General features: G+C 43.5%; 54 protein-coding genes and 1 tRNA gene (1 of these 55 running past the window's edge). 28 read left to right on the top strand and 27 right to left on the bottom strand.

Annotation, left to right across the window (positions count from 1 at the left end; translation table 11 throughout):
* A protein-coding gene (gene clpA, locus C7H79_RS07420; protein WP_106706657.1) for an ATP-dependent Clp protease ATP-binding subunit ClpA crosses the window boundary here: on the bottom strand, positions 1–870 show its 5' portion. 1,386 nt of this gene lie to the left of the window's left edge; the window shows 870 of its 2,256 coding nt (coding positions 1–870); the start codon lies at positions 868–870; its stop codon lies off the left edge, out of view.
* Position 871: 1 nt separating this feature from the next.
* On the bottom strand, positions 872–1,180 hold the full coding sequence (clpS, locus tag C7H79_RS07415; protein WP_106706656.1) for an ATP-dependent Clp protease adapter ClpS: 309 nt from the start codon (positions 1,178–1,180) through the stop codon (positions 872–874).
* A 288-nt stretch (positions 1,181–1,468) separates the two neighbouring features.
* On the opposite strand from clpS, the gene C7H79_RS07410 reads away from it, so the two are divergent.
* The gene (locus tag C7H79_RS07410; protein ID WP_013646657.1) at positions 1,469–1,672 is read left to right on the top strand and encodes a cold-shock protein; all 204 of its coding nucleotides are present in this window, start codon (positions 1,469–1,471) and stop codon (positions 1,670–1,672) included.
* Positions 1,673–1,874: 202 nt separating this feature from the next.
* Here the strand turns inward: C7H79_RS07410 and icd are convergent, their stop codons facing one another.
* Entirely contained in the window at positions 1,875–3,125 is a 1,251-nt protein-coding gene (icd, locus tag C7H79_RS07405) for an NADP-dependent isocitrate dehydrogenase (RefSeq protein ID WP_106706655.1), read from the bottom strand.
* A gap of 220 nt (positions 3,126–3,345) precedes the next feature.
* On the opposite strand from icd, the gene C7H79_RS07400 reads away from it, so the two are divergent.
* On the top strand, positions 3,346–4,392 hold the full coding sequence (locus C7H79_RS07400) for a phosphoglycerate mutase (RefSeq protein WP_106706654.1): 1,047 nt from the start codon (positions 3,346–3,348) through the stop codon (positions 4,390–4,392).
* Positions 4,393–4,782: 390 nt separating this feature from the next.
* The gene (locus C7H79_RS07395) at positions 4,783–5,970 is read left to right on the top strand and encodes a sensor domain-containing phosphodiesterase (RefSeq protein ID WP_242447188.1); all 1,188 of its coding nucleotides are present in this window, start codon (positions 4,783–4,785) and stop codon (positions 5,968–5,970) included.
* A 105-nt stretch (positions 5,971–6,075) separates the two neighbouring features.
* On the opposite strand, the gene C7H79_RS07390 is transcribed toward C7H79_RS07395, so the two are convergent.
* From C7H79_RS07390 to C7H79_RS07330, 13 genes are all read right to left on the bottom strand, one after another.
* Positions 6,076–7,455, bottom strand: coding sequence for an NAD(P)(+) transhydrogenase (Re/Si-specific) subunit beta (locus C7H79_RS07390; protein WP_106706652.1), 1,380 nt, complete (start codon positions 7,453–7,455; stop codon positions 6,076–6,078).
* Positions 7,456–7,764 (bottom strand): NAD(P) transhydrogenase subunit alpha part 2, encoded by a 309-nt coding sequence (locus C7H79_RS07385; protein WP_106706651.1) that lies wholly within the window; start codon positions 7,762–7,764, stop codon positions 7,456–7,458.
* Between the two features lie 82 nt (positions 7,765–7,846).
* The gene (locus tag C7H79_RS07380; protein WP_106706650.1) at positions 7,847–8,974 is read right to left on the bottom strand and encodes a Re/Si-specific NAD(P)(+) transhydrogenase subunit alpha; all 1,128 of its coding nucleotides are present in this window, start codon (positions 8,972–8,974) and stop codon (positions 7,847–7,849) included.
* 307 nt (positions 8,975–9,281) lie between these two features.
* Positions 9,282–9,668, bottom strand: a complete 387-nt coding sequence (locus tag C7H79_RS07375) for an Hpt domain-containing protein (RefSeq protein ID WP_106706649.1) — start codon at positions 9,666–9,668, stop codon at positions 9,282–9,284.
* 6 nt (positions 9,669–9,674) lie between these two features.
* Positions 9,675–13,223, bottom strand: a complete 3,549-nt coding sequence (locus C7H79_RS07370; RefSeq protein WP_197714607.1) for an FAD-dependent oxidoreductase — start codon at positions 13,221–13,223, stop codon at positions 9,675–9,677.
* 96 nt (positions 13,224–13,319) lie between these two features.
* On the bottom strand, positions 13,320–14,534 hold the full coding sequence (locus C7H79_RS07365) for an EAL domain-containing response regulator (RefSeq protein ID WP_106706647.1): 1,215 nt from the start codon (positions 14,532–14,534) through the stop codon (positions 13,320–13,322).
* A gap of 80 nt (positions 14,535–14,614) precedes the next feature.
* The gene (locus tag C7H79_RS07360) at positions 14,615–15,022 is read right to left on the bottom strand and encodes a response regulator (RefSeq protein WP_106706646.1); all 408 of its coding nucleotides are present in this window, start codon (positions 15,020–15,022) and stop codon (positions 14,615–14,617) included.
* A gap of 159 nt (positions 15,023–15,181) precedes the next feature.
* Positions 15,182–16,477 carry a sulfate adenylyltransferase subunit CysN gene (cysN, locus tag C7H79_RS07355; RefSeq protein WP_106706645.1) on the bottom strand — a complete coding sequence of 432 codons (1,296 nt, stop codon included), beginning with the start codon at positions 16,475–16,477 and terminating at the stop codon, positions 15,182–15,184.
* A 130-nt stretch (positions 16,478–16,607) separates the two neighbouring features.
* The gene (gene cysD, locus C7H79_RS07350) at positions 16,608–17,513 is read right to left on the bottom strand and encodes a sulfate adenylyltransferase subunit CysD (protein ID WP_106706644.1); all 906 of its coding nucleotides are present in this window, start codon (positions 17,511–17,513) and stop codon (positions 16,608–16,610) included.
* Positions 17,514–17,597: 84 nt separating this feature from the next.
* Positions 17,598–18,296: a phosphoadenylyl-sulfate reductase gene (locus C7H79_RS07345; protein WP_106706643.1), complete on the bottom strand. Its 699-nt coding sequence runs from the start codon at positions 18,294–18,296 to the stop codon at positions 17,598–17,600.
* A complete protein-coding gene (locus tag C7H79_RS07340) occupies positions 18,289–18,822 on the bottom strand; it encodes a DUF934 domain-containing protein (protein WP_197714606.1) in 534 nt (177 codons plus the stop codon). The genes C7H79_RS07345 and C7H79_RS07340 overlap by 8 nt, the downstream gene beginning before the upstream one ends.
* 5 nt (positions 18,823–18,827) lie before the next feature.
* Positions 18,828–20,570, bottom strand: coding sequence for a nitrite/sulfite reductase (locus C7H79_RS07335; RefSeq protein ID WP_106706641.1), 1,743 nt, complete (start codon positions 20,568–20,570; stop codon positions 18,828–18,830).
* A 46-nt stretch (positions 20,571–20,616) separates the two neighbouring features.
* Positions 20,617–20,844: a hypothetical protein gene (locus C7H79_RS07330; RefSeq protein WP_106706640.1), complete on the bottom strand. Its 228-nt coding sequence runs from the start codon at positions 20,842–20,844 to the stop codon at positions 20,617–20,619.
* 434 nt (positions 20,845–21,278) lie between these two features.
* On the opposite strand from C7H79_RS07330, the gene cysB reads away from it, so the two are divergent.
* The 5 genes from cysB (at position 21,279) to C7H79_RS07305 (ending at position 25,014) form a co-directional block, all read left to right on the top strand.
* Entirely contained in the window at positions 21,279–22,262 is a 984-nt protein-coding gene (gene cysB / locus C7H79_RS07325) for an HTH-type transcriptional regulator CysB (protein WP_106706639.1), read from the top strand.
* Between the two features lie 84 nt (positions 22,263–22,346).
* A complete protein-coding gene (locus C7H79_RS07320; RefSeq protein ID WP_106706638.1) occupies positions 22,347–22,928 on the top strand; it encodes a c-type cytochrome in 582 nt (193 codons plus the stop codon).
* A gap of 47 nt (positions 22,929–22,975) precedes the next feature.
* Positions 22,976–23,410, top strand: a complete 435-nt coding sequence (locus C7H79_RS07315) for a DUF3293 domain-containing protein (protein ID WP_242447187.1) — start codon at positions 22,976–22,978, stop codon at positions 23,408–23,410.
* Between the two features lie 132 nt (positions 23,411–23,542).
* A complete protein-coding gene (locus tag C7H79_RS07310; protein ID WP_106706637.1) occupies positions 23,543–24,400 on the top strand; it encodes a Tim44 domain-containing protein in 858 nt (285 codons plus the stop codon).
* Positions 24,401–24,519: 119 nt separating this feature from the next.
* Positions 24,520–25,014 (top strand): DUF2165 family protein, encoded by a 495-nt coding sequence (locus tag C7H79_RS07305; protein ID WP_106706636.1) that lies wholly within the window; start codon positions 24,520–24,522, stop codon positions 25,012–25,014.
* A 96-nt stretch (positions 25,015–25,110) separates the two neighbouring features.
* Here the strand turns inward: C7H79_RS07305 and C7H79_RS07300 are convergent, their stop codons facing one another.
* The 4 genes from C7H79_RS07300 to C7H79_RS07285 all read right to left on the bottom strand — a co-directional run bounded on the left by C7H79_RS07300 (position 25,111) and on the right by C7H79_RS07285 (position 27,952).
* The gene (locus C7H79_RS07300) at positions 25,111–25,518 is read right to left on the bottom strand and encodes a GlcG/HbpS family heme-binding protein (RefSeq protein ID WP_106706635.1); all 408 of its coding nucleotides are present in this window, start codon (positions 25,516–25,518) and stop codon (positions 25,111–25,113) included.
* Between the two features lie 34 nt (positions 25,519–25,552).
* Complete coding sequence (epsC, locus tag C7H79_RS07295; protein ID WP_106706634.1) at positions 25,553–26,503, bottom strand: serine O-acetyltransferase EpsC; 951 nt, start codon at positions 26,501–26,503, stop codon at positions 25,553–25,555.
* The gene (cysK, locus tag C7H79_RS07290) at positions 26,503–27,480 is read right to left on the bottom strand and encodes a cysteine synthase A (RefSeq protein WP_106706633.1); all 978 of its coding nucleotides are present in this window, start codon (positions 27,478–27,480) and stop codon (positions 26,503–26,505) included. The genes epsC and cysK overlap by 1 nt, the downstream gene beginning before the upstream one ends.
* 396 nt (positions 27,481–27,876) lie before the next feature.
* Positions 27,877–27,952: transfer RNA gene (locus tag C7H79_RS07285), tRNA-Met, on the bottom strand.
* A 263-nt stretch (positions 27,953–28,215) separates the two neighbouring features.
* On the opposite strand from C7H79_RS07285, the gene C7H79_RS07280 reads away from it, so the two are divergent.
* Positions 28,216–29,385 carry a UbiH/UbiF family hydroxylase gene (locus tag C7H79_RS07280; RefSeq protein WP_106706632.1) on the top strand — a complete coding sequence of 390 codons (1,170 nt, stop codon included), beginning with the start codon at positions 28,216–28,218 and terminating at the stop codon, positions 29,383–29,385.
* A gap of 24 nt (positions 29,386–29,409) precedes the next feature.
* Positions 29,410–30,132: a DsbC family protein gene (locus C7H79_RS07275; RefSeq protein ID WP_106706631.1), complete on the top strand. Its 723-nt coding sequence runs from the start codon at positions 29,410–29,412 to the stop codon at positions 30,130–30,132.
* A gap of 45 nt (positions 30,133–30,177) precedes the next feature.
* Here the strand turns inward: C7H79_RS07275 and mltA are convergent, their stop codons facing one another.
* Together mltA and C7H79_RS07265 are read right to left on the bottom strand one after the other, a co-directional pair.
* Positions 30,178–31,383 carry a murein transglycosylase A gene (gene mltA, locus C7H79_RS07270; protein ID WP_106706630.1) on the bottom strand — a complete coding sequence of 402 codons (1,206 nt, stop codon included), beginning with the start codon at positions 31,381–31,383 and terminating at the stop codon, positions 30,178–30,180.
* 217 nt (positions 31,384–31,600) lie between these two features.
* Positions 31,601–32,347: a Nif3-like dinuclear metal center hexameric protein gene (locus C7H79_RS07265; protein WP_106706629.1), complete on the bottom strand. Its 747-nt coding sequence runs from the start codon at positions 32,345–32,347 to the stop codon at positions 31,601–31,603.
* Between the two features lie 78 nt (positions 32,348–32,425).
* Between C7H79_RS07265 and C7H79_RS07260 the strand changes: the two genes are divergently transcribed.
* The 13 genes from C7H79_RS07260 to queC all read left to right on the top strand — a co-directional run bounded on the left by C7H79_RS07260 (position 32,426) and on the right by queC (position 43,543).
* Entirely contained in the window at positions 32,426–33,565 is a 1,140-nt protein-coding gene (locus C7H79_RS07260; RefSeq protein ID WP_106706628.1) for a Do family serine endopeptidase, read from the top strand.
* A 32-nt stretch (positions 33,566–33,597) separates the two neighbouring features.
* Positions 33,598–35,250: an MFS transporter gene (locus C7H79_RS07255; RefSeq protein WP_106706627.1), complete on the top strand. Its 1,653-nt coding sequence runs from the start codon at positions 33,598–33,600 to the stop codon at positions 35,248–35,250.
* Between the two features lie 195 nt (positions 35,251–35,445).
* The gene (locus C7H79_RS07250; RefSeq protein ID WP_106706626.1) at positions 35,446–35,733 is read left to right on the top strand and encodes a ComEA family DNA-binding protein; all 288 of its coding nucleotides are present in this window, start codon (positions 35,446–35,448) and stop codon (positions 35,731–35,733) included.
* Positions 35,734–35,860: 127 nt separating this feature from the next.
* Positions 35,861–36,769 carry a cysteine synthase CysM gene (cysM, locus tag C7H79_RS07245; protein WP_106706625.1) on the top strand — a complete coding sequence of 303 codons (909 nt, stop codon included), beginning with the start codon at positions 35,861–35,863 and terminating at the stop codon, positions 36,767–36,769.
* A 21-nt stretch (positions 36,770–36,790) separates the two neighbouring features.
* Positions 36,791–37,201, top strand: coding sequence for a tol-pal system-associated acyl-CoA thioesterase (gene ybgC, locus C7H79_RS07240; RefSeq protein ID WP_106706624.1), 411 nt, complete (start codon positions 36,791–36,793; stop codon positions 37,199–37,201).
* A complete protein-coding gene (gene tolQ, locus C7H79_RS07235) occupies positions 37,198–37,878 on the top strand; it encodes a protein TolQ (protein WP_106706623.1) in 681 nt (226 codons plus the stop codon). The genes ybgC and tolQ overlap by 4 nt, the downstream gene beginning before the upstream one ends.
* Positions 37,879–37,897: 19 nt before the next feature.
* Complete coding sequence (gene tolR, locus C7H79_RS07230) at positions 37,898–38,311, top strand: protein TolR (RefSeq protein WP_106706622.1); 414 nt, start codon at positions 37,898–37,900, stop codon at positions 38,309–38,311.
* Between the two features lie 10 nt (positions 38,312–38,321).
* Entirely contained in the window at positions 38,322–39,293 is a 972-nt protein-coding gene (gene tolA, locus C7H79_RS07225) for a cell envelope integrity protein TolA (RefSeq protein WP_106706621.1), read from the top strand.
* A 48-nt stretch (positions 39,294–39,341) separates the two neighbouring features.
* Complete coding sequence (gene tolB, locus C7H79_RS07220) at positions 39,342–40,640, top strand: Tol-Pal system beta propeller repeat protein TolB (RefSeq protein WP_106706660.1); 1,299 nt, start codon at positions 39,342–39,344, stop codon at positions 40,638–40,640.
* 33 nt (positions 40,641–40,673) lie between these two features.
* On the top strand, positions 40,674–41,198 hold the full coding sequence (gene pal, locus C7H79_RS07215; protein WP_106706620.1) for a peptidoglycan-associated lipoprotein Pal: 525 nt from the start codon (positions 40,674–40,676) through the stop codon (positions 41,196–41,198).
* Between the two features lie 2 nt (positions 41,199–41,200).
* Positions 41,201–42,097, top strand: coding sequence for a tol-pal system protein YbgF (gene ybgF, locus C7H79_RS07210; protein ID WP_106706619.1), 897 nt, complete (start codon positions 41,201–41,203; stop codon positions 42,095–42,097).
* Between the two features lie 91 nt (positions 42,098–42,188).
* A complete protein-coding gene (queE, locus tag C7H79_RS07205; RefSeq protein WP_106706618.1) occupies positions 42,189–42,848 on the top strand; it encodes a 7-carboxy-7-deazaguanine synthase QueE in 660 nt (219 codons plus the stop codon).
* Positions 42,845–43,543 carry a 7-cyano-7-deazaguanine synthase QueC gene (queC, locus tag C7H79_RS07200; RefSeq protein ID WP_106706617.1) on the top strand — a complete coding sequence of 233 codons (699 nt, stop codon included), beginning with the start codon at positions 42,845–42,847 and terminating at the stop codon, positions 43,541–43,543. The genes queE and queC overlap by 4 nt, the downstream gene beginning before the upstream one ends.
* Before the next feature lie 3 nt (positions 43,544–43,546).
* Here queC and C7H79_RS07195 read toward each other — a convergent pair whose 3' ends face one another.
* From C7H79_RS07195 to C7H79_RS07185, 3 genes are all read right to left on the bottom strand, one after another.
* Entirely contained in the window at positions 43,547–43,891 is a 345-nt protein-coding gene (locus C7H79_RS07195; protein ID WP_106706616.1) for a Spy/CpxP family protein refolding chaperone, read from the bottom strand.
* Positions 43,892–44,022: 131 nt separating this feature from the next.
* Positions 44,023–44,796: a complement resistance protein TraT gene (locus tag C7H79_RS07190; protein WP_106706615.1), complete on the bottom strand. Its 774-nt coding sequence runs from the start codon at positions 44,794–44,796 to the stop codon at positions 44,023–44,025.
* Positions 44,797–44,944: 148 nt separating this feature from the next.
* Complete coding sequence (locus C7H79_RS07185) at positions 44,945–45,313, bottom strand: hypothetical protein (protein WP_106706614.1); 369 nt, start codon at positions 45,311–45,313, stop codon at positions 44,945–44,947.
* A gap of 705 nt (positions 45,314–46,018) precedes the next feature.
* Here C7H79_RS07185 and C7H79_RS07180 point away from each other — a divergent pair.
* The 4 genes from C7H79_RS07180 to C7H79_RS07165 are packed head-to-tail and all read left to right on the top strand — an operon-like array spanning position 46,019 to position 51,931.
* Positions 46,019–47,401, top strand: coding sequence for a TackOD1 domain-containing metal-binding protein (locus tag C7H79_RS07180; RefSeq protein WP_106706613.1), 1,383 nt, complete (start codon positions 46,019–46,021; stop codon positions 47,399–47,401).
* 3 nt (positions 47,402–47,404) lie between these two features.
* Entirely contained in the window at positions 47,405–48,730 is a 1,326-nt protein-coding gene (locus C7H79_RS07175; protein WP_106706612.1) for a glycosyltransferase family 2 protein, read from the top strand.
* Positions 48,703–50,898: a TolC family protein gene (locus C7H79_RS07170; RefSeq protein WP_106706611.1), complete on the top strand. Its 2,196-nt coding sequence runs from the start codon at positions 48,703–48,705 to the stop codon at positions 50,896–50,898. The genes C7H79_RS07175 and C7H79_RS07170 overlap by 28 nt, the downstream gene beginning before the upstream one ends.
* Positions 50,882–51,931 carry an HlyD family secretion protein gene (locus C7H79_RS07165; RefSeq protein ID WP_106706610.1) on the top strand — a complete coding sequence of 350 codons (1,050 nt, stop codon included), beginning with the start codon at positions 50,882–50,884 and terminating at the stop codon, positions 51,929–51,931. The genes C7H79_RS07170 and C7H79_RS07165 overlap by 17 nt, the downstream gene beginning before the upstream one ends.
* 38 nt (positions 51,932–51,969) lie before the next feature.
* Here C7H79_RS07165 and C7H79_RS07160 read toward each other — a convergent pair whose 3' ends face one another.
* On the bottom strand, positions 51,970–52,569 hold the full coding sequence (locus tag C7H79_RS07160) for a histidine phosphatase family protein (protein ID WP_106706609.1): 600 nt from the start codon (positions 52,567–52,569) through the stop codon (positions 51,970–51,972).
* A 317-nt stretch (positions 52,570–52,886) separates the two neighbouring features.
* Positions 52,887–53,801, bottom strand: coding sequence for a TRAP transporter TatT component family protein (locus C7H79_RS07155; protein ID WP_242447186.1), 915 nt, complete (start codon positions 53,799–53,801; stop codon positions 52,887–52,889).
* A gap of 200 nt (positions 53,802–54,001) precedes the next feature.
* Here C7H79_RS07155 and mfd point away from each other — a divergent pair, with 200 nt between their 5' ends.
* Positions 54,002–57,466: a transcription-repair coupling factor gene (gene mfd, locus C7H79_RS07150; RefSeq protein WP_106706608.1), complete on the top strand. Its 3,465-nt coding sequence runs from the start codon at positions 54,002–54,004 to the stop codon at positions 57,464–57,466.
* The last annotated feature ends 205 nt before the right edge of the window (positions 57,467–57,671 follow it).

Here is a 57,671-nt window from a genome sequence, read left to right as displayed (position 1 = left end):
AATAAGCGTATGAATTTCATCAATAAATAAAATAGCCGCGGGATTATCGGTTAATTGTTTTAATAAAGTTTTTAAGCGTTGTTCAAAATCTCCCCGATATTTCGTACCAGCTAGCAAAGCCCCCAAATCGAGTGAATAAATCTGATGTTTCAAAAGTAACTCAGGGACATTTTCCTCAACAATTCGCTTTGCTAGGCCTTCTGCAATCGCAGTTTTCCCTACACCAGCCTCACCAACCAACAATGGATTATTTTTACGGCGTCTACATAGGGTTTGTATAACGCGCTCAATTTCTTTTTCACGACCCACCAAAGGATCAATTTTATTTATTAGTGCCAAGTGATTCAGATTTACCGTGTAGTTCTCCAGCAAACCAGCAGAATTTAATTCATGCTCCGTATCGTCTTCACTTCCTGTTTTAGTATCATTCTCATGCGACACTTTCCTGATGTTGTGTGAGATGTAATTAACCACATCCAAACGTGTCACCCCTCTTTGATGTAAGAAATAGACCGCATGCGAATCTTTCTCACCAAATATCGATACCAACACATTAGCACCAGTTACTTCCTTCTTCCCAGATGACTGAACATGCAATATGGCACGCTGAATAACTCGCTGGAAACCTAGTGTAGGTTGCGTATCAACCTCTTCATCACCTTTTATTACTGGAGTATGACGTGCTATATGATCTAACAATATTGCTCGCAAATCTTCTATATCTACTAAACAAGCATTTAATACTTCAGCGGCGCTTACATTATCCAGCATCGCCAGTAACAAGTGTTCTACCGTAATAAATTCATAACGCTTTTGTCTTGACTCTACAAATGCCATATGCAAACTAACTTCCAAATCTGGTGCGATCATTTCAGTTCTCCTCCATTACACACCTAAGGGGGTGCTGATTCTTTCTACTAAATTCTACTACTTGCTTAACCTTAGTACTTGCAATATCACCAGGATAGATACCACACACGCCTACTCCCTCTGTATGCACTTTTAACATTATTTGTGTCGCTTGCTCTTGATTCATGGAGAAAAACAACTTTAGTACCTCAATCACAAACTCCATCGGAGTAAAGTCATCATTTAATAATAAAACTTTGTAAAGTGGAGGTGGCTCGTGCTGAACCTTCTCTTGCGAAAGCTTAACGGCTTCGGACTTACTCTCCGTCATGAATGATTCCTATTCAATCTAAACTTCTAATCATAAATATAATACATAAGACTCTTCTACACTATAGACATAGTTAACGATTACGACAAAATTTTCAAGTATCTTGAGACAATTACTTTTTTCTTAGTCACAAAAGTGGCGTAACCGCTTGACTTTAACCTAGGATTTGCGTAAAACAGCAATTGGCGTTTGACTTTAAGTTCTTTACGGATCAATTTTATCCATCAATGTTCTTGAATTTCAAATAGTATTAGGGTTTCCGGCCCAGTTTTTATATAGGAAGTAGAAATGGCAACAGGCACAGTAAAATGGTTCAATGATTCTAAAGGTTTTGGTTTTATTACTCCTGATGACGGTAGCGAGGATTTGTTTGCGCACTTCTCTGCAATCAATATGTCTGGTTTTAAAACTTTAAAAGAAGGTCAAAAGGTGAGCTTCGATGTCACTCAAGGACCAAAAGGGAAACAAGCCTCCAATATCCAGGCCACCTAACTTTCATAACTACTGGCCTAGCAACATAGATTTCTATTAATCGGCCATAACAAAAATAATAACAAAAATTTTCTCTTATATATAATAACCCCCTTGCTATGTAGTTCTACATCTAGCAAGGGGTATTGATTTTTTATTCTAGCTTACCAAGCTACTACAGCTATTATCTTTTCACGGCTGAATGGAACCGTTTGTCCTGCATTCAGCTCAAACAATCAATCATCCCGTTTCCGAACGCTGAGCAAGAAACTTGTTTAGCATTTCTCATTTGTCTGGCAAAATCATAAGTAACAATCCCGTTTTGAATAGTCGCCTCCATTGCTTTAATAATGAGATCTGCTGCTTCAATCCAGCCAATATGTCGCAACATCATCTCTGCCGATAATATTATCGACCCAGGATTTACTTGGTCTTTGCCAGCATATTTAGGCGCCGTACCATGCGTTGCTTCGAAGACGGCCACTGAATCTCCAAGATTAGCTCCAGGCGCTATCCCAATTCCACCCACCTGCGCAGCCAAAGCATCCGATATATAATCTCCGTTCAGATTTAATGTTGCAACCACATCATACTCCTCAGGTCGAAGCAAGATTTGTTGCAGAAAAGCATCAGCAATCACATCTTTGATAATAATTCCACCCATTGCAGATGGTAATTTCATCCACGGACCACCATCCAACAATTCCGCCCCGAATTCATTGGCAGCTAAAGCATACCCCCACTGCTTAAATGCACCTTCGGTAAACTTCATAATATTTCCTTTGTGCACTAAAGCAACCGATTCACGTTTATTGTCAATGGCATATTGGATTGCTCTCCGAACAAAACGTTCCGTTCCCTCTTTTGAAATCGGTTTAATGCCAATGCCAGAAGTTTTAGGGAAGCGTATATTGGTTACCCCCATATCTTTAATCAGAAAATTAATTACCTTAGTTACAGATGGTGATTCTGCTTCCCACTCTATACCTGCGTAGATATCCTCAGAATTTTCTCTAAAAATAATCATGTCAGTTTTTTCTGGATTCTTTAAGGGACTAGGAACACCGCAGAAATAGCGTACGGGTCTCAAGCAAATATATAAATCTAACTGTTGTCGTATAGCCACATTAATTGAACGAATTCCTCCACCTACCGGTGTCGTTAATGGGCCTTTAATTGAAACCACAAACTCTTTGGCAGCCTGCAACGTCTCTTCCGGCAACCATACATCGGGCCCATAAACTTGGGTTGATTTCTCACCCGCATAAATTTCCATCCACGCAATTTTGCGTTGCCCTCCATAAGCCTTGTCAACTGCAGAATCAACAACTCTACGCATTACTGGAGTAATATCAATACCAATCCCATCACCTTCTATAAACGGAATTATTGGATTGTCAGGTACACTTAATGAATAATCTCCATTAACCTTAATCCTTTCTCCCTTACTAGGCACCTTTATATGTTGATACATGACATCTCCAAGTTTTCAAAAACAAATGCAATTTGCAAGAAAAATTCTGCCCATCTAAAATGCCCTCACCTTGTCTGCATTATACGTGTAAACACAATAGCTTTCCATGATGAACATCGACTCCTATTCATGCAAATAAACGCAAAACAATATAATTTATGCATGAATAGAGACACTTATTTTTTTATAAAACCTTTCTGGAGTGAATCATTCCCTAACAATGAATATTAACCTTCAAATACCCAATCTATTTTGGTCTGATGCTTCACAACCCGAAATTTATGATGAATTATTAATGCGGACTTTAGAAATACTTCTATCAAAAGCTATCTCTAAAACAACCACATCCCTTGAAATGGAACCCTGGCTGTGCAAACAGTTTAATGTCACGCAACAACATGGGAACTGGCCTGTTGCACCGCTGATGCTACACATTGACGCTCCTGTTTTGGCAAAAACAAGTAAAGATTTCTGGATGCATGCCGATCCCGTACATCTCCGAATTGAACAAAATCATATCATGCTAGCAGATCGTCAAATTTTTGAAATTTCTCCAGAAGAGGCGAAGCAGTTTATACATGACTTGAATCAAAATCTAGGTAGTAATGATTTTACTTTTTCAGCACTTCATCCACATCGATGGTACATTCGAATACCTAAGGCGCCTGAAATACAAACACATACACTCAGTCAGGTCACATGCAAAAATATTAATAATTTTTTACCGACCGGTAATGACAGCATCTTCTGGCATAAAATTTTTAATGAAGTACAAATGTTGCTACACGAGCACCCAATTAATTTAGCTCGTGAATCTCGCGGCGAACTGACCATTAATAGTATTTGGCTTTGGGGAGGCGGGAACAAACCTCAAACAATACATTCCCCTTACACAAATGTATGGAGTGATAATACTTTTTCTCAGTCATTAGCACTGGCCAGTAATATAAATTATTTAGCTCTACCCACGGATGTTAACAAATGGCTCCAAACTCAAATATCAGGGAATCATCTTTTAGTATTGGACTCACTTCGCAGTCCAGCAAAATACAAGAATGCTTTTAGCTGGCGAGAAACTCTCAGAAATATGGAGCAAAACTGGTTTCTACCCCTATATACAGCACTTAGAAACGGAAAAATAAAGCAACTGACCATTTCAACCTCAAATGAAGTTGCTTCACATGATTTTGCAATAACGCGTTCTGATTTATGGAAATTCTGGCTTATCAGCAAATCGCTTTTCACTCATGGCACAAGAATCAATTAAACAATACTTTCATAAAGCAGAACCACTATCAATTAAGGCCGTCATGAATAAGGAATTGTCGTGCAAAAACCATCTTTATTAAATAGCGTCAAGCCCTATTTGATTATTTGTATTTCGCTAATCCTCTCACTTATTATCATAGCAGATACATATATTCTCAACGAACTCGCACCCCATTTGCTAACTACACTATGGTTTGCTTTAATCTTCACAATACTGATAATAATTATTCAATTAGCACACACTGAGAAAAACACCAGAAGCCTATATCATCAACTCAACGTTACTAAGGAAAGGCTCGGGAATGAGATTAAGCATCGGCTTTGGGCAGAAAAAACAGCTGCAGAAAGCAAGATCAAATCACAATTTATCGATGACAATTTTCCTGTCATGCTAGGTTATTTTAATACTGAGATCCGCTGTCGATATCATAATCGAATTTTTCGTCGATGGTTTGGATTAAAGTCTGATCAAATTGATGGTCATTTTTTGAAAGAATTCTCAAACGAAGAATTTTTTTCTGAGATTCAGAACAATATTGATGAAATACTAGCTGGAAAAACAATTCATAACGAACGAATCCTTAAATCTATGAAAGGCTTTCCTTATATTTTCACGGAGCAATATCTTCCTCATATTGACAATAAAGGAAAAACAATTGGATTCTACACACTACATACTCCGCGCGCGCAAGAGAAAAATCGCACACCATTAAAACCCAATAAAGACGAGAAAAAAATCCAACCAAAGTTAATACAAACCAATGAAATACCAACAAATAACGATATTAAGCTTCAACAAAATAGTCAACCATCCACATCTAAATCTGAGATTACTGCTGCTCGCATAGCTCAAGCAATTGATGGAGAGGAATTTAATCTTTACTGCCAAAAAATAATTCCTATTAAATCTCTTGACACATCCTCATCACATTATGAGATTCTGATTCGTATGCACGAGGAAGAAAATAACTTGATGCCACCAGGCTCATTCTTACCATTAGTCGATCAATTCAAGATGATGCCCAAATTGGATCGGTGGATCATTAATCATATCGTTCAATGGTTGTCGATTCATCCAAAAGCCAATACGGTATTTCATCTTAATTTAGCCAGAGATACTTTAAAGGACCTGACTTTTCCTAATTTCATCCATGATCAGTTGCAGAAAACGAAAGTCCCTGGCTCCAGACTTTGTTTTGAGATTGAAGTTTCCGATGCAGAAGATAATACGATTGATACATATATCTTCACACAAAAGATTCATGAGTTAGGTTGTCTGATTTCACTGTGCAGCTTTAGTGACAACCAAGAGATATTGAATCTACAAAGTAAAATGAAAGTCGATTACCTGAAGATCGATGGCAGTATTGTTTGCAATATACTGCGCGATGAAGAAGATTTAGCCAAGATAAGAACCATCCATCAACTCGCTCAAGAAATTAACGTCAAAACGATTGCCGAATTAGTAGAAACTGACGATATCATCGCAAAATTACAAGAAATTGGTGTCAATTATGCCCAAGGATTTGGTATTGCAAAACCTCATCCTTTCAATGAACTTGACACTGCAGTCTAAATCAAAAATTGCCATTCATATATTTGATATGGAAAGTAAATCAATCTTTACAGTAACCGCACTCTCAATTACGGAATATAGTACTAAATCAAGTTATTTATTACATCACAATGACTTTACCATGCTCTCAACAACTTTCTTAGCATCTCCGAATATCATCATAGTTTTATCCATATAAAACAGATCATTATCGAGACCGGCATAACCCATCGCCATACTGCGTTTTACAACCATAACTGTACGCGCCTTATGTGCATCCAAAATCGGCATACCATAGATGGGACTACCTGGAACGTTTGCTGCCGGATTCACCACATCATTTGCGCCTAGTACCAAAACAACATCCGTATTTGAAAAGTCACTATTGATTTCTTCCATTTCCAGTACTTGTTCGTAAGGGATCTCGGCTTCCGCTAGTAACACATTCATGTGCCCCGGCATACGTCCAGCGACTGGATGAATAGCAAACCGGACATTCACTCCCTTTTCATGCAACATCTCTGCCAATTCCTTGACAGCATGCTGTGCCCTTGCAACCGCCAAGCCATATCCAGGAATGATAATTACACTATCCGAATTACCCATCAAGAAGGCTGCATCTTCTGCACTCCCGCTACGATGAGTCTTCTGCGTACTGTCCGCAGCCACAGCAATTCCGCCATCACTGCCAAAACCACCTAATATGACAGATAAAAATGGTCGGTTCATGGCTTTACACATAATGTAAGAGAGAATTGCACCCGAACTACCCACCAAAGATCCTGCAATAATCAACATTGGATTACCTAACGAAAATCCGATCCCTGCTGCAGCCCATCCAGAATAAGAGTTCAGCATCGATATCACGACGGGCATATCAGCGCCACCAATAGGTACAATAATCAAGAATCCTAATACGAAAGCGATTGCAGTCATAGCAATAAATGCGGTCCAATTCGTCGTTTCACTAAAAAAGAACCACAAACCAAATCCAACCATGGCAATTGCCAGCAATAAATTAAGCATATGCTGACCGCTGAAAACAATAGGCGTACCACTCATACGGCCAGATAATTTCAGAAATGCAATAACGGAGCCCGACCAAGTCATTGCACCAATAAAGGTTCCCAAAAACAATTCCAGTTTACTGCCCGCTGGTAAAATTGCAGGCAAACCGAAAGAAACCGGATTATTGACCGCTGCAATCGCGATAAATACTGCCGCTAGACCAACCAGCGAGTGCATAAACGCAACCAATTCCGGCATTGCTGTCATCTGCACACGCTGCGCCACAATCGCACCGATAATGCCACCCACCGCAATACACCCCAGAATCAAAATCCAGTTCTGCGTAAGCGTCAAGGTTGTGGCAACTGCAATCGCCATACCTACCATGCCGAACAAATTTCCACGACGTGCAGATTCAGGCGAGCTTAGACCTTTTAGTGCAAGTATGAAAAATACTGAAGCAACTAAATATGCAAGTGCTACCATATTGGCTGACATTTACGCGTTTCCTTTTTTATCTTTTTTCTTGAACATTTCCAACATCCGTTGGCTCACCAGAAATCCACCAAAAACATTGATTGATGCTAGTGTAACTGCAGCAGCACCTAACCAAACGCCCCAGTCAGTTTCTGTTGGTCCCGCAGCTAGCATTGCACCGACAAGAATAATCCCGGAAATAGCATTAGTAACTGACATCAGAGGGGTATGCAAAGCTGGCGTAACATTCCATACGACATGATAGCCAACAAAAACTGCCAGCACAAAAACCGTTAGATTGATAATAACCGGATCAATTTCACCAATCATATTTACTCCTTTAAAATTCGTTTATTAACTGTACGTGCTCGAAGCTGCAACTGAATAAGCATTCTACTTAACTTATCACTGATTATGATTTTCCAATGACTTCTCCGCCTGTACATAGCAATGTACCCGCAATGATTTCATCTGATCGGTCTAGTTTCAATGCGTCACTTTCTTGATCAAGCATTAGGTTAAGAAAATTCATCAGATTACGTGCATATAAAGCACTAGCGTCGGCCGCCACTAAACCAGGAAGATTTGCAATTCCAATCAGGTGGACACCATGTTTAAGCACATTCTTATTTAATTCGGATAATGGGCAATTACCGCCTGCTTCAACTGCCATATCGACAATAACCGAACCTGGCTTCATCGCCTGTACGGTTTCTTCTTTGATCAAAACGGGCGCTGGACGCCCTGGAATTAATGCGGTGGTAATAATGATATCTGCTAAAATCGCGCGCTCATGGACTAACTCACCTTGTCGCCGCTTATAATCATCCGACATTTCCGTCGCATACCCGCCCGCAGTTTCAGCTTTGGCTTTTTCTTCATCACTGAGTGGCACTTCCACAAACTTGGCACCCAGACTCTCTACCTGTTCCTTAACTGCCGGCCGCACATCGAAAGCTTCAACCACTGCACCTAACCTTTTCGCGGTTGCAATAGCCTGTAACCCAGCAACACCTGCGCCCAGTATTAGAACTCGCGCTGCCTTCACAGTACCCGCTGCTGTCATCAGCATAGGGAAGAATTTTTGGTAGGCATTTGCTGCCATGATGACCGCTTTATAGCCCGCAATGTTTGCCTGTGACGACAGAACATCCATATTTTGCGCTCGAGAAATACGTGGTAACTTCTCCATCGCAAAAGCAGTCAATCCATGCTGTGCAAGTGCATCCACTCCATCTTTTTGATGCGGCGACAACAATCCCAACAACACCACATCCTTACGCATCATTGCTAACTCGCTGGATTCCGGCCCGCGTACTTTGAGAACAATTTGTGATTGCGCATACAATTCAGCCACATCGTTAACTATAGATGCACCTGCTTCCTGATAGGCTGAGTCCGGTATACTGGCACCCGCACCAGCACCTGACTGGACTAAAACCTTATGAACACCCTTGGCAGTATATTTTTTCACGGTCTCCGGTGTAGCTGCTACACGCGTTTCTTTTTCGCGAATTTCTGCTGGTATGCCGATATGCATTGATAATCTCCCTTTTCTTTCCAACCTGCTTGCAAATAAAAACTGATATTGAGTTTAATCCTTTTAATGAACTGTGAATTATAAATCAATTTACTCACAATTCAGTAAATGGATCAGGAAAAACTTGATATCGCATGATTTTCTGATTATTCACACAACCTTTCGTAGCAGTTAAGTCTGCGTAGGACTAAATAATCAAGAAAATGGATCAAAAGTTATCCAGTAATCACGCTTCTCAGTAGTTTTTTGATAAAAAATTCTTTTCGAATACTCATAAATTGTTCAATAGAGTTATCTACCAGGAGTCTTATTCACTTACTTTACTAAACTCATTTTCTAATTGTTCTGTAATCCGTTTCAATAAAGACGAAATCTTTGCCAGTATTGTTTCTACATCAAGCCAATTATTATCAGCACTCGCTTGCTCAAGTGCTTCGCATAAATCAGCGAAACTTAAGGCTCCAATTGTCCTGGCTGAAGATTTCAATTTATGGCCTAAGCGCCCTAGCGCTGATAGATCTTTTTCAGCATGAGCTACTTTCATTTCCGATAATGTGTTATTGGCAACTTCTATAAATTTAAGACAGAACTTTCGTACTAACACAGAGTTATCATGAAACATCTGACGCAATACTGTGATATTAACCGGCAATGATTCATCCGATAGTAAACCTTTTTCCACTTCTTTAATCACTATAGATCATACTCCGTTTTTTAAACAACGATCGATCCATCGGTTTGTTAGTTTTTCTTGTACAGTGTTTTGGCGCAAGCGTGTATTCAATCCAGAAAAATCCACCTGATCCAAGGGTTGATCTTGATTGAAGCAAGAAAATACATAGGTAATTTTCCCCGTTTCCGGGTCCTGATGGGGTTGCAGGCATTGCGCGCAAATTTCCTTCATCATGCACTGCATGGGCGAGTTAATCGAACCAATGGCAAAATGATCCGCTTTCAAATAAGGCTTTAATTGATTATGACGGGCTACACCGACAGCAGCCATCATACGATCTGAGCCAATTGCGATAATATGATCGCCTTCGCCCAGCGGCACTGGTTGCGCACCTAATTCACCGCTGGCATAAGCCACCATCGCCTGCACAATATTCCCTACGTAGCTTTTGTCTTGTGGGCGTGTGGCTGTAAAACCGGGAGACTCATCACAGCACCACACGACAATGTCTGCTGCGGCCTCGATTTCAGTCACTTTATAACGATCAATCAGTTTCTTATAGCCAGCAAAATATAACACTTTCGAACCGGCTGCACGTGCGGCCGTGCCAATGGAAAATAGTACCGCATTACCCAGACCACCCCCCACTAGCACCACCGTCTTATTCTCAGGAATTTCTGTTGGTGTTCCGGTAGGCCCCATCAGAACTACTGGTTCACCCGGTTTAAGCATTGCACACACATTGGAAGATCCACCCATTTCCAAAACAATGAGTGAGACCAATCCATGCTCGACATCAACCGATGCACCCGTCAACGCCAGACCTTCCATTGCCAATCTCGTATCTCCAGCAATTGTCGCCAACGTTGCATAATTCTGGAAGCGATAAAACTGACCTGGCTGAAAATGCTCTGCTGCCATCGGAGCATGTACGACAACTTCAATGATGTTAGGAGCAAGTCTTACTATTTTATATACCGTTGGACGAAGCTGATTATTCAGTCCTGCAAAAAACTGCTGAGTTGATAAGCTCAATTTTGGTTTAATACGTTCCAGCACACGGTGCACCAAAGGATACCCCTGCTTGGCACTTGACATCGCCTTCACCACATTACCGGAATAAGAAGGATGCAAATCACCAAAGAAACTGATAAAGCGACCATCCTGACTATCCCGATAGCGACTAAGCAAAACCATCGGCGTCTCGGGTTTGGGATTGGCATAGGCAGGCTGCACTGGATTCCCTTCTTCATCACAGGCAGCAAAATAGCGGCCATTGAGCTTGAATAGTTTTTCATCTTCCCGTGCCAGCACGGTATTGGGTTGAGTGCCAGCCGCAACCAGCAAGGCACGCGCCGGTAACTCTACATTACCTGTATCATGCCACTGCCCGGTTTCATCCCGCTTCTGTACTATAAACTGTACCGATTGCGTGTGTTCCCACTGATCCACATTAACACGCTTTGGGGTCATTCCCTCAGCAAACCAGATGCCTTCTTCCAGCGCTTTTTCCACTTCCTCATGATTCAACGTATAAGAAGGGCTATCTATTAAACGCTTCCTGTAAGCTATTGTCGCGCCACCCCATGCTTGTAGCAGGTTGACGATACGCGGTGCGCGCTTTTCTTTTTCTGCAGCTTGACGTTCCTCCCGAATTGCTCGCGCATGATTAAGAAATTCATCAGCAATTTCTTTTTCCTCATCATCCCAAACTTCTCGAATCGCAACTTCACCTTGTACTGCGGTCAGTATTTCATAGCGCTGCAAAAACTTCTCCACCTGAACCGGGTAATATGCCAATGCCTCAGTGGCTGTATCAATGGCTGTCAGGCCGCCACCAATCACCACCACCGGTAAACGTAATTGCATATTAGCAATCGAATCGCTCTGCGCAGCACCCGTAAGTTGCAAGGCCATCAAGAAATCCGATGCGGCACGCACCCCACGTGCTAATCCATTCGGCAAATCCAGCACAGTGGGTCGCCCAGCTCCGGCAGCCAGGGCAACATGATCAAATCCCATGGCAAATGCATCATCGGTAGTCAATGTACCACCAAAACGTACACCCCCAAACAATGCAAACTCTTCTCTTCGCTCCAGTAACAAACGAATCAACTTGAGAAAATTTTTATTCCAGCGCACGGTAATTCCGTATTCTGCCACTCCACCAAAACCTCCAGGTGTGCGTTGATCTAAATTTTCTTCTAACGTACTAGACAGTCGAATCGCCTGAAATGGCACGCGTTCTCCCTGTAGATTTACACCCGATATCTCTTCCGGCAAAAATTCGATCTTAAGCCCGTCAATTCCAACCACCGTGTGGCCTTCATTCATCAAATGATGAGCCAGCGTATATCCGGCCGGTCCCATGCCTACCACCAGCACCTTGCGTCCGGATGCCGGTTTTGGCACTGGTCGTTGCAAATTTAACGGATTCCAGCGTGTCAACAAACTATAAATTTCAAATCCCCATGGCAGTTCCAGCACATCTTTGAGCGTTCGTGTCTCAGCTTGCGGAATATCAACCGGCTCTTGCTTCTGATAAATGCAGGATTTCATACAATCATTACAAATACGATGGCCGGTTCCGGCACACATCGGATTATCCAATGTGATCATGGCCAGACTGCCCACCGCGACACCCTGTGCTTTAAGTTTATGGAATTCGGAAATACGCTCTTCCAGCGGGCAGCCTGCCAGCAGCGCGCCCAACTCACTGCGCTTGAAAGCAGATGGCTCATCCGGTGATTTCGATTTTTGTATCAAACCTTTAGAGCACGAATCCTTACCTTGATCATGACACCAGATACAGTAATTGGCTTCATCGAGCGCCCCCATCAGGTCCGTTCCGGTATCGGTCAACGCAAAGCCATTGCGTTCACGTAGATGCCCGAGCCGATGCATCGGATACCCTGCCGATTCATCCGTTTCCAATGACAATAGATGCTGAAAATCCAACTTGGCAGGCGACTTAAATAAAATTCCTTGTTGGGTATGTCGTTGCCCTTCTGGCGTTCTCAGTGCCCAGGCAGCATAGTGGAGTGCTTTTTTCAACCGGAATTCATTATCCGCTTCCGCATCCATCCACTGCATCACTTTAGTAGCAAATACCAATTCTGAAAAAGCTCCGCCAAATTCTGCCGTAAGTTCCTTTTCAAGAATCAATCCATCAATACCAGCCAACTCTTCATCATTAACTTTTCCCTTAGCTCGGCGTTGGACAAATTGTCGCTTGCAAAAATATAGCGGAGCCAATTCATGATGCTTTGCTGCCAACTGCTGCACTTCGTTCTCAATGCTAAACAACCGGGCAATAAAATCTTCCAGCCAAGGTGCAATTTCAATTAATAATGCGGATTCGTCCTTGGGTAACAAATCATTTGGATGTGCACGCGCATACTCCAGTTTTTTATATAGCGCCTCATCACCGGTGCGAAGAAAGTCCAGAAATACTTCATCCAGCCTAACCAAGCCGTCACGACGATAAAGATCAGCGATAGTAAAGCCAAAGTTAAAATTTGATGAAGTAGTTATAGTTTCCTGCCGAGTATGCAATGTAGCATCCATTTTTGTCATAATTCCAGATATTTAATAATTATTTTTTGCTAATGGGAAAATAGGCCATCATTATTTGTGGCAATATTGCCCGCTTATATTCAAAGTTTTGAGTTTCTATAAACGTTCATCATTTGTATTTTTATACTCTGATAACCATTTAATAAGTTCATCCGACGACATCGGCTTTGCAACAAAATATCCTTGCACTTCATCACAGCCAAGTTCGATCGCCAATGCATAATCAGCCTTCGTTTCAATTCCTTCTACCACTACGTTTAGGCCAAGAACTCTGCCTAATTTTATACTCGATTCAAGGATTGCACGAGTCGCCGGATCTTCAGCCGCACCATGTGCAAAAATCCGATCTACTTTAAGTTCTGTGAAGGGCAAGTGTTTGAGTGTTTCCATTGAAGAATAACCAGTACCAAAATCATCAATGGCCAATCCAAAACCTTTAAGCCTGATTCGCGTCAGAATGTCCAAGGTTTGCGCAAAATCTTTTCCCAGCTTACTTTCTGTAATTTCGAGAGTTACCCGATTAATTGGCACGTTACACTCACTCACCGCTTCTGCATAAATCTCTGGCAGATTAAACCGATCCAAATTCTTCATCGATACATTAATAGAGATATTTAAATCCAATCCTTGCTGTAGCCATACATCCAGTTGCTGAGAAGCTTTTATTAAAACATCACGAGTAAAATCGTTGATTAGGCTGCTCTGTTCGATAATCGGAATAAAGTTATCAGGTGAAACATAACCATATTCAGCATGATGCCAGCGTGCCAAACATTCCACGCTAGTTACATTGCCACTCAATACAGCAATTTTGGGTTGAAAAAACAAATCAACCCGATCATCGACCAATGCTTGCCTGACTTCTTGTTCATCAAAAATCTGCATTATCCGGGCGCGAGTAACTTCTCGTGGAACAGGTATCAATAACTGCTCTAATACTGTTGTCAAAGAATCAACTGTCACTGGTTTAGATAGTATCCCTATAACATTGAGTCCCCGGGCTATGGCTAAGCGTTCTGTTGCTTTGAGCAGATCATGACTGACCCCTGAAAACAATACAATTTTTCCCTTGTAATTTTGATCCGCTATATTACGCAAAAACTCGATTCCATCCATTTCAGGCATTTCAATATCACAAATCAGCAAATCAACGGAAGTCACCTGTGCTGACAAGACACATAGACCCGCTCTTCCATCTTCTGCAACCAATACCTCACTAACGCCAAGTTCTCTAAGTAAATGACTGACAAACTTAAGCATAAATTTGTCATCATCAAGTACCAGCACACGCATTTGCTTTTTACCATCCATACGAATTTTATACTCAAGCTTACTTCAATGCTGTTGATCCATTAAGAGAAAATTCTAATTACACTTATTATCTATCACTCCTATCTTGGTGACAGGCACTTTAATATAATCCTGACTAGCTGTTCTGGATCAATTGGCTTGACTAAAAAATCAGTCATGCCAACACTTCGACACAATTCTCTATACTGCTGATCCGCATTGGCTGTCACCGCAATAATCGGCATGTACGGCCATTGCGGATTTGCACGAATCAGTTTGGCAGCCTCTAGACCATCTACAACAGGCATTTGAATATCCATCAATATACAGTCAAAAATTTCTCCTCTACTTAACTTATCCAGTGCTTCTTGTCCATTGCTAGCAATAGCTACAACAGCGCCGTTATATTCAAGTAATCCCTGAGCTACTTGTTGATTCAGTTCATTATCCTCGACCACGAGAACAGTGCATTTGTTTAGTTTCAAATCTGGGCTTTTTATTCTATGCATTTTGTAATAACTTGATTTATTACTTCACTGACAGACACGTTGTAGCCATCTCTTTGAGGTATTGCTATTACTTCTATGCGAAGGCCAGCAGAAACAAAAGATTTATCAGTTATTTCTGCAATACAATGAATAAAAGAATGCGATCCATGTATCCATTTTCTATGCTTGTGATCGTTCTTCATTTGGCAAAATCATGCCGGCGGCTACGGTATTATTACTATTTTCATCAATGATAATAAAGCATCCTGTTGCCCGGTTACTTGCATAGTCATCACAAACAATCGGCCCTTGGACTTTGAGTCCAACATGAGCGATATCATTCATTCTAAGAGTATTTACAGTCTCATGATTCAAAGTATTAATATCAACTCGAAAATCAATTCGACTAATAATTGCTTTTACAATGCGAGTTGTTTGTTTAATCAAATACTTCCGATCCAGATCCAGCGGTTGCTCAGAAAACCAGCACAGCATGGCATTGAATGTTTTGGTGACCTGAGGTTTTTCGCCAGCTTTCACTAACATATCCCCACGCGAAATATCCACATGATCTTCAAGCGTCAAGGTAACGGATTGAGGAGCAAATGCTTCATCAACAGAGCTTTCATGCACAATAATTTCTTTAACTTGTGAGCTCAGATTTGACGGAAGCAATGTTATTTCATCGCCTATACGTATAGAACCCGATTCTATGCGCCCCATATAACCACGAAAATCATGTAACTCCCTGGATTGCGGTCGACATACCCATTGCACTGGAAAACGAAAATCTTCACGATTGATATCATCTTCGATTGATACCGTCTCAAGCAAATCCAGCAACGTGGTACCTTGATACCAACCTAGATGATCGCTCCGTTCCACTACCATATCGCCATTCAGAGCCGACATGGGAATATAGATGATATTTTCCAGATTGAGTTTTTCCGCAAAAGCATCAAATTCGTTACAAATTTTCTCAAATAGCGACTGTGAATAATCCACTAGATCCATCTTGTTAACCGCCACAACCAGATGAGGAATCCCCACTAGGCTAGCCAAGTAGGCATGACGTCGGGATTGCACAAGCACACCTTTACGCGCATCAATCAGAATAATAGCCAGATTAGCAGTTGATGCCCCGGTAACCATATTCCGCGTATATTGCTCATGGCCGGGTGTATCAGCTATGATGAATTTACGCTTGGGCGTAGCAAAATAACGATACGCAACATCAATAGTGATTCCTTGTTCCCGTTCTGCTTGCAATCCATCAGTTAGCAAGGATAAGTCTACACCCTGCAAACCTCGTTTTTGCGTCGTGTTGGCAATTGAAGTTAACTGATCTTCAAAAATAGACTTCGAATCATGCAGTAAACGTCCAATCAAAGTACTTTTGCCGTCATCTACACTACCGGCAGTAATAAAACGCAGTAATTCTGCTTGATCAAGAGATATTTTTTCAATGACCGACATTTGGAAATCCTTCGGAAAATTGTATTACTGCAAATAAAATTGTTGGAATATAGTTTGAAACAATGTCGGCGGATTTAACTAACTGATTGCGGAACTATTTCAGTCAGAATTCTCCATTTATTCATCGATTTTAGAAATACCCCTCCTTCTTACGTAATTCCATCGATGCATCCGAAGTCTGGTCATCCATACGCGTAGCACCACGCTCAGTAATACGTGTCATTGCTGTTTCAGCGATAATTTCATTGACATTTACTGCATTCGATTCAACCGGGCAGGTACAACTCATATCACCCACAGTACGAAAACGTACTGTGATATGCTCAGTTCTTTCGCCAGCCTGTGGCTGCACTAAATGAGAAACAGGCAGCAATCCTGCAGTACGTCGAATCACTTCACGGGTATGGGCAAAATAGATTCTTGGTACTTCCAACCCTTCGCGCGCTATATATTCCCAAACATCCAACTCAGTCCAATTACTGATTGGAAATACCCGAATATTTTCGCCAGGGTGCGTCCGGGTATTATAAATATCCCATAACTCGGGTCGCTGATTTTTAGGGTCCCACTGACCAAATTCGTCACGAAAAGAAAAAATTCGCTCTTTGGCGCGCGCTTTTTCCTCATCCCGCCGAGCACCACCGATACATGCATCAAATTTGAATTCCGCAATGGCATCCAGCAGTGTCACTGATTGAAATGCATTACGACTTTGCGTCTCTGAACGCAACACTACTCTGCCATTTTTAATCGAATCTTCCATACTGCGCACAATTAGCCGCTCGCCTAATTCTTTGACTCGCTGATCTCGAAATGCAATAACCTCTGGAAAATTATGTTCGGTATCAATATGCATCAATGGAAACGGAAACCGTCCGGGACGAAATGCTTTCTCAGCTAAACGTAATAAAACAATGGAATCCTTCCCGCCGGAAAATAACAACACAGGATTGACACATTCTGCCGCCACTTCACGCATTATATGTATCGCCTCACTTTCAAGCACATCAAGATGGGTAAATGCGTGATGACTCATTTTCTTTCTCTCAACAAATAAAACAATGCAAATTCTAGATGTGTTGCTGTGACAAAACAGATCTGATATTCCTAATAATCAAAATTATTTTAATCGAATTACCTTATCGGTATGTAATCCGCATTCCTTGGTTTCCGGAGTTTCCCACCACCAGCGCCCGGAACGTATGTCTTCTCCCGGTGTAACAGCTCTCGAACAGGGGGCACAGCCGATACTGGGATAAAATTTATCATGCAATTTGTTATAAGGCACATCGTAGCGTTTGAGATATTCCCAAACCTCCGTACTAGACCATTCCAACAACGGATTAATCTTTTGCATGCGATTGTCCATATCGTACGCAGATACTTCCAGATTTGCCCGAGTGGATGCCTGTTCACGCCTGATTCCGGTGGCCCATCCACGCTTACCCTGTAAAGCGCGGCGCAACGGCTCCACTTTACGGATATAGCAACAAGCTTTACGTAAATCAACGCTTTGATAAAATCCATTGACACCATGCTCCGCAACATACTCTTCAACTTGTTTTACATTGGGGAAAAAGATGCGCAACATTATTTTGTAGCGTTCTCGCACGATCTGCATCAAATCATATGTTTCTTGCGGCAAACGCCCGGTATCCAGACTAAACATTTCGATATCGATTTGATAGCGATCAATGATGTCTGTTAGCACCATATCTTCAGCACCCAGGCTATTAGCAAACGCCACCGGCGCATAATCATGCACAGCCTCAGTCAGAACGGAAACAGCCTGATCAACTCTCTGTTGCAAGTCAATCATTGAGCGTTCCTGCAGTCGAATTTCCTTTGCGCTGTGTACGCCGGAACAGTGGTAGAGTTTGATCGAATGACGACTGATAAACCTCTGAAAAATCACTGAGTCCTTTTATTGCGTCCTCAATCTTGCGATCCGGCCGCGGCGCAAAAGCATCGAAACCGACACGTTGCATGTAAAACAATTGATCGCGCAACACATCACCGATCGCCCGCAATTCTCCCTTATAGCCTAGTCGTGCGCGCAGATTATAAGCAATGGAATAACCTCTGCCATCCGAGAATTTTGGAAAATCGACTGCAATCACAGAGAATTTGTGTATATCGCCCTTCAAATCTTCCGGACGCTCATCACTAGCCAGCCAAACACCAATATCTTCGCGCCGCTGCAACGTTTCGCGTTGAGCTTGCCATACCTTTAGTGGAACAATGACTTTCCCTGAAGCAACCATAACGCTCTCTGCAGCATCTTGCTCCTGTAACCGCAAGACCACCCAATCATCCGCAACAATGGTTTTATTTTTTATGATCATATCGATTAGAACCTGGGTGAATAATAGGGAACCTCGTACTGCGCAGGCTCCACGCTATGTTTGTCAGCAACTTTTTCTTCCTGAGCCATAAAGTCGGTAGCATACACATGCTCTTTAAATGGCGCATGACCTATGCGACGTACCGTATCGATGAAGCGCTCAGTTTCTATACGCTCGCGCAGATACACATGAATCAAACGTTCGATAACCTCAGGCACTTGATTGAAGGTAAATGACGGGCCAATAATTTTACTAATCGAGCTGTCGTTACCTTCCGCGCCACCAATCGAAACTTGATACCACTCGTCGTGATCTTTCTTTTCCACACCGGTGATCCCAATATTTCCAATATGATGCTGCCCGCAAGCATTCACACAACCCGAAATATTCAATGTAATCTCGCCGATATCATGCTGATAATCCAGGTCTTCGAAGCATTCGGCAATCACCTTCGCCAGCGGTATCGAGCGAGCATTGGCAAGCGTGCAAAATTCTGCTCCAGGACAACTAATAATATCGGTCAGCATGCCAATATTGGGTGTAGTCAATTCATGCTCGGCCGCTTCTTGCCATAAGCGGATTAAATCTTTCTGCCTGACGTCCGCCAATACCAGATTCTGCTTGTGCGTGATGCGTAATTCACCAAAGCTATAGCGATCCGCTAAATTCGCAACCGCTTCCATTTGCTCAGCCGTAGCATCGCCAGGGGCCTCACCGGGTTTCTTCAACGACAAAACAACGATCGCGTAACCGGGAATACGATGAGGTTTAACATTGCGCAATAACCAGTTCGAGAATGAGCGGCTGTCCGCTTTGAATTCATTTAATTTTGAATTATGGTCGGTTAATACTTCATAAGACGGATCAATAAAGAAAGAAGCGACACGATTGACTTCCTCAATGGATAATGTTCCAGGACCATCTTTGAGATCAGCCCAATCGGCCTCCACCTGACGCTTGAATTCATCAATCCCAAGTGCTTTCACGAGTATTTTGATGCGCGCTTTAAATTTGTTATCACGGCGACCATATTGGTTATACACGCGCAAAATAGATTCGACATACGTCAAGATGTGCTGCCATGGCACAAATTCACAAATTTCATTGCCAATGATCGGTGTTCGCCCCAATCCACCACCAACCAGTACCCGGAAGCCGGTTTCTCCCTCTATATTCTTTGTTACCGCCAGCCCGATGTCATGCGCATAGATCGCGGCGCGATCTTCTTTTCCACCACTGATAGCGATCTTAAATTTTCTCGGTAAATACGCGAATTCTGGGTGGAAAGTGCTCCACTGACGCAAAATTTCCGCATACGGACGTGGATCAACAACTTCATCCTGTGCCACGCCGGCAAATTCATCCGATGTAATATTACGTACACAATTCCCAGAAGTTTGAATAGCGTGCATTTCAACTGACGCCAGATCCGCCAGAATATCCGGCGTATCTTCCAATTTAATCCAGTTAAACTGAATATTCTGACGTGTCGTGAAATGACCATAACCCTGATCGTAATTTCGTGCAATATGAGCAAACATTCGCATTTGCTTGGAAGATATCAGACCATATGGCACTGCTATACGCAGCATGTAAGCATGGATTTGCATATACAAACCATTTTGCAACCGCAAAGGCAGAAACTCCTCCTCAGTCAACTCACCTGACAGACGCCGGCGCACCTGATCACGAAACTGCTTGACGCGCTCATTCACTATTTGTTGATCATATTCATCATAGCGATACATAATTAATTTCCTCGCTTATTTGCTCAAAGATGTCCAATAAGTTCCCTTAGGATTCATGGGTATAATGCTTAGATACCGGCAGTAACAATGCCGCATCCAATGGAAATTTGGCGCCATACTTCATGATATGATCCACATCATCATCTTCGTCATGTTTTAATGCCATACCAATATAGGCATGCTCTCCATTTTCACCCACCACAATACCAATCCGCCCGCCACAACCATTAAACCAGGTCACTTGCTTGGGCTTATTCTCTACATTCGTACTCATCAATCAATCCTTGTTTCATTAATGGAAAATTGCCGGAATCTGACAAAAAAAGCAACTCACCATCTCAGATGCTTATCATCCTGCCATTATTAAGTACAACTTCACCACCATCAATTTGATTTTTCAACTCTGATCGGATAGATCAGCGATTATTCAGCATTCCATTATCCTTGACACACACTCAACCAGCGCAGACAGAAGATAGCAAATTCGCTATTCTACCAAAAAACCAACCATAATCGCCTTTCGCGTGTCGATATCAAGCAAGATATAGGAGTATGAATAAAGTTGATCAGAGAACCTGACAGAATAGAATTAGTAACTACCTACCAATTTGCTTTTTTAACTGTATATCATGATAACAATACATTTTTATAAATCAAAATAATATTATATTAGATCTATATAACCATTTATTATTACCAGGTGCATCCATGAAACTGCAACAACTTCGTTACTTGTGTGAAACCGCCCGTCAGGATATGAATTTGTCCAAAGCGGCGAAAAATTTGCATACTTCTCAACCAGCCATCAGCAAACAGATTCAGATGCTTGAAGACGAACTCGGTGTCGATATTTTTTTGCGCAATGGCAAACGCGTTGTAAAAATAACCCCCCCTGGACAATTAATTATTCAAACAGCAACTCGGATGCTACGCGATGCTGACAATCTAAAAAAAATCGCGCAGGAATTTACCAATGAAGCAGGCGGCACACTGACTATTGCAACCACTCATACTCAGGCTCGCTACGCATTGCCAGCTGTAATCAAGCGTTTCACCGCGCGATATCCCAAAGTTAAACTTATCCTGCGCCAAGGCAGCCCGATGCAGATCTCATCTTTAGTAACTTCCGGCGAAGCGGATGTCGCGATTGCTACGGAAGCCATTGAACAATTCCAGGAGCTTGTCATGTTGCCATGCTATGAATGGAATCGATGTGTCGTTGTAATGCCCAAACATCCGCTCTTGAAGGTTAAGAAACTCACATTGGAAGCGATCAATCAATATCCCATTATTACTTATGACTTCGCTTTTACTGGTCGCTCAAAAATTAATCAGGCTTTTGCAAAGCTTGGACTGGAACCTAATGTAGTATTGACAGCAATTGACTCAGACGTGATCAAAACCTACGTGGAATTGGGATTAGGCATTGGAATACTCGCTAATATGGCTTTTGAACCCAAACGTGACAGAAACCTGAGATCCATTGATGCCAGCCATCTATTTGAGCCCAGCACCACCCGTATCGGCATAAGCCGCAATAGCTATTTGCGCAGCTATATTTTCGATTTTATAGAAATGTTCGCACCTCATTTAAATTATGCAACAATTCAAGCTAAATTGGAAAACAACACAGAGGACGGTATAGAAAATTCTGTAGCAGCAATAACTGCAGGCTCAAAGAATGCAAATTGATTCCCATTAAAATTAAAAGTACCATGCGTGGAAGAACAACTCTGAATTGAAACTAAACCCCAGTTAATTTTATAAGGCAAAAAAATGAAAATAATTGTTAGTCTTATATTAGTATCACTTATGCTTGCCATTATCGCTATTGGACCAAGTGCTTACAATATCGCAGCCACAGAAAAGCACTGGGGCATCACCGAAAAAATCATAGAATGGGTGCGTGAAAGCTCCATCAAGGCACGTGCCAGGGACTTGGCAGTACCCTCACTGCAGGATGAGGAATTGCTCGCCCAGGGCGCCGAGCACTATGACGCCATGTGCTCAATTTGCCACTTGGCGCCCGGTGCAGAGCCGACAGAGCTTTCAATAGGCTTGTACCCCCAAGCGCCGATATTCCATCAACGTGAACCTATCAATGATCAAGCAAAAAAACTGGAACTCGCCAGAGCGCACTTCTGGGTAATAAAAAATGGATTGAAAATGACCGCCATGCCAGCATGGGGCCTAAGTCATGATGATCAAGCTATTTGGGGAATGGTAGCTTTTGTGCTGAAATTAAATCACATGAAACCTGAGGAATATCAGAGTCTCATCAAAGCTGCGCAAGATCATGATCACAGTCATGGTCATGGTCATGGTCATGGTCATAATCACGAGCACAGCGATGATTAGTAAATCCGCATGCCTATGCAGCGTTATATACGCTGCTATCGAAGCCAATGACTTTGACACTATCGTTGATCTCTAAAAACCTTATCGCCAGCTACCTTAGCACATATTATCAAGTTGGGATCGGTCCAGATGCAATATCCCTGCGCATCGACCAACATTCGAAACCGCTCACAAAACTTCTGGCGACACTCAGACAATCCTGCGCTGCGATAATGAGTGCTTATAATCCATGCAGCCGACTTGCAAGTAACGAGGCAAACTTAGCTGCACACGAATTACTCAGGAGTTATTTGAATCATCATTCTTACTCGACGATTGAAAGCCTGAATGTAGATCCATCTGGTAAATGGCCGCCTGAAAAAAGCTTCTTTGTTTCTGGATTGGATCTCAATACCGCCCGGTCAATCGGACAAAAATTCAATCAGAATGCAATTGTATGGATTGAGAACGAAGCAATCCCCCATTTAGTATTGTTACGCTAGGGAATGCCATCAAATGCTTTTCGCGACAGAAGGATCGTACTCAAAATTTGCATAACTGAAAATTCAATGTAGCTGGTAGCACAAACCCGATGCTATACTCGGAGCTTTTACAATACAGTTTGCGAGATCATTATGAAGAAAATACTCACCTTTCTGACTTTAGCTATCTTCAGTTTTGGCTTGCTAGCTTTTGATGCGGAAGCTAAGCGCATGGGCGGTGGCAAGAATCTTGGCACTCAACGTCAATCGGTTAATCAGCAGCAAGCTGCACCTAAGCCTCAACAAGCACCAGCAGCAGCGCCCGCAGCAGCAGGCGGCAGTAAATGGGGCGGTGCATTAGCCGGCTTGGCCGCTGGTGGTTTATTGGCTGCACTCTTTATGGGAGGCGCGTTTGAAAACATCAACATGATGGATATCGTAACCATGCTGTTACTCGTAGGCGCTGCGTTTTTCATCATCCGTATGCTGCGTAAACCCAAAGTGGAACAATCGCCCTCCATGCAATACTCGGGCATGAATACAAATACACGTGATAGCTTCAATACCCCTGCGTTCACGCCTCCTGCTGGAACCGCGGCCATGAACGATCAAACCGCTCATCGGCAACCCAATATCCCCGCAGACTTCAAAGTAGAACCTTTTTTACGCAACGCAAAAGCTTCGTTTATGCGTTTGCAGGCTGCTCACGATCATGGTGATATTAATGAAATTCGCGACTACACGACGCCCGCTATGCTGGCTGAAATTAGTACGCAAATTAATGAACGTGGTGATGCGCAACAAAAAACGGAAGTCATGTTCATTGATGCTAATTTTCTAGAAGTCGAAACAACTGATGATATGGCCATCGCAAGTGTTCGTTTCACAGGTCAGTTAAGAGATTTGCCGGATGGTGATCCAGAAGCATTTGATGAAATCTGGCATGTACAAAAAAATCTCAAGGACCCACATGCCACATGGTTGTTGGCCGGCATTCAACAAGTTTCTTAGACTGTTGTTTGTTATCACACCGCTCTTTAATCTCGGTCAGCACTACTCAAACCGAAGTAGTGCTGACCTGGGTTAACAGATAACTTCAAGTTTAAACTTGCGTACTTGCTTTAATTACCATGTATACGCGATTGTCAAAAATTGTGATGGTATTGTCTTTTGCGTTGTACGCATCGCTGGTAGTATTCAATAATCTCACCGATTACAACTCAAATTTCTTCATTACCGTACATGTTCTGTTGATGGATACGACTTTTCCTGATAACCAGGGACGCTGGCGAGCAATCGAATCCCCTTTTCTGCATCATGCAGCTTATGGACTGATCATTGTTACTGAAATACTGATCGCTGGGCTATGTTGGCTGGGTGGCTTGCGTTTGTGCCAGAACATCAGAAACCCATCATCTTTTAATCAAGCAAAAAGCATGGCGATACTCGGACTCACTCTCGGTTTCTTCCTGTGGTTTACCGGATTTATGGCAATTGGTGGAGAATGGTTTTTAATGTGGCAATCGGAAGTAGCCAATGGTCAACAAGCTGCATTTCGTTTAGTAATGATTACTGCTGCCACCCTCATTTACTTGACCCAGCCAGACGCGGACAGGCATAGTTAGAAATTTTTTCAGAACTGCTCGAATTCTGAGGAGGTCGATGAAAGTTTATGTTAGTACAAAACTCAAGAGATCCTTTGCAAGTTCTTAGAAAGAAAATTAAGATAATAATGCATCGATTCCAGCCTGAGCTATCTGGGCATCTTGGAAAGATCTTACGCCGCTGACGCCGATTGCACCGACAAATTGATTGTTAACAATAATCGGCAGTCCGCCTTCAATCGGCAAGGTGCCTGGCAAATTCAGATAGCGCAATTGCCCTTCTGCAATATTGTCTTCCCATATCTTGGTCGGGCGGCGAAAGGCAATCGCTGCACGCGCTTTTTCAATCGCCACATTGATACTGCCATATTGCGCATAGTCCAGACGTTGCAAATAAAGCAAATGACCACCATCATCGACAATTGCAATAACAACCGGCCATTCGTTCCGCATTGCTTCCGATTCCGCGCCCGCCGCCATTTTCTTGGCATCGTCCAATGTGAGAATTACTTTGTTCACAGTCATATGATCCCTAGAGGAAAAAATGAGCAACAATTAATTAAATTCCGGCACCACCCTCAAATACCTCATGACGCATCTGCGCCTGAGAAATATTACTGCCCGGTGGCACACTCCGTGTCAGCCATACATTACCGCCAATCGTCGAGCCTCGTCCTATGGTAATTCGTCCCAAAATTGTAGCACCGGCATAAATCACCACGTCATCTTCCACAATGGGGTGGCGCAAATTGCCTTTCACCAGGGTCCCATTCTCATCCACCGGAAAACGTTTCGCGCCAAGCGTAACCGCCTGATACAACCGAACATTTTTTCCAATGATCGCAGTCTCTCCAATCACCACCCCAGTTCCATGATCAATGAAGAAACTGCCACCAATCTGTGCGCCCGGATGAATTTCAATACCGGTGACCGAATGCGCAATTTCCGAAAACATTCGCGCAATCAGAGGCACCCCTAAACCATGCAAAACATGCCCCAACCGATAATGCGTAATCGCCATGATACCAGGGTAACAAACCAGTACTTCATCCACATTCCGCGCTGCCGGATCGCCTTCATACGCTGCCTTAATATCAGTTTCCAGCAAACGTCGGACCTCCGGCAAGCGTTTTGCAAACGCCTGTGTAATCGCTACCGATTGTGCACGATCCTCATCGCCAAGAACTTCCAAACCAGAGTTATAGTGCAACTCATGCTGAATCTGCACCATTAACTCGCGCAATGTCATATTCAGCGTATGTCCAACATAATGATCGATTCCCTCATCAGCCAACTCGGATGAACCCAGCCGATTCGGAAACATAGCTGCACTCAGGCCCTCTGCAACACTCGCCAGCATCCTGCGTGACGGTAGTCTGGGCGGGCGATCATGTCGGTTGCGACTTTCCAATGAGGCTATACGAATTGCTCGCAACTCAGCAACGATACTATCTACATCCAGATGCGTAGTACGCAATAAAAGATCACGTGTTCGCTTGTTAGTGTTCACTATGATGTCAAACCTTGTGCATCATACATACCTTCAAAAAGAATACTGCTCAGATAACGCTCAGCGGAATCAGGCAATATTACTACGATAGTTTTCCCCACATTCTGAGGAAGCTTAGCATGACGTACTGCAGCCGCCACGGCCGCACCGCAGGAAATACCAGCGAGAATGCCCTCCTCACTCGCTAAGCGTCGCGCATATAGTATCGCCTCTTCATTGGTAACTTGCTCGATTTCGTCCACTAGCGAAAGATCCAGATTATCGGGCACAAAACCAGCGCCAATACCCTGAATTTTATGCGGTCCAGGCTTCAATGAAACTCCAGTACGCTTTTGTGACAATACGGGGCTCGCAGTGGGCTCAACCGCCACCGAAGTAATAGCTTTACCTTTGGTGTGTTTGATATAACGAGAAACGCCGGTAATCGTACCACCTGTACCCACGCCAGCTACAAAAATATCGACAGCACCATCAGTATCACTCCATATTTCCGGTCCTGTGGTTTTTTCATGAATTTCCGGATTAGCTGGGTTCTTGAACTGATGCAGCAACACATACCGGTCCGGATCAGAGGCGACAATCTCTTCCGCCTTCGCCAAAGCGCCATTCATTCCGTGTGCACCTTCGGTTAATTCTAGCTTGGCGCCCAAAGCGATCAGTAATTTACGCCGCTCCAGACTCATCGTTTCAGGCATCGTCAAAGTCAATGGAATTCCTCGCGCGGCTGCTACAAAAGCCAGCGCGATCCCAGTATTACCGCTAGTGGGCTCAACAATTTCTTTCCCAGGTCCCAATAATCCTCTGCGCTCAGCATCGTCAATCATCGCGACACCAATGCGACACTTAACCGAATACGCCGGATTACGTCCTTCAATTTTTCCCAGCACGATTGCTGATGCATCGTCAATTACACGATTCAGTCGCACCAATGGAGTTTTTCCAATAGATAACGAATTGTCTTTAAACCAATTTACCATGATTTCCCTTTATGCGTCTGATTCGGATTTCAAGCCAAATGCACCCTATTAACTTTTTTTAAATTAATCGCCGAATCACAATCATTGATGCTCATAGCTTGATAGTTTCGGCACAAATGAATGTACTGAAATCCTGTCCATTACGATTCTATCGTAACTTCTGAGCCAAAAGTTTCACTATAGCGCATTCATTCCACTGTCGAAAGTAAATAAGCAGAAGCATGTTATTTTTAGCCATAACATTCTTACTACCTATATATGAAGGCAAGTTGTACTGAATAGGAATAAAAACAGGAGAAAAAAGAAATGGCTGTGCTGATAACCATGTAGAAAAATTACCCTTGATGGCAAGCCCTAAAAAATATTAGCCGCCAAACCAATCCTTGTCCATAAAGATGGTAGCGAATCCCAGATTCGAACTGGGGACCAACGGATTATGATTCCGCTGCTCTAACCACTGAGCTAATTCGCCACGCGCTTAAAACACAAGGGCCGCATTCTGCCCTTGAGGAGGTGGCTTGTCAAGATCAAATATGTGACATGACAAGGGTTTATGCGTATTTTCATGGAATTGGGTAATGTTTACCGATGCTTTCGGTGTCTGTTGATAACATTAATTTGATCAACTCATAACGCACGGTTGTCGAATGATTCGGTCAACCAACAATATTCACTTTCGGCGCAGATGAAGTTTGTGTTACCTGTCCTTAACAAACCAGTTGTATAATCAATTCCATGAAATTCGATATTATAGTGATTGGCGGTGGACTCGTCGGTGCAAGTTTGGTTACTGCTTTAAAGGATAGCGGCCTGAAAATAGCATTAATTGAACCACATGAATCCGTACCGGTAGCGCAAGATGAGAGCTGGGATAGCCGGGTGTATGCGATAAGCCCGGGCAGCGCCGCTTTCCTGCAACAACTGGGCGCGTGGCAGTTGATGGAAATTGACCGGGTAGCGCCAGTTTATGAGATGGCGGTATTTGGCGATGACAATACAGCACACATTAACTTCAGCGCGTATGAGATTGGTTTATCCGAATTGGCATTCATTGCTGAAAACCGCCAATTGCAATCAGCTGTTTGGCAAACGCTTAAATCTTCAAATTCAAATATTCAAATATTCTGTCCTGCAAAATGTACCGCAATCATCTGGCAAGATACGCATGTCAATGTCCATCTGGCTGACGGCAGTCAGCTTGAAACTGCATTGGTTGTGGGTGCAGATGGCGTAAATTCATGGGTACGTAAACAAGCAGAGATAGATGTGTCGCAACATGGCTACAATCAGATTGGCGTAGTAGCTAATTTCAACACGGAACTATCACACCGTCAGATTGCTCATCAATGGTTCAGACGAGATGGTGTACTGGCATTACTTCCGCTACCAGATAAACGAGTATCAATGGTTTGGTCTACCACGGAGGAGCATGCAAAGTTCTTACGTAACTTGCCTGCAAAAGAACTCTGTCAACAAGTGGAAGAAGCTTCTTCACGTGTTCTGGGTGCCTTGCAGTTGATTACACCGCCAGTAGGTTTTCCATTGAACTATGTTCATGTAAAAAAATTGGCTAAGCCTCGTCTAGTGCTAATTGGCGATGCTGCGCATGGTATCCATCCGCTGGCTGGTCAGGGTGTCAATCTTGGATTACGTGACACGCGAGAACTCGCGGCAATTCTGAATACGCAAAACAGACTGACAGATTGCGGCAGTTATATGTTGTTGCGGCGTTATGAACTGGCTCGCAAGGAAGATATTCTGGCACTGGAATTGGTAACGGATGGGTTGCAGAAATTATTCAACAATCCCAATCCGACATTAGCCCGCATACGCAATTTAGGGCTTGAAATAACCAATCATCTGCCATTGATTAAAAACCAATTGATGCGGCACGCTTTGAATTAAATTTCTTTTTAAACAGGAGTTGTCATGACTATACACTTAAAGCTTTTCATTTCGATCCTATCATTAAGTTTTTTTTCCGGAACGCTATGGGCCGATGAAGAAGCTGTTAAGAAGGCCGTTCAATCACATTTCGAAGGTCAAAAAATTGACAGTCTAAAGAAGACACCTTTTTCAGGGTTATACGAAATCGTTATAGGCGATGAACTATTCTATTCCGATGATAAAGCAAATTATTTCTTTTTTGGTCATGTCATCGATACCAAAACCCGCGCTAGCATGACCAATGAGCGTATCGAAGAAATCAAATCGGCAAGGCGAGTGCCATTCGACACACTGCCTCTGCAACATGCTATCAAAGCAGTCAAGGGTAATGGCAAGCGGAAACTGGCAGTTTATACGGACCCCAATTGCCCATACTGTAAGCAATTGGAAAAAGAATTGATCAACATCACAAATGTTACTGTTTATAACCTGCTTTATCCGGTGCTTAATGGCTCGATGGAATTATCAAAGAAAATCTGGTGCTCTGAAAATCAAATCAAGGCTTGGGAGGATTTTATGCTGAAAGGAACCACACCAGCAGATAAAGACTGCGAAACGCCTCTGGAAACACTGGTAAAATCAGGTCGTGAAAATAAAGTTTCAGGTACGCCAACCTTAATTTTTTCTGATGGCTCGATCGTCGGAGGAATGATTCCTGTCGCAGCTATTGAGGAAAAGCTGGAAAACGCAAGCAAAGAAAAATAAAATTTACATAGCTAAAAAGCTTGCTGATAAATTGCAGCAGGCTTTTTATTGCTGCGTAAGTACAACGGGTTGATATTCCTTCGGCATCAATATCCACATATTTCCCGCCTGCTTCATTTTACCTGCCTGATTCCCAGCCTCATGCCCAAAACCCCAAAAGAAATCAGCGCGCACTCCACCTTTAATCGCACCTCCGACGTCTTGTGCTATCATGAGCCGATTCAAAGGCTTATTCGTATTGGGCCAAGTAGTTGACAGAAACACCGGCACACCCTGCGGGATTGAAAGTGGATCGATGGCGATACTTCTGCCTGCAGTCAATGGAACGCCCAAAGCACCGATGGGGCCTGATAAATCGGATGGCAGTTCGCGAAAAAACACGTAACGTGCATTTTTCTGCAACAATTCCGCCAATTTACTCGGATTTTGCCGCCCCCATTGTTTGATACCTTGCATGGATGCTTGTTCTAAAGGCAGTTCACCACGTTGCACCAAAAGCTTACCAATCGAGTTATAAGGGTAGCCATTCTGATCAGCAAAGCCTATTTTCATCACCTCGCCATTGTCAAATACAATTCTCCCGGAACCCTGCACATGCAGAAAAAATAATTCAACCTCGTCTTCCACCCAAAAAAGCTCATACCCATCCAATAATTTTGGATTATTCATAATTTCCGCTCGGCTGTAGTAGGGCACCACTTTGCGGCCATTCAGACGTCCGCGCAAACGTAGATCTTTAAGCTCTGGGTAGGCTTCGCCTAATTCGATGGTCAACAACTCATCAGGAGCAGCATAAATTGGGAAACGATATTGTTTTGAGGATGTTCGGCTTCCTTTCAGCAAAGGCTCATAGTAGCCTGTAATCAAACCTTCCGCGGTATTATCGGTATTAATAATCTGATAAGGGATGAAATGAGTTTCAAAAAAATATTTTATCGTTGAATTGCTGGGATGCTGCAGTGATGCGGCAATTCTGCAATTTTCTTGCCACATGAGTTGTTTGCTTAAAACCCTACAACTTTGCATAAAAGCCTGCCATGCCGGAAGTAGATCATCACTGCTCCAACCGGTCAATGCAGACCATTGAACGCGCTTATGTATAGACTTTGCCAACGTCTTCTCAGGCAACTGAGACGGCACTACACTTTCATCAGACTGTGTCGGTGGCGGCGTCGGACTGATGCTTCCAGTGGTGCATGCAGTCAACCACAGAAAAGAAGTAATAAGGACAAAACTTAATTGGTTTTTCATCTGATTTTGGTTAAAGTGACGGTTCAATTCAATTATGGGATAGTCTTATATTATGTGGTTACTAATAGTCGAAGCAGGTGTGGCATTGAGTTTATTTCTTTTTATTATCTGGTGGACCATGTTTTCGGGTAAAAAAAAGAAAGATGATGAAAACAAAGATAAATAAAAAGCCAGCATCAGAATTAGCTCATTAGGTTTTCGAGGTCATTTTCATCCATCACACGGGATTCTCAATATCAATAAATTGATGTTGTATTCCAAATTCCTGCGCAATGTGATTACCCAATGCTTGTACACCATAGCGTTCTGTTGCATGATGCCCCGCGGCGATAAATGCAACACCCGATTCGCGTGCAGCATGAACATTCTGTTCCGAAATTTCACCTGTTAAATAAGCATCTACATTTTGCAGTATCGCCGCGTCAAAATAATTTTGTGCGGAACCGGTACACCAGGCTATACGTTGTATGGTTTTATCAGGATCACCGATTATCATCGGTCTGCGCAACAAGGTTTGCGATATTTGGTCGCCCAGTGCTGCCAAACTCATGGATACTTTCAGTTCTCCTTGCATCATGATATCCTGCCCACCAAAACGACCATTTTCAACAAACCCTAATTTTTTCCCTAATTGCGCATTATTGCCAAATTGCGAGTGCGCATCTAGCGGTAAATGATAGGCAAATAAATTGATCTGATGATTCATCAGCAAAGCGATACGGCGTTTTTTTATACCAGTGATTCGCATATCTTCACCACGCCAAAAATAACCATGATGAACCAAAACGGCATCTGCCTTGGCTTCCAGCGCCGCCTGCAAAAGATCAAGCGAAGCGGTTACACCACTGACAACGGTATGAATCTCGCAACGCCCTTCCACTTGCAGACCATTTGGGCAATAATCTTGAAAGCGGGGTATATCCAGTAATTGATTTAGATGATTTTCCAGTTCATCTCGATACATTGATTTCCTCCTTGGCTCTTATACTACATGCAACACATTCATCGCTACGACTATTTTATTGTGGAGTAACTCACTTTGATGTACAGACTTTGGTTAATTTTTGCACAAACTGCGACAGTATTGCTGGCTATTTTTTTCGTCGTATCTACATTGCGACCAGATTTACTCTCCTGGAAACCACGAGGTGAGATCGTAACCGTGAAAGAAGCCACACCTGCGGTTACGTCAGAAAGACCGGACAGCTATGCCAAAGCGGCTGAAATTGCCATGCCATCTGTGGTCAATATTTTTACCAGCAAAGAAATCAAAGAACCTGCTCATGCTTTGATGAACGATCCTATGTTTCGCAGATTTTTTGGCGACCAATTGGAATCCAGGCCACGACGTGCATCAAGTCTGGGTTCAGGAGTCATTGTCAGTCCTAATGGCTATATATTGACCAACCACCATGTCGTCGAAACCGCAGACGAAGTTGAAGTTGCCCTGGTTGATGGCAGAAAAGCCAAAGCCCGCTTAATTGGCTCGGACCCAGAAACAGATTTGGCGGTTCTGAAAATAAACTTAAAAGATTTACCTGCCATAACGTTTGGCCAGTCACAACAAGTTAAAGTGGGTGACGTCGTGCTAGCTGTCGGCAATCCCTTTGCCGTCGGTCAAAGCGTTACTATGGGAATTGTTGGCGCACTAAGCAGGAGTCGGGTAGGAATTAATACCTTTGAAGATTTCATTCAAACCGATGCAGCGATTAATCCTGGCAACTCAGGTGGAGCATTGACCGATACGGCAGGTAACCTCATAGGAATCAACACTGCGATTTATTCGCGCAGCGGCGGTTCGCTCGGCATCGGCTTTGCGATTCCGATCCATATTGCCAAGCAAATTATGGAGCAGATCATTCAATCTGGTAGCGTAATCCGTGGCTGGCTAGGCGTCAGCATGCAAGATCTGACAACGGAACTGGCAGAGTCATTTAATTTGGATAACCCATCGGGTGCTTTGATAGCCAGTATTCTCAAAGACGGTCCGGCCGACAAAGCCGGTTTAAAACCAGGCGATATATTGATTGCAATTGAGGGTACATCACTTAAGAATTCCTCGGAAATGCTCAATCGCGTAGCTTCATTGTCACCTGGCGAGACAGTAAACGTCACAGTCATTCGTAATAAGCAAGAGAAATCTTTTCCAGTACAAGTGGGCATAAGGCCAAAACAAAAGTGATCGCGATCAAGAATTAGAGCAATTTCAAATTTATGAAGAATCTTTTACTGACAAATGGCTTTTTATCCGTAATATCGCAATGGTTTAGTGCCAATATTCTTGCCTTAGGTCGTGAAATGCGGTTGTCATATTTGCCACCGCTGATGGTATATGTTGCCGCCGGTATCTCCGGTATGACAGCGATTGTTGGCACATTTTACGTCAAAGAAAAACTCGGACTTTCAGCCGAATTTCTGGCCATGCTGGGATTTTGGATGATGTTGCCGTGGGCACTAAAAATGCCAATGGGACATTTGGTTGATTTGATCTGGCGGTGGAAAGGCTTGTTGGTATATTTTGGCGCCAGTTTGATCATGCTGAGCCTGCTGATCATGATAGGGTTACTTGGGCATACTGAAGCCATGGTCGCTATGGCTTCAATTGAGACCTGGTATGTAACATCAGCTCTACTGGCTCCTATCGGTTATGTTTTACAGGATGTGGTCGCTGATGCCATGACCGTTGAAGCAGTACCTCGCGTCGATGAGAATGGCAATAAGCTGGATTTAGAAAAGCGAAAACTGATGCATGTCACGATGCAAACCCTTGGACGTGTCGCCATTATCGGTGGCGGTGTGCTGGTATCCGTTGCCAATGTTTTTTTACTCCGCGATGCTGGGTCATTGCCGGAGGCAGAAAAAGAAGCGGTGTATTTATTAGTATATGAACTAGCTTTGATTATTCCGCTTATTTCAATTTTTGGTGTTGTTTTTGCATCCTGGTTACATCGCCGCGAACGCAAGCGCTTTCTCGCACTGGGACATAGCCGTCAGGAAGTCGATTTGTTACTCAATATGCATTCTGAGCCACCAGCTATAAACTGGTGGATTCTGGGCGGTGGATTGGCCTTTACAATCATATCGCTGAGCGTTGGCCTGAGCCGCGCACCCGGTAGTGAGGAAATCATTTTTGTCATTTCCATGGTAATTGTCATATTTTTGATGTGGCGATTAACCGGTGAGCTTGAACCTGAGGCCCGCAACGTGTTAGTTGGCACCGCTGTGTTGATATTCATATTTCGCGCCATCCCTGGACCCGGTGCAGGTTCTACCTGGTGGATGATTGATGAACTGGGTTTTGACCAACAATTTCTTGCTATTTTGTCATTGGTGGGTGCCACGTTAACTCTATTTGGCATGTTCATTTTCCGCCGTTTCATGGCTGAGCGATCGATTGCCTATATCATCGGTTTTCTTACTATCGTAGGAACATTTCTCTCATTACCGATCATTGGCATGTATTTTGGCCTGCATCAATGGACAGCAGCAATGACTGGCGGAGTAGTCGATGCCCGTTTCATTGCATTGATTGATACCGCACTGGAATCGCCGTTAGGCCAGATTGCCATGATCCCAATGCTGGCCTGGATTGCCAACTCAGCACCGGAAAAACTCAAAGCTACTTTTTTTGCCGTGATGGCCTCATTCACCAACTTGGCACTTTCGGCTTCGCAACTCGGAACCAAGTATCTAAACCAGATTTACCAAGTGAAACGTGAAGTGAAAGATACTGTTTCCGGCCAAGTAACCATTCCGGCCGATTATAGCGAACTGGGTCAGTTACTGATTACTGTCACGATCATTGGATTTGTTTTACCACTGATCACAATTTTGCTTGTCAAGCACTCACGTTTCCGCAATGCTTGATTAATTATATTTCTTCTTAATGAACTAGTTAATATCATTTAGCCAATTTAAGCCTAAACTAATTTCTGCGAAATCCGATATCACTTTCACTTGTGTGCATAGCAGTTTATGCATGCAGGTATTTTTTTAATCCTCAAAAACTGAAGCACTTGTTTTATTGTATGCATCAGTATTTGTTTTGATATAGGAGATATTATGCAGAAATGGTTTCTACTGATGGCTCTGGTATTCTTGTTAACTGGCACTGCATTTGCAGCTGTCAATATCAATACAGCTTCGCAAGCTGAGCTTGAAACCCTACAAGGAATTGGCCCTGCTAAAGCTAAAGCGATCATTGAACATCGCGAGAAAAGCGGCAACTTTGCTTCCGTTGATGATTTAGCAAAGGTAAGCGGTATTGGTCAAGGGATTATCAAGCAACTTCGCGATGCAGTTACCGTAGAGGGTGAAAAAGTTACAGAAACTCCGGCCAAACAGGAGTAGTTTTTGTAGTGGATTAATTAACCCTCTCTGAAGATTATTCAGAGAGGGTTTTTATTTACGCGATTACTATGTCTCAATGCTGTTAGCTTATGCGATAATTTAAGGTATCTATGATAAAGTTTGTATCATGCACAAAACGATTGAAAATTTTGTTGGTAATACGCCCTTAGTGAGTCTCAAGCATTTACCCGGAACAACCTCCAACACTATTCTTGTCAAGCTCGAAGGCAATAATCCTGCTGGATCAGTCAAAGATCGACCCGCATTGTCGATGATCTCGCATGCGCAACAACGCGGCGAAATCAAGCCGGGTGATACACTGATTGAAGCTACCAGTGGCAATACTGGGATTGCTTTGGCGATGGCTGCCGCCGTGATGGGATATCGCATGATATTGATCATGCCGGAAAATTTGAGCATTGAACGACGACAGTCCATGAGCGCTTACGGTGCCAAAATTATTTTGACACCGAAATCCGGCGGCATGGAACAAGCTCGGGATTTGGCCGAAAAAATGCGCGACGAGAATCAAGGCATCATTCTGGATCAATTTGCAAATCCGGATAATCCACGCGCGCATTATGAAGGCACAGCACCAGAAATTTGGCGCGATACACAAGGAAAAATCACCCATTTTGTCAGTAGCATGGGAACTACAGGTACAATCATGGGCTGTTCAAAATTTTTCAAGGAACAGCAAACATCCATTAAAATAATCGGTGTACAACCTGAAGAAGGAGCGCAAATACCCGGCATTCGTAAATGGTCTCCAGCCTATTTACCTAAAATTTTCGACACGAAACGCGTCGATCAAATGATTTATGTTTCCCAGCATGAGGCCGAGGATATGACGCGGAGATTAGCACGTGAAGAGGGAATTTTTGCGGGCATTTCATCAGGCGGTGCGCTAGTGGCAGCACTTAAAGTATCCAATCAGGTTGAAAACGCAGTCATAGTTTTTATCGCTTGTGACCGAGGAGATCGTTATCTATCAACAGGAGTTTTCCCTGCCAATGATGTACGATTAGCAGAATAAGGCTTAGCGTCATCCGCGAATATGTTAACCAATTATTTTTCACTTCCGGTTCGTGTCTATTACCAGGATACAGATGCGGGTGGAGTAGTATATCATTCGACCTACCTGAACTTCATGGAGCGAGCACGCTATGAATGGCTTAGAGAACTTGGATTTAATGCCAACACTTTGGTTGCAGCGTCTAACGTCTTATTCATGATACGTTCAGTTGAGATAGAGTATTTCAAGCCAGCGGTATTGGATGATTTGCTTGCTATCACAGTAGCAGTCCAGGAAGTTGGCAGAAGTCGCATCACACTATTTCAGGAAGTTTTGTGCAGTCATATCAAATTAGTAAACGCCACAATTCATGTGGTGTGTGTCGATGCAGAAAAACTCAAACCTATGAGTATTCCTGCATCTCTTCGTGAAAAAATTGGGAAGCCCGCATGAGCACAACAGTAACGCAAGATATGTCATTTCTTCATCTGATTAGTAGCGCCAGCGTACTGGTACAACTGGTAATGTTGATTCTGGTATTGATTTCATTTTTTTCCTGGTGGTATATTTTTCGTAAATTGTTTGTTATCCGCAATGAAATAAAGAAAACAGATGACTTTGAGGATGTTTTCTGGCGTGGAGTAGATCTGCATGCGCTGCATCAAAGAATAACAAGTGCGCGTTATGATTCTGGAAGTCTGGAACGAATCTTTGCCGCTGGTTTTGGTGAGTTTAACAAGCACTCTACTGGCTCTGATCTTGATGCGATAATGGAAAGCACTCGTAGAGCCATGCGTGCCACTTATCAACGGGAAATGGATTATCTGGAGTCACACTTGTCATTTCTGGCTACCGTTGGCTCAGTCAGTCCTTACATCGGCTTGTTAGGCACTGTATGGGGCATCATGAATTCTTTTCGCAGTCTCTCCAGCGTTACCCAAGCTACCATTGCGCATGTTGCTCCAGGAATTGCAGAAGCTCTAATTGCAACAGCGATGGGATTATTTGCAGCTATTCCAGCAGTGGTTGCATATAACCGCTATGCCAGCAACACCGATCAACTGGCTACCCGGTTTGAAAGTTTCATGGAAGAACTATCCAATGTATTGCAACGGCGAGCAGCCGGATAAATTGATATAAGAGGATCTTATGGCGCGTCGTGCCAAACGTCGACTAATGAATGAAATCAATGTAGTACCCTACATTGATGTGATGCTGGTATTGCTAATCATTTTTATGATTACAGCACCCATGATCAATCATGGGCAAATAGAGTTACCGCAGATTGGCAAATCGTTGGCAGCACCGGCTATACCTCTGGAAGTAATCATTCAAGCAGATGGAAGCCTTACCTTGCGCGATCGCGCCAAATCCTCAGCAGAGCAGAAAGTTGATCAGAATCAGTTGATTGAAGCCATAAAACAGAAACAAGCACAAAATGCTGAACAACCGGTAGTGATTGCAGCTGACAAAAACGTACGATATGAAGAAGTCATCAAAGTAATGGATGTTCTGCAGCAGAATCAAGTGCAGAAAGTGGGTTTGCTGGCGCAACAGAAATGAACAATTTGTAATGAGTGTAAGCGTTTTACGCAATTCATCGTATTCCGAACCGAGAATATTATTGGCAGGTGTGCTAGCTGTGCTGGTACATCTTGTGTTTATTGCGTTATTGGTTTTTGGTTTGAATTGGAAGGATCACCCACCCGAAGGAATGGTGGTCGATATCTGGACTGAGTTGCCCAAGCCTCTTCAAGAACCAGTGAAAACTAAGCCACCGTCAAAACAAACCAAGCCCGCACAAGAGCCCGCAAAGCCAGAGATAAAAAAACCGGAGCCTGTTAAGCCTGATCCACCTAAGCCGCCACAACAGCAAGCAGCTGTGACGCCGCCTGTCAAAAAACCTGACATTGCAATGCAACAGAAACCAGAACCCGTCAAAGAGACCAAGCCGGATCTGGAACAGCAAAAGAAAAAAGAACAGGAAAGATTAAAAGAGCTCGACAAACAAAAGGAACTGGAGAAGAAAAAAGAATTAGAAAAACAACAAGAGTTGGAGAAGAAAAAAGAATCAGAGAAACAACAAGAGTTGGAAAAGCAGAAAGAATTGGCGCTACAAAAGGAATTGGAGAAACAAAAAGAGATACAAAAACAAAAAGAGCTGGACGCACAGAGACAACGTGAACAAGCAGCAAAGGCACAACGAGAAGCCGAAGCACAACGCGCTGCGCAGCAAGCAGCAGCAGCAAGGAATCAGGTAACGAATGAAATTTCGAAATATAAGGCCCTGATACTCGCCAAAATCAGAAGCAGAATCGTGATGCCACCTGATTTGCCGGGTAACCCTATCGCTGAATTCAGCGTTACATTGCTACCCGGTGGCGACATTCTCGATGTCAGATTGAGCAAGAGTAGCGGGCACGTTGCTTTCGACAATGCGGTAGAACGCGCAATCTTTTTGTCAAAACCATTGCCACTACCCCCTGATCCTGCGCTGTTTAATGAATTTCGCAGCCTGAATATTAAAGTGCATTATCGTGAATGATTGTTATAATCAGTTAAAAATTTAACGCTTACTGAAAATTAAATGCTTATGTCAATTTATTGGTTTAAATCAACTCGCGTTGTGTTGTTTTTGCTTCTATGGCTCATCAATTCCTCACTTCATGCGCAGCTGAATATCGAAATTTTTGGTGGCGGCGCATCCCGTATCCCGATTACTATCGTACCTTTTGCGGAGGAAAATAAACTTCAACAAAGTATCACACCAATTATCAGCGCTGATTTGCAACGTACTGGATTGTTCCGATTGATTGATCCCGCAGGCTCATCCCCCCATGCGCCTGTGGAAGTAGTTTACGCGGATTGGGCCAATCGTGGAGTTAATGCACTTGTTATCGGCCGCGTTGCGCATTTGTCCGGCGATCAGGTGGAAATTCAGTTTCGGGTAATGGATATTGCCAAGAAATCGCAATTAGCCGGTCTGGCCATTACCGTTCCAACCACACAATTACGGTCAGCAGCGCATCGCATTGCGGATGTTATCTATGAAGCACTGACTGGTGACGTTGGGGTATTTAGTACACGTATCGCCTATGTGTTGAAACGTGGCAATAGATACGCATTACAAGTTGCCGATGCCGATGGCCATAATGCGCAATCCATCATCGAATATACGGAACCGATTATTTCACCCGCATGGTCGCCAGATGGAAATCAATTGGCTTATGTATCTTTTGAGAACAAAAAACCGGTTGTGTACATTCAAACATTGTCAACTCGTGAACGCAGAGCAGTTGCCAGTTTTAAAGGCAGCAATAGTGCGCCGGCCTGGTCTCCGGACGGAAGAAAACTGGCAGTTGTTCTGACGGGTCAAGGTGGATCGCAAATATTTCTGATTAATACCGATGGCAGTGGCTTGCAAAGATTGAGCAGAAGTTCCGGTATTGATACAGAACCTAACTTTTCTCCGGACGGGCGGCACATTCTATTTACCTCCGATCGCGGTGGTAGTCCTCAAATTTACCGCCTGCCGGTAACCGCTGTTGAGTCTAGCAATGCCGAGCGTCTTACTTTTGAAGGTAACTACAATGTCAGTCCCGATTATAGTCAGGATGGCAAAAGCTTCACTTTTATTCATCGCAACAATAATCAGTTCAATGTAGCTGTTCAAGAAATTGGCTCACGTCAGGTGGAAATTCTAACCAGCTCAAAATTTGACGAATCACCTAGTTTCGCACCCAATGGCAAAATGATCTTGTATGCAACTGAAATAAATGGGCATGGTATATTATCCGCTGTTTCGAGAGATGGACAGACTCGGCAGCATCTTTCAGTACAAACGGGTGATATTCGGGAACCTGCCTGGGGTCCTTTGCCAAAATGGAAGTAATGTCTTAGTTTTTTAATCTTAAAGGAGTAATAAATGCGAAAGTTATTAAGCATTGCATTGATCGTTCTGTTATCCGCATGCGCCAGTCAAACAACACAACCTGAAGTTGATGATCTCACAGCAGGTGCAGGTAACGGGAATGGCCTAGGTGGCAGTGATTTGATGGGATCCGACTCAGGAAGACCCAGTTATTTCAGCCAATTAAATGATCCCAACAGCATTTTGTCACAACGAAGCGTTTTCTATGATTATGATAGTTATACAGTATCCAGTGAATATAGAGAACTAGTGCTATCGCATGCTAGATTCCTGCGTGACAATCCCGCTGCCAGCGTAATCCTGCAAGGGAATACGGATGACCGTGGCAGCCGTGAATACAATCTGGCTTTAGGTCAGCGCCGTGCCGATAGTGTTAAAAATATGATGATCTTATCAGGCGCACAAGACGTACAGATTGAGTCGGTTAGTCTGGGTGAAGAAAAGCCACGTGCACTGGGGCACGGTGAGTCGACCTGGAGTCAAAACCGCCGCACCGATATTCTATACCGAGGCGAATAACCATGCTGATACGCGCTTTCTTTCTATTGTTATTACTGAGTTGCAATGTCAGTTATGCCTCATTTTTTGGTGATAGCGAAGCTCGCGAACAAATTGACGCATTGCGCAAGCAGGTTAAGGAAATGGAAGCGCGTATTGCCAAGATGGATCAAGCGCTGAATAGCCAGGCATTACTGGAACTTTATACCCAGGTTGAAACGCTAGGGCTTGAACTGGGAAAATTAAATGGTCAAATAGAAATGCTCAGTAACGATAATGCGCTGTTACAGAAACGGCAACGGGATTTTTATATCGATCTGGATAATCGGCTTCGTCAGATCGAGCAACCCGGTCACCAGACGCCTTCCTCTCATTCTGAACCTCAGGGGTCTCCTCGTAGCATGGCAGCACCGCCATCCGAGGAACATGCATTCGCGCCACGAACTGATGAAATAACGCCGGAATCGTTATCGGCTGAAGAAGCGGTTTCACCTAGAACTTTGGATACTGGCTCCTTTGTTGCTAATGAATTGACACCGCCTGGTCCGGCAGAAAATGCTGCTTATAAGGAAGCCTATGATTCGTTTAGGAATGGTGAATATGCGAATGCTATCGCGCAATTTGAAAGCTTTATGGGAAATTACCCCCAATCCAGTTTAGCACCTGGCGCTGCATACTGGATTGGAAATGCACGCTACGCAATGCGCGATTATCAATTAGCGATCGATGCGCAAAAAAGATTGATCAGCAAATATCCTGATAGTGGTAAAGTACCGGATGCCTTGCTTAATATTGCCACCAGTCAGCTTGAAATGGGTGACCGAAATGCAAGCAGGCAAACTCTGGAGAATTTACTGACAACCTACCCGCAAAGTGAAGCTGCAATAAAAGCCAAGCAACGCCTGGCTCACATCAGGTAAGTCCAAAATTCAAGAACCTAATCATCAATTGCCGTTTGCCGCAATCGTCACAAAGTAGTAGAGTCCGTTTTTTTCCTTCAGGTAATTAGTAATGTTGCAAGCGTTAGAAACAACAACCTTGCGTGTCAGTGAAATTTTCTTTTCGTTACAAGGTGAAACAAGTCGGGTTGGATTACCGACAGTTTTCGTACGTCTGACGGGCTGTCCTTTACGTTGTGGATATTGTGATACCGCTTATGCGTTTACCGGCGGTGAAAACATTTCAATCGTAGAAATCTTGAATCGGATCGCATGCTACAAAACGAAATACGTCACAGTAACAGGTGGAGAACCACTAGCCCAAAAGTCCTGCTTGGTTCTGCTCACCGCGCTCTGCGATGCAGAGTATTCTGTGTCACTCGAAACCAGCGGTGCATTGGATTTATCGCAGGTAGATCGTGGCGTGTGTAAAGTCATGGACATCAAAACACCGGGCTCGGGTGAAGCCGCCAAGAATAACTGGGAAAATCTTATCCATCTGACACAAAAGGACGAAATCAAGTTTGTACTTTGTGATGAACCGGATTATCAATGGGCGCGAGAAATTATTCATCAGAGGCACCTATCACAAGTATGTCCGATCTTGTTCTCGCCGGTTTATGGCAGTCTGAATCCTGCGACGTTGGCATCTTGGATATTGCGCGATCAATTACCCGTCAGAATGCAGCTTCAAATGCATAAATTGCTTTGGGGGGAAGGGCCGGGACGATGAAACATGAAAATCAAACCAAAAGAAAAGCAGTTGTACTGCTTTCGGGAGGATTGGATTCTGCAACCACATTGGCAATTGCACGCGATCAGGGCTTCCAGTGTTATGCATTGAGTATCGATTATGGTCAGCGCCATTACGCAGAATTAAATGCTGCGCAAAAAGTCGCGCAATCTTTGGGTTCGCATGCGCATCAGACGATCAAAGTCGATCTGACTCTATTTGGCGGATCTGCGCTTACAGATCAATCCATTGAAGTGCCAATCTTGGAAGAGAGTCCCAATATTCCAGTTACTTACGTGCCCGCCAGAAATACCATCATGTTATCACTGGCATTGGCATGGGCAGAAACACTGGATTGCCAGGATATTTTCGTGGGTGTAAATGCAATCGACTATTCTGGTTATCCCGATTGCCGCGCGGAGTACATTCAGGCCTTCGAGAATATGGCCAATCTTGCAACTAAAGCTGGGATTGAAGGTAGGCGGCTAACCATACACGCGCCGCTTATACTTTTGTCCAAAAAAGAGATAATTCACATGGGACTTGCCTTAGGAGTTGATTATGGCCTCACCGTTTCTTGCTATCAGGCAGATAAAACGGGACGAGCCTGTGGTGGTTGTGACTCCTGTCGGATTCGCAAGAGAGGATTCAAGGCTGCGAATATAACCGATCCGACCGCATATAAAACTAATTAAGTGCTATTTTTTCTGAGGATTATTTTTACTGCTTTCCTGGCGCATTTTATTTTCAAGCTTTTCCATTTGCTCGGACGTCAAAACCGCTTTCAAGTTTGATCGAGTTTCTTCCTGAATTGACCGCAACTTCTTTCTTTCCTCATTGAAAACAGCTTCAACTTTCTTTTTTTCTGTATTAAGAATGACTTGAATCTTGCTTCGCTGAGTTTCATTAAGACCTAGCTCTTTAGTCATTTGATCGATAGCGTTCGGATTGTCTGCTGGAGAGTTACTCTTTTGAGCATGTACGACAGAAGCAGTAAACCATACAACCGTCAGCGATACTACGCATAGCATTTTTAAACTCATCACGATCCCCTTTAAATTTCTGAGATTAATGCGTTCTTGTTTTGAAAGTATTAAGAACCAACGATAGCATTATCATTCCCCCAGTGAATGAGAAACCCCAGGGGAGATTGGAACAATCTACTACTCTATATTTAGAATAATCCTGAAATGGAACGGGCTAAACCATTGGTCAATTCAACTGCAGCTTCTTCATACTGCAAATTTGCTTTGTTGGCTGTGCTGACTACGCGAGTACGATATTTATTCATTTCGCTGACTTTTGTAGAGGATTGCCTTCTTGCTCCGCCCACACCTTGCTTGGCATCCTGTTGCCTATCTTCACGAACTATAACACCTTCCTCGATTCGCTCAGCTATTTCAACGTCGGTAATAGCCATGAACGTGACATCTTTTACCGAAGCATCTGCAATCGTACTGACGATACCGAAAGCAGCCGCACCGGCTAATCCACCTATACCCGCACCACTCCAGCCATCAATTGCCGCGCCTGTAGCCGTTCCCACGGCAGCGCCCAATGCAGCACTTCCCAGGCCCCCATAACCAGCTCTCAGAGCAGCTTCAGCAGCAGTAGGGCTGGCTTTATCAACACTTAGAATATTTGCCTGCAGCCAGTAATGTGCTTCTTTGGGATTATTGGTAATTCGGTAACCTCTACCTTCCATTGCTCTGGCAACCGTAGCCGTAATATCAAAATTGGTTTTATCGGAAGTATTGCGAATATTCAGATAAACCGTTTTTTGATCCGGCTCAACAGGGTCGAGAAAAATAGAATCACTCATCTTAGTTTGAACATCCAGATCTTTCTTGGCAATGGATGTATGGACTGCTGCACACCCACTTAAAACCAAAGAAAAAATCATGATTCCTGGCAATACCCAGGTATTTTTGCTGGCGCACCCCCCCATTTCATCTCCCTTTTTTAATATTAATAATTAAATGAAAAACACCTATATATAATCAAAGCAAATTATCCATCAATTCAATTTGATTGGGTACATTGATTAATCATTATTAAATGTCTTATATCAAACTGAACACCGCTGATCCCGAAAATCACCAACCAGAATAAAAAGGCAGATAACTATTCACGCCATATAAGCCACCATAATAAGGACGAGCATAGCCGCCAAAATAACTACCGTAACCGATGTTTCCCAGACCGATCGCAGCACCTGCGTCACATCCAAGGCCAACGCAACCTGACGAAAATCTTTGTGTCCGTGTCGGCATACCCTTCTGCGTCGCTTCTTTGAGAGCAGATGTTAAAGCGGCATCGCTTGGAACACTAAAACGTTTATTGATGTTTTCTGCATTGAATTGTCTTTGAATTTCACTGAGATCCTGTCCAGCTGATACTGCACTATTCACAGATCCCACTAGCAGTGTTGCATAAAAAAACAAACTGAACTGTCTTGTACGCATTACACACCTCCTAATTCCCGATGAGTTAATGATTTTATCAAATTAAAGTTTCCACCGTAAATATTTGAGAAATTAATCAGTAGCTTTTGAGCGAATCTCTTCTCAACTCGTACGCAAAACTATACCATGCCCCGAATGACCGCCGGTATTCTTAGCGGTAGATATTCCCCGATTATATGAACCAACCCCTGGAATGTTAAGTTGTAAGAAAGTCGCACAACTTATTGATGACTTAGCCCCACACTCAATTGCTCAGTATAAATTAATTGAATAAAGGCGTTATGTAATTGATTGTGCATTACAAAGGCATAATTGCTCTTGGTGTTCATCAGGAACAGAATGGGGCTTGGTGCTGATCGCAGAGCTTAGGAAAACTCTGCATATTGCGCAGCCCATTCTCATTATCTTTCTATCGCTTCAAATGGTATTCGTGGGAGATTTCTTCCAATTCAGCAATGAGTCGTTGTTTTTATGCAAAACTTACTTGGCAAATGTAAATGAATTGGGATGGAAATTTTGATTTAAGTGAATGATAAGCTATAGTCCAATATTCCATTTATCCTATATAGTTGTAGGATAATATTAAATAGAATTGTAGGAAATAACATGCAATGACTTAATATTTATTACTTACCATGAAGTAATTTTTATTAACTATCCTAATTGATAGTAAATTCGCAGTTAAAGGATCATCGGAAGCCAGACATGCTTATTGTTTTTTCTCTAGAAGAGACTGATTTATCAACTGAATATAAGAATAATTTTAAAATTTGCCATTTTAGTGATTTTTCAGCTTGGGAGAAAGAAAGAGTTACTCCATCCGTATTTATCATCCAAGGAAAAGATAAACAGTATATTTCTTCCGTCCTTGGAAAGGTCCGCAAGGATAGTGATTTTTTTGCGTCTTTGTGTTTCATTACAGACCCAGCTTTCCCATACGATGATTTTCTGCTCGACGGACGCTTACCGCAACCTGCAAATTTGCGAGATGAAATTAATCAGTTTGATAACTTACTGGAATCCCTGAAGAATAATGAGACTTATCTCACTCATCAAGGACGGCTGATTAAATATTTCTGGTTACGTCCGAACTTTGTTCTTCAGCCATACCATGATTGGCAACACGCACGTTTCTATCGCTATCCATTACTCGAAGCGCTTAGCCTAGATAAATCGGATAGTTTCGAATGGCTGCGAAATCTTGCAAATAGCAAAATAATTGATCCCATCATGTTGATTGATCGTCAGCGTGAATGTACTTATTGTCGATCTTCTCATTTGAGTTTTATTGATGTTTGTCCAAATTGCCTTTCTATAGACATTGGAACACAAGCATCGCTACATTGCTTTACTTGCGGATGTGTTGATGTGCAGGAAAAATTTCTGCATAGCGGCACATTAATCTGCCCTAAATGCCATAGCCAGCTGCGTCATATCGGTAGCGATTATGATCGACCGATTGAAAACTATCGTTGCAATTCCTGTAGCCAGTCATTTATTGAAGGCGAGGTACAGGTTCGTTGCGCAATGTGCGAGAAGGAAATGGAATCTAGCGAGCTTATTCAAAATGAGATACATAGTAGGCGCTTAAGTGATAAAGGAAGAACGATCGCTTTTCGTGGGGAAGTTTTTGATTTGTCCTCAGGTTTTGATCAGCTCAATTTCATTTCCCGTGAGTTATTTATTCACGATCTTGATTGGATGATGGTGACATCACGGCGTTATCCAAACATTAACTTCAGTTTGTTTGGAATTTATTTTGCTAACTTGCCAGAATTGGTCGAGCTTTTTAATCATGTACGATTACTGCAAATGCTAGAGTTCTTTGCGCAGCAATTGAGAAGCTTATTACGCACCCCTGATCTTTCTACTCGAACAGCGGAAAACATGCTTTGGCTGCTTCTGCCGAATGCTGACGAACAAGGATTAATCGGCTTTCATAAACGCATAGAAAGCAGCATGAAATCATTATTGGAACAAAGCGAGCATAAATTGGATTTTCGATTTATCAGTACTTCCTCGCAGAAACTACCCAACAAGGAAAATGCTGAGCTGCTACTTGCTCGTCTTTATGGTGAATTGCTGTAATTTATGGAAAATCTGAATCAGACCTGGTATCTGTTTCAGGCTATCCTGTCACGCTATCAGGATTTTCAGTATGTATTCATGCTGATTCCATTTGTGTTGTTTCTTGAGCTTCCGCTTTATTTCATCAATTGGATGAGCGCATTTCGTTATCTAATTAAAGATGCTATAGAGGCGCCATTGACACTCCATTACTTTCCCCATGTGACCTGTGCAATCACCTGTTATGCGGAAGGAAAAGCTGTCCAGAGCACGGTCATATCGCTGTTGGAACAGATCTATCCCGGACACATAGAAATTATTGCGATGTTGGATGGAGTAAAAAAAAACCAGGCCACTTTCCATGCTCTGGTAGAACTCGCCCCATTAGTTTCTCAATACCCTAAACGATCATTGGTGATTATTCCCAAGTTTCAGCGCGGAGGCAGAGTGTCTTCGCTCAATGCAGGATTAAGCCGGGCTCGGGGAGAAATTTTTCTTGCTCTGGATGGTGACACATCATTTGATAATCAGATGATTCATTATGCCGCATCGCATTTTTGGAACCCAAATATAGTGGCTGTCACGGGTCCGATGCGAGTACGTAACGCTAGAAAAACAATCATGACAAGATTGCAGAATTTAGAGTATATGTTGACGATGCAGGTCGGAAAATTGGGTTTTGCGAAGCTGGGTGTTATCAATAATGTACCCGGAGCATTCGGTATTTTCAGAAAATCCTTTCTGCAACAAGTAGGCGGATGGAATACTGGAACTGCCGAGGATCTTGATTTGACACTACGTATCAAACAATATTACAAGCGCTATCCGCATCTGCAAATTGAATTTGAGCCAGGAGCCGTTTCTCATACTGACGTACCTGAAAGTTTCAAAGATTTTCTTAAACAACGCTTAAGATGGGATGGCGATCTTTGGTACATCTATTCGAATAAGCACAAGCATGGCATTTCAGCTTCCATGATGGGATGGAAGAATCTCATTTTCCTTCTTTGGTACGGTATCTTATTCCAGATAGTCATGCCTTTTTCTATCGTGATATACACAATTTATATCGCGGTAAAGCTTCCTCTATATGCTTTTATACTTAGCATGACATTAGTTTATGCATTCTATTTTTGTCTTATCTCTGTTCAGTATATTCTCTATCTGATTTTCATCACAGATAGAAGAAAGGAAGACTGCAATGCTATTTTTATCCTTCCAGTTTATCCAATATTTCAATTTATAACCCGTGTCTGGAGCGCGCTTGCCATCCTGAATCAGATTATCAATAAAGGCCACCTGGATTCGGCCATGGCACCGCTATGGGTACTCAAGAAAGGGAAACAGTAACAGTGCATTTCATATTGCTATTGGCCTTACTGACCCTGCTAAATTCAACTGCGCTTGCTGAAATAAGAACACTGTCTGAATTTTATTCGCATCTTGATCAAGCGGCATCGACATTGAAAGCACAAGCCGATTTAGAAGCACAACGATCTAATTTACTGGCTCAAGAAGCACTCAAGGGTCTGGAAGTGTTTGGGGGTGTATCCGGTGGTTTCCAAAAAAGTCCTTTTGCGCGCGAGCCATTTGGGCATTTTTTTGATCCGCTTGCACGCATTGGGGTGCGCTACCCTTTGCTGGGCAGTGCTGAAAGACAGCAGCGTGCTATTGAAGACGCAGCAACACAAGTGAGGATTGAAACAATTCGTTTAGATTGGAGCCGTCGGCTGGCAGCACTCTTTTTAGAAGAAAACTATGCGGCCTACTGGAGTGCACAAAAAATTCTGTCGTTGACAGATGTTTATCTGCATTTGCGTAATGATGGTGTTGAAAATTTGCTGCGCAAGCGGCAAGAAGCAGGATTGTTGTTTAAATCAGATTACTTCGAGTTTCTTTCCGCTTTTGAGCGGGCGCAACGAACACAAGTTGAATTCTACAACAACAGTAATCAGGCGTTAATGCGATTAGCGCATTTAACTAATTCAGCAGTAACGCCTTTTACACCAGTAAAACCATCTTTAGGTAAAATTGCAAATACCGTATTGAACGAAGTCGACCAGCTAGATCTTAAAATACTACAAGCGCAAATAGATAATCTGCAAAATATTCGGGATACTCAAAATTGGCAGGGAATAGAATCTGATGTTTCAGTCACTGGTTTTGGAGGACCTGCAATTCCTCATCCATCACCGCCCGAGGGTATGCAATGGGGGTATGGCGGGGCGGTTGGTTTTAATTTCAGAATGCCGCTAGAAATTGTTAGTTACCGGAAAAATGAACAGTCACGATTAAACAGTCAATTAATCAGCTTACGTGCAGATTACACACGACGTGATCAGGAGTTACAACACGATTTTCATTCACTACTGAGTAGTTTTCAGCAATTGGCTCAACAAATCAATTTTCAGCGTACACGCCTTGAGGCCGCGCAAGAATTAATGCGCGAAAGGCATCTTCGTCTGCAAGTTCTGGATGGCGATGTGATCGAGCAATACCTGCAAGCGCTGAACAACTATTATCGTATCGCGGCAGAGAACATCGAAGCAGAATCCGAGCACTGGAAACTTCATATCCGCTTGCGACAGTTTATTTTATTACCGAATATGCCAGGAGAAGATAGTTATCCGGAAACCGACCTCACTACATTGCTCGATCCGCTGCATCAAGCAAAACAATTTCTAATAAATGGCGGTAAAGAAGCGTCAGAAAAAACAATTAAACATGCAACGCCTGCGAATACAGAATTTCTTTCCGGTCAACTGGCTGTGTATGTCTGGAATTTTGATAAATTGATAACACAAACTGGATTATGGAAGAAAAAAGAAACTAATGCGATCAATCGATTCCTTGTTTCTCTTGATGCACAACAAATCTCACAAATGGCAGAAAATCCCAAGAGTCTGCAAAATTTTTTACATGATGCTCGTCATCACAAAAAAAAGATTGAATTACTTTTAGGTGATCCGGACTGGATTTTACCCGAGTATCGCAATAATTTACTGCAAATTATCCATAAACTAGCAGGAGTTGGTTTCGATGGGTTGCATCTTGATATTGAACCGGACCAACTGGAATCGGAGCTCAGTGGAAAAGCGAGACTAGAGGAGTTTGTCGAAACAGTTCGACAAGTGGCCGCGATTTCCCCATGGACTGTAGGTATCAGTATTCATCCACGCTATTTAGCGAAGGACTCGTCATTTGGTTTATGCCTTCTCTGTGAATTAAGCAGGATTGGGATCAAAGAGATTGCAGTGATGTATTACTCGATGAACATACAGAGTATTGTCACGATGCTTAAATCGGCAATGCAACAACACCCAACGCTAGTGTTTAGTCTGGCACAAAGCCTAGAGCTGGAAATAGGCCCAGAAAACAGCTATGCACATAAGTCGCGACGGAATTTTATTAATGCAATGCAGCAACTTCAGAATCAACTTCAAAGCTCAAACTTTGGAGGTCTAATTATTCAATCATGGCTAGACTGGGAAAAATACCTTCATGAAAATCCGCTTTAATCAGCCTGAAAATAAAGCTCCGGATATTGATCGAGGATTACGCATTCAATATAGTGAGGCAAAGCGGCCTGGCAGGCCTTGGCGTTGGTATCTGATTGTTGTAATTTCGAGCCTCCCGATCGTTTATTTGCTGACGGTAATTGCATGGGATGCGATCGCAATTGAAGCGAGCGGACGCATTAGAATATCAAATTTTCCTGTCCGTACCGCTGTTGATGGATATGTTCATCAGTTATTTGTCGAACCATTGCAAGCAGTTTCTGAAGGAAACCATTTGGCTGAGCTGACCAATGTACCATTACTTGATAACCATGGTCGATTAAAAATTGAAATTGATGCGCTAATAAAAGAAAAACAACAGCTGTTAGATCAAGTCCTTCAGTCGACGTCAAACTCGGCTCAACTACTGAAATACGCTCAAGAACATAAGACCTTTGCATATAAACGTCTACAGCATTATGAAACCTTATTTACACAGGGCGCAGCTACTCAAGCGGAAATTGTCTCGGCTAAAAATCAGTATCATAAAGCGCTTGAAAATATAGTGGCACTTGAGAGAACAGAACGTCAAGAACAAGATCATTCCTCTGAAATGCGTAGGATTTCAAACCAGATTAGCCAAATGCAACTTGAATATGAAAAGATTCAAGGCCAGATACAACTGCTAAATCTTGTTGCGCCTTCAGGAAATGGAATAGTTACTGAAGTATTTGTACAGCCTGGAGAATATTTGGGTCGTGGACAAGCAGTGCTTGAAATTATTTTCCCTGAGAAAGTATATGTTGATGCCTTCATACCACCCAAATATCAAGATTATGCAGTGGAGGGTCAAATTGTAGTGGTGAAATTTCCTAATGGAGAAAAAACAAAGGCGAAGATAATTTCCGTTCCCGGTGTTACGCAAAGAACGCTGACTGAAGCAGTCAATCCGCTCGAGCCGGTTCGCACTGCAATACTGGCGCATTTGGAATTTATTGAGATCCCTAACAATCGGCTAATCAATGGAATGCCGGTAACAATTTATTTCTATTAAATCAGCATGAGGAAAATATAATTCTTACTTCCTGCTGCCTAAGCAGACAATTTTCCATTCAGCAACTCCAGCACCGCACCCACTCCGGTGTGACGAATACGCGTAACCCCACCATTGCTGATTTTGATGCGATATAAACCGATCGCAGGCGCTTGGAGTGTTTTTGCAATCAATGCACGCATCACACCAGCGTGCGCAACGATCAGAATATGGTGACTGGAGTAGCGCTCTATAGCGGCTTCATAGGCTGAATAAACCCGTTGAACAAAATCGTCGAGAGGTTCGGCGCCTAACGGTCGAGCATTCACAGGATTCTGCAAAAAAGCTTGATATTCGAGCATGCGTCCAATTTTAACTTCATCATGACTCAACCCTTCCCATTCGCCAAACCCCACTTCCTTAAAGCGCGGTTCAACTGAGACGTTAATGTCATAGCGTTCCCCTAAAGCATAGGCAAATGCCTGGCAGCGTTGCAGCGGGGAAGTAATAATTTGCTGCCACTGATTGCAATCGCCAACAGCGCGCCACATTTGCGACCATCCTTTTTCGCTCAGCGGATCATCCACACCATGACCACGATAACGGCGTCCGCCGATGGGCTCGCCGTGACGAATCAAATCGATTAGAGTTTCAGTCATAAATATGTTGGCAGAAAAAACAGATGCAATAGTTTAGCTGATTTATTCCTTAGGGAAACCGGGATTAAACAATAAAAACAATAAATCCGATTGGCCGCACTCAATAGATCTAGTAAACCGATGATCGCATTGCCGATTGCTTTGAATTTAGCGCAATAATTGAAAACATTTCCAATGTCAATTGATGCCAGACAGAGTCAGGTAATAAAGCGCAGTCCTTACAGAATAAAGAGCGTCTTAGTCAATTGCTAACACTGAAAAAACAGCATAGACAGCTTCCCGTCAACCTGCCATTTGCAGCCTTTTAAAACGCGTAGCTAATAATTCCCAACCTTAATATTCGATCCACCGGTTTTTTTCAGCACAGTCAGAGCGATATCGACATATTCGGAAAATTCCAGCGTATCTTCATCAGCTATCGGTGTTGCAAGCACAAAATCGGCATGCTTGCTCGCCTCATCCTTTCTGCCTATGTCATACAATAACTCAGCATAAAAAGCGCGCGTAATAACATCCATGGGAAATAGCTCGTGCGCTCGCTTGAGATGCGCGAGCGCTTTTTGGTTGCTGCCAAAGCTGATCGGAAACCCCGGTAGTTTGTGATACATGCGACCCAGTGCCCGATGGGCTCCGGCGTTCTCGTATCTTTCGTCCAGCTCAACCACTTTCAGTAACAACTCTTCCATCGGCCGCAACATTCTAAGTGCATTCAAAATGCCGCCATCTTCAGCTATTTTACCCATCGCCACGGCTTTCCAGAACAATCCGCGTACGTCGTTGGCATTCAATGTCAATGCTTGATCAGCCGCCGCAATGCAACGCTCAAACAAATGAACACGGTAATCTTTATCGGGTTCGATCTGAGCGTGCATAAATTTTAAACGGGAAAGCTCAGCAAGAGCGACTGGCTCTCGAGAATCTCGCGCCAGATCGCTGAACCAATCAATGGTTTGTAAAAGTAGCGGTGTATCAATCGCATACTTCCACACGGCCAATTCAATTTTCTGAATATTTTCCGGTGTCATTAACGTGGGAGATGCGTCTTGCGCAAATGACGATGCTGAAAAGCAGATAACTGTAATTACTTTACAGGTATAAAGAATAATTTTCTTTTCCAATTGCCGTATGTTCGATTTCATGAAAGCACTCAAGACAAAACCATTAAATAAACTGATCTCACGATCAATCATTGAATATTCTACGCTATATGCCAATCCATTTATGGCACGCATTTAAAGAATAATCCTGTTATGTATAAATTCAAGTCATGAATAATGCAGAAATTTACGCTCTTATTGACAAATTTCAACCACTCGAAAAATCCTGAAACAAAGTAGATGAATTAGAACTGGCATATAATATGCGGATTTTTGAGTGAACATCTGCTTGTCAGCCAGTTATTTCCTGGTACTGCAAGCTAGATAAACTAACAATGCAACAAAAGCACCCTTTACCCGCACCTGGCACCGTAGCACGGTACGCTGATTTTGACGGCTCCAGCGATGCGTTGTTTCTCGCACAGTTGGCGCAGCAGGCTAAGCCTGTCACTATCATCACAGCTAATGCACTTGATGCGCAGCGTCTACTGGAAGAAATTCCCTATTTTGCATCCGAACTGAGAACCTATCTGCTCCCGGATTGGGAAACACTGCCATACGATACGTTCTCGCCGCATCATGATCTTGTCTCGGAACGTCTCGCGACACTGTATCAAGTAATGGCCGGTGCTTGCGATGTGCTGATCGCACCTCTGACCACAGCGCTTTATCGCATGCTGCCACGTGAATACCTCGCGGCGCATACCTTTTTTCTGAAACAAGGAGATACGCTGGATTTGGCCGGATTGCGCAGTCAACTGACATTAGCGGGATACACGCATGTCACGCAGGTTTTCTCACCCGGCGAATATAGCGTGCGTGGCGGCTTGATCGATTTGTTCCCGATGGGCAGTCCGTTACCATATCGTATTGATTTGCTGGATAAAGAAATCGACACGATCCGTACCTTTGATGTCGATACGCAACGCAGCATTTATCCGGTCAAGGAAATCCGTTTATTGCCTGCGCGTGAATTCCCGGTGGATGAAGCCGGGCGTACCTGTTTTCGCGGCAATTTCCGTGAGAAATTCGAGGGCGATCCGTCAAAAAAACAAATTTATAAAGATATTAGCAAAGGTCTGACGCCTGCCGGCATTGAATATTATCTGCCGCTGTTTTTTGAACAAACGGCAACTCTGTTTGATTATTTGCCTGAAAATACATTGCTCTGTTTGCATCAGGATGTACGGCCGATCATCGATGAATTCTGGCACGATACCCAGTCGCGTTATCTATTGTTACGTGGCGATCTGGATCGCCCGTTGCTGCCGCCACTGGAGTTATTTCTATCCAGCGACAGCTTCTTCGCTAAATTAAAATCGTATGCCCGCATTGAGATTCTGCCTCGTGAGCAGGATGCAAAACTTACCGGCGCTAAAACCAGTCTTCCGCTGCCATCGGTGCAAGTCAACCGGCATGCGGAAAATCCGTTGGAAAAATTAGCAGCTTTTGTCACGCAATTCTCCCAATCCGAGGGCCGGGTTTTGTTGCTGGCCGAAAGCATGGGACGGCGCGAATTAATCGCCGAGTATTTGCATCAATACGATTTGCATCCCGATATCTGCCAGGACTATGCCACCTTCTTAAGCAGTAAGCAAAAACTTATGCTTGGCTTAGCACCACTGCATTCGGGTTTCATTGACGGGCCTGAAAAACGGGCTTTCATTACCGAAAGCGAACTGTACGCGACACATGTGCATGGACGGCGCGAACGGGAATCGCGCAAAACTACCGCAACCGATAATATTCTGCGTGACCTCTCGGAAATCAAGCCCGGCGATCCGGTGGTCCATGAACAGCATGGCATTGGCCGCTATCTCGGTTTGGTCAGCATGGATGTCGGTGAAGGCGAATCCGGCGAACTGAGCGAATTTCTGGCGTTGGAGTACGAAGGTGGCGATAAGCTTTACGTGCCGGTTTCGCAACTGTATCTGATCGGGCGTTATAGCGGAGCCGCCCCGGAATCGGCGCCGCTGCACAAATTGGGCAGCGGCCAATGGGATAAAGCCAAACGCAAAGCGATGCAGCAGGTGCGCGACACCGCAGCGGAATTGTTGAATTTATACGCTCAGCGTGCTGCGCGTGAAGGTCATACTTTTACGCTCAAACAACACGACTATGACGCTTTCGCGGAAGGATTCGGTTTTGAGGAAACCGCTGATCAAGCCGCGGCAATAAAGGCGGTGATTGAGGACCTGACGTCTGGAAAACCAATGGATCGGTTGATTTGCGGTGACGTGGGTTTTGGCAAAACGGAGGTCGCGTTACGCGCGGCTTTTATCGCAGTAGCGGACGGCAAACAGGTAGCAGTTCTGGTTCCCACCACGCTGCTGGCTGAACAGCATTTCCAGAATTTCTCCGACCGCTTTGGCTTGATTGCCGATCAATGGCCAGTCAAAATCTCCGAATTGTCGCGCTTCCGTTCCGCGAAAGAACAAACTCAGGCGTTAGCCGATCTGGCAAAAGGCGCACTTGATATTATCATCGGCACACACAAACTAATTCAGAAAGACGTACATTTCAAGAATTTAGGTCTGGTGATTATCGACGAAGAGCATCGCTTTGGCGTGCGGCAAAAAGAACAATTGAAAAAATTACGCGCCGAAGTCGATGTGTTGACGCTGACCGCCACGCCAATTCCACGCACCCTGGCGATGTCCCTGGAAGGGTTGCGCGATTTTTCCATCATCGCCACTGCACCGCAGCGTCGTCTGGCAATTCGCACGTTTGTCAGCGGATTCTCGATGGGTGTTATTCGTGAAGCATGTTTGCGCGAATTGAAACGCGGCGGGCAAATTTATTTCCTGCACAACGAAGTCAGCACTATTCAGTTGATGTATGAAAAGCTTTCCGGTTTGCTACCCGAAGCGCGCATTCATATCGCTCACGGACAAATGCCGGAACGGGAATTGGAGCATGTGATGCGCAATTTCTATCAACAGCGCTTCAATATCCTGTTGTGCACCACCATTATCGAAACCGGCATCGACATTCCGAGCGCCAATACCATAGTCATCAATAATGCGCACAAATTCGGTTTGGCGCAACTGCATCAATTGCGTGGCCGTGTCGGGCGATCGCATCATCAAGCATATGCTTACTTGCTGACAGCACCGGAAAAAGCGCTTGGCGCACAAGCCAAAAAACGCCTGGAAGCAATTCAAGCGATGGAGGAACTGGGTTCCGGCTTTTATCTAGCCATGCACGATCTGGAAATCCGCGGTGCCGGTGCGGTATTGAGCGAATCACAAAGCGGTGAAATGCAGGAAATCGGTTTTAGTCTCTATAGCACCATGTTGGATACCGCGATCCAATCCTTAAAGGAGGGCAAAGAACCTGATGTGCAGCATCCGCTAGGCGTGGCAACCGAGATCACCCTGCATGTCCCCGCGCTGTTGCCGGATGATTACTGCCACGACATTCACGAACGCCTGGTGCTGTACAAACGCATGGCCAATTGCGCCGACAACGAGCAACTGGACGACATGCATCGTGAACTGATCGACCGCTTCGGCCTGTTGCCAAACCCGGCACGCGCACTGCTCGACTGTCACCGCCTGCGCATCGCCGCCAAGCCACTCGGAATCACACGCATTGATGCCAGCGCAGAAAGTATCCAAATCCAGTTTATCCCGAATCCTCCGATCAATCCCGCTGAAATCATCAAACTGATCCAAAGTGGCCGCGAATACTCACTCTCCGGGCCGGATCGTTTGAAAGTTCAGGTGCAGATTGCGGATGTTAACAAGCGCGTGATACGGATTAAGGAATTGATTCAAAAATTGAGTATTAACAACTGAAAACAATCCGCTTTAAAATGGCACGTATTGATTTGTGAATGTAACCAAGCTTATGATATTGAAAAATAAAATTGACGCAGAATTGGGGTCAGGTCTATAAGAATGCCGATTCAATCAATGAATTGCGGCTGCAAATCAATCTGGAAAGCGCCGAAGCCAAATCACATGATCTTAATTCCACTACTGTCCCGTTAACTTTCACAGC

The sequence above is a fragment of the Nitrosomonas supralitoralis genome (assembly GCF_003011925.2).
Classification (GTDB): domain Bacteria; phylum Pseudomonadota; class Gammaproteobacteria; order Burkholderiales; family Nitrosomonadaceae; genus Nitrosomonas; species Nitrosomonas supralitoralis.
This window is presented reverse-complemented; position numbering and strand designations above follow the sequence as displayed.

Bases quoted from the DNA above. Each gene is read 5' to 3' on its own strand.
- C7H79_RS07180 (WP_106706613.1), top strand. From the start codon at position 46,019: ATGCTTATTGTTTTTTCTCTAGAAGAGACTGATTTATCAACTGAATAT.
- C7H79_RS07390 (WP_106706652.1), bottom strand. From the start codon at position 7,455: ATGTCAGCCAATATGGTAGCACTTGCATATTTAGTTGCTTCAGTATTT.
- C7H79_RS07410 (WP_013646657.1), top strand. From the start codon at position 1,469: ATGGCAACAGGCACAGTAAAATGGTTCAATGATTCTAAAGGTTTTGGT.
- icd (WP_106706655.1), bottom strand. From the start codon at position 3,125: ATGTATCAACATATAAAGGTGCCTAGTAAGGGAGAAAGGATTAAGGTT.
- C7H79_RS07335 (WP_106706641.1), bottom strand. From the start codon at position 20,570: ATGTATCGCTATGATGAATATGATCAACAAATAGTGAATGAGCGCGTC.
- mfd (WP_106706608.1), top strand. From the start codon at position 54,002: ATGCAACAAAAGCACCCTTTACCCGCACCTGGCACCGTAGCACGGTAC.
- C7H79_RS07185 (WP_106706614.1), bottom strand. From the start codon at position 45,313: ATGCGTACAAGACAGTTCAGTTTGTTTTTTTATGCAACACTGCTAGTG.
- C7H79_RS07310 (WP_106706637.1), top strand. From the start codon at position 23,543: ATGAAGAAAATACTCACCTTTCTGACTTTAGCTATCTTCAGTTTTGGC.
- pal (WP_106706620.1), top strand. From the start codon at position 40,674: ATGCGAAAGTTATTAAGCATTGCATTGATCGTTCTGTTATCCGCATGC.
- tolB (WP_106706660.1), top strand. From the start codon at position 39,342: ATGTCAATTTATTGGTTTAAATCAACTCGCGTTGTGTTGTTTTTGCTT.
- queC (WP_106706617.1), top strand. From the start codon at position 42,845: ATGAAACATGAAAATCAAACCAAAAGAAAAGCAGTTGTACTGCTTTCG.
- C7H79_RS07190 (WP_106706615.1), bottom strand. From the start codon at position 44,796: ATGGGGGGGTGCGCCAGCAAAAATACCTGGGTATTGCCAGGAATCATG.
- ybgF (WP_106706619.1), top strand. From the start codon at position 41,201: ATGCTGATACGCGCTTTCTTTCTATTGTTATTACTGAGTTGCAATGTC.
- C7H79_RS07340 (WP_197714606.1), bottom strand. From the start codon at position 18,822: ATGATCATAAAAAATAAAACCATTGTTGCGGATGATTGGGTGGTCTTG.
- C7H79_RS07275 (WP_106706631.1), top strand. From the start codon at position 29,410: ATGACTATACACTTAAAGCTTTTCATTTCGATCCTATCATTAAGTTTT.
- C7H79_RS07160 (WP_106706609.1), bottom strand. From the start codon at position 52,569: ATGACTGAAACTCTAATCGATTTGATTCGTCACGGCGAGCCCATCGGC.
- tolR (WP_106706622.1), top strand. From the start codon at position 37,898: ATGGCGCGTCGTGCCAAACGTCGACTAATGAATGAAATCAATGTAGTA.
- tolA (WP_106706621.1), top strand. From the start codon at position 38,322: ATGAGTGTAAGCGTTTTACGCAATTCATCGTATTCCGAACCGAGAATA.
- C7H79_RS07315 (WP_242447187.1), top strand. From the start codon at position 22,976: ATGACTTTGACACTATCGTTGATCTCTAAAAACCTTATCGCCAGCTAC.
- C7H79_RS07395 (WP_242447188.1), top strand. From the start codon at position 4,783: ATGCTAGGTTATTTTAATACTGAGATCCGCTGTCGATATCATAATCGA.
- cysD (WP_106706644.1), bottom strand. From the start codon at position 17,513: ATGAGTCATCACGCATTTACCCATCTTGATGTGCTTGAAAGTGAGGCG.
- cysN (WP_106706645.1), bottom strand. From the start codon at position 16,477: ATGTCGGTCATTGAAAAAATATCTCTTGATCAAGCAGAATTACTGCGT.
- C7H79_RS07400 (WP_106706654.1), top strand. From the start codon at position 3,346: ATGAATATTAACCTTCAAATACCCAATCTATTTTGGTCTGATGCTTCA.
- C7H79_RS07250 (WP_106706626.1), top strand. From the start codon at position 35,446: ATGCAGAAATGGTTTCTACTGATGGCTCTGGTATTCTTGTTAACTGGC.
- C7H79_RS07265 (WP_106706629.1), bottom strand. From the start codon at position 32,347: ATGTATCGAGATGAACTGGAAAATCATCTAAATCAATTACTGGATATA.
- ybgC (WP_106706624.1), top strand. From the start codon at position 36,791: ATGTTAACCAATTATTTTTCACTTCCGGTTCGTGTCTATTACCAGGAT.
- C7H79_RS07380 (WP_106706650.1), bottom strand. From the start codon at position 8,974: ATGCATATCGGCATACCAGCAGAAATTCGCGAAAAAGAAACGCGTGTA.
- cysB (WP_106706639.1), top strand. From the start codon at position 21,279: ATGAAACTGCAACAACTTCGTTACTTGTGTGAAACCGCCCGTCAGGAT.
- C7H79_RS07195 (WP_106706616.1), bottom strand. From the start codon at position 43,891: ATGAGTTTAAAAATGCTATGCGTAGTATCGCTGACGGTTGTATGGTTT.
- C7H79_RS07360 (WP_106706646.1), bottom strand. From the start codon at position 15,022: ATGCATAGAATAAAAAGCCCAGATTTGAAACTAAACAAATGCACTGTT.
- C7H79_RS07260 (WP_106706628.1), top strand. From the start codon at position 32,426: ATGTACAGACTTTGGTTAATTTTTGCACAAACTGCGACAGTATTGCTG.
- C7H79_RS07305 (WP_106706636.1), top strand. From the start codon at position 24,520: ATGTATACGCGATTGTCAAAAATTGTGATGGTATTGTCTTTTGCGTTG.
- mltA (WP_106706630.1), bottom strand. From the start codon at position 31,383: ATGAAAAACCAATTAAGTTTTGTCCTTATTACTTCTTTTCTGTGGTTG.
- tolQ (WP_106706623.1), top strand. From the start codon at position 37,198: ATGAGCACAACAGTAACGCAAGATATGTCATTTCTTCATCTGATTAGT.
- C7H79_RS07165 (WP_106706610.1), top strand. From the start codon at position 50,882: ATGAAAATCCGCTTTAATCAGCCTGAAAATAAAGCTCCGGATATTGAT.
- C7H79_RS07155 (WP_242447186.1), bottom strand. From the start codon at position 53,801: ATGCGTGCCATAAATGGATTGGCATATAGCGTAGAATATTCAATGATT.
- C7H79_RS07280 (WP_106706632.1), top strand. From the start codon at position 28,216: ATGAAATTCGATATTATAGTGATTGGCGGTGGACTCGTCGGTGCAAGT.
- clpS (WP_106706656.1), bottom strand. From the start codon at position 1,180: ATGACGGAGAGTAAGTCCGAAGCCGTTAAGCTTTCGCAAGAGAAGGTT.
- C7H79_RS07330 (WP_106706640.1), bottom strand. From the start codon at position 20,844: ATGAGTACGAATGTAGAGAATAAGCCCAAGCAAGTGACCTGGTTTAAT.
- queE (WP_106706618.1), top strand. From the start codon at position 42,189: ATGTTGCAAGCGTTAGAAACAACAACCTTGCGTGTCAGTGAAATTTTC.
- C7H79_RS07345 (WP_106706643.1), bottom strand. From the start codon at position 18,296: ATGATTGACTTGCAACAGAGAGTTGATCAGGCTGTTTCCGTTCTGACT.
- C7H79_RS07170 (WP_106706611.1), top strand. From the start codon at position 48,703: ATGGGTACTCAAGAAAGGGAAACAGTAACAGTGCATTTCATATTGCTA.
- C7H79_RS07175 (WP_106706612.1), top strand. From the start codon at position 47,405: ATGGAAAATCTGAATCAGACCTGGTATCTGTTTCAGGCTATCCTGTCA.
- cysM (WP_106706625.1), top strand. From the start codon at position 35,861: ATGCACAAAACGATTGAAAATTTTGTTGGTAATACGCCCTTAGTGAGT.
- C7H79_RS07365 (WP_106706647.1), bottom strand. From the start codon at position 14,534: ATGGATGGTAAAAAGCAAATGCGTGTGCTGGTACTTGATGATGACAAA.
- cysK (WP_106706633.1), bottom strand. From the start codon at position 27,480: ATGGTAAATTGGTTTAAAGACAATTCGTTATCTATTGGAAAAACTCCA.
- C7H79_RS07300 (WP_106706635.1), bottom strand. From the start codon at position 25,518: ATGACTGTGAACAAAGTAATTCTCACATTGGACGATGCCAAGAAAATG.
- C7H79_RS07370 (WP_197714607.1), bottom strand. From the start codon at position 13,223: ATGACAAAAATGGATGCTACATTGCATACTCGGCAGGAAACTATAACT.
- C7H79_RS07385 (WP_106706651.1), bottom strand. From the start codon at position 7,764: ATGATTGGTGAAATTGATCCGGTTATTATCAATCTAACGGTTTTTGTG.
- C7H79_RS07320 (WP_106706638.1), top strand. From the start codon at position 22,347: ATGAAAATAATTGTTAGTCTTATATTAGTATCACTTATGCTTGCCATT.
- C7H79_RS07255 (WP_106706627.1), top strand. From the start codon at position 33,598: ATGAAGAATCTTTTACTGACAAATGGCTTTTTATCCGTAATATCGCAA.